We start from the raw sequence: 50,802 nt of genomic DNA, 5'->3' as shown, positions 1-50,802 counted from the left end.
ATCTCAGCCTCGATCTCGATCAATTCGCGTGGCGCGGCGAGGATTTTTCGGCTGTCGCCCTGCGTGGGYGGCTGAACGAGGTCGGGTTGGCCAATGCATCGGCCTCGCTGCGTGTCGCAGGCGCCCTAGTCGGTGCAACGGGCGCAGTCGACGGCACAGGATTTCGTGGCAAGCTCAACCTCAAGGCGGATGATGCGCGCCGCGTCGGGCTGGCGCTGGCGCGGGCCGGGCTCGATCCAGCCCTTTCCGACCTGATTGCAGATCTGAGGCAGATCGATGCGGAAGCGGTTGGCGATTGGAGCTCGGAACAGCTTCGCTTCGAGCGCCTGACCATCGCTGGGGCTTCCGGCGTCAGGCTGGACGGATCCGGAGAGATTGCCGCGGATCGGCTGGCCGCAAAGCTCGCGGTGCAGGGGCTCGATCTCAATACCCTGCCAGCGGGCGGGAGTTTCGCCGGGTTGATCGGGACGCGCGACCTGGCGCTCGATTTATCCCTGAGCGGAGCCCGTTTTCGCAATGCGCCGCCCGGTTCCGCCCAACTTGCTCTCGCACGCGAAGGCCGCAACTGGCGGCTCAGCCGGCTTGCCGTCGACGGGTTCGGCGGAGTTTCAGTCAATGGCGCCGGTGCGCTGCTGCCGGAAGGGGGCGAAATCTCCGGTCGCATCCGTGCACCACGCTTCGAGGCGCTTGCAGCCCTTGCCGGGCCACTTCTGCCGGAGGCGCTCCGTCAAGCGCTCGGGCGCGCCGGGGACGGGCTCTCACGGCTGGATTCAAGCTACCGCCTGACACGCACGGTAGCCGGCGACACGGCCCTGCTGCTGGAAGGCGGCGCGCAAGCCGGAACGCTGACCCTGAATGCTCGGTTGGACAGGAGCGGGACATGGACCGGAGCCAATCTGCGCTTTGATCTTGCCGATCGTCGACAGCTCTTCGCCGCTCTCGGCCTGCCGGCACCGATGCAGGGTGGACCTGGCAGGCTCGTTCTCGACCGTCAGCAAGGGCGCCTCAGTGGCTCGCTGGCGGGGCCTGGATTGTCGATCGTGGTCGACGGCGAGGCGGGCGCCGATGTGCCGCGACTGACCGTGCAAGCGGATCGTCCCGGCCAGATCCTGCCGGAGGGGCTCGCGCGCGCCCTGCCCGATGCGGTGCTGGACGCGCATGGCATGGTTCGCTTCGCCGGCGACCAGATCGCGCTTGATGGTCTTGTCGCCAATCTTGGCGGAAGCAGTGCACGGGGGACGCTGGCCTTGCCGAGAGAGGGGCCAATCTCCGGCAAGCTCGCGCTGCCATATGTTGATCTGAGGAGCGTGATCGGCTCGTCCCTGGGAACCGCGGCGGCATCTCCGGGCAGCAACTGGTCGGCGGTCCGTTTCGGCATGGCCTCGGGCCTTGGCGAGATCAGCCTGTCGGTCGAAGCCAAATCCCTGCTCTTCAGTGATGATATCGCCCTGAACGATGCGGCTTTCTCCCTGCATGCCAACCCCGGCGAAATCCAGATCGAGGCGCTCTCGGGAAGCTATGCCGGTGGTAAGGTCTCCGGGCGGCTTACGGCACGGCGTGAAGGAGGGCTTGCGCAGCTTTCCGGTCGGATCGCGCTGGCGCAGCTCGATCTCGCGATGCTCACCGGCAACTCACTTGCCGGGAAGCTGTCGGGTCAAGTGGAGGGCGGTGGTTCCGGAGAGAGCCCCGCGCGGCTGGTTGCGGGATTGGGGGGAGCCGGTAGTTTCACCATCGCAGGCGCGAGTCTCACCCGGTTCGATCCCGGTGGCTATGCCCGCGTCATTGCCGGGACCGGAGAGGATGCATCCGAGAGCGAGACCAGCCGTTTGCAGACCCGGCTGGCGGATGCGCTCGACCGCGGCTCATGGCTTTTGGGTGATGTTACGCTGCCCTTCACGCTCGCCGGTGGCCTCGTGCGGCTCGCTCCGTTGACGATCGAGCGCGGGGATCTCCAGGCCGAGGCAAGTGGAGTGATCGACCTCAGGGCGCTGACCGCCGATCTGAGGCTGGGGCTTCGCCCACTCGGCCCGTTGCCCAAGGGCTGGCCGATGGCGGCGCCGGCACTTGGCGTGGCGTGGCGCGGGCCGCTATCGGGACTGCGGCGCGAGACCGATGTCGGAGCTTTCGCGAATGCCGTGGCGGCGCGAGCGCTGGCCCGCGAGATGGAGCGGGTCGAAGCCTTCGAGGCGGATGCACGCGAGCGCGCAATGCATGCGCGCCGCCTGCGCGCCGAGCGTGAGATGCGTGAGAACGAACGCAAGCTTGCAGACTTCCTGAAGGCGGAGGAAGAACGCCGCCTTGCCGAGGAGAAGCGCGCCGAAGACGAGCGCCGTGCCGCGGAAGCGCGCGCCCTGGAAGAAGCCAGGCGCGCCCAGGAGGCGCAACGTCTCGAGGAGCAGCGCCGGGTGGAAGAGGCCAGGCGAGCAGACGAGGCGCGGCGCAGAGCGGAGATCGAGGCGCGCGCTGCGGCGACGCGTGCAGCTCAACCTCAGCCTCATGGCGGCCCACTGATCCTGCCCGGTGCACCGCGCGAGAATTTTCCCGAGCAGATATTGCGGCCGGTGACACCGGCTCCATCCCTGGGGCCGCCGCTGCAGATAGAGCCTGTGCCGCGTCCGCTCTCGCGGAGTCCGTAGCCAGACTGATTCAAGGCTTCATGCCGAGATTCCGGGATTTTCCGGTTTGAAGCGGCGTGCCCATCTGAGCCTCGAAACTGAGCGGATCTGGCTCCTCAGGCGAGGCGATGCCCGTCAGCCGCGTTCCGCCAGGCGCTGGTAATGTGCCAGGACGTGCAGGCGCAGCGCGGAGGAAAGATTGGCCTCGCCGCGGCGGGAATCCACATCGGCGACGAGTGCAGCAAGCGTGCGGCGCTCCTGTCCGGCAATCTCCTTGAGTGCCGCCCAGAACGGCGCCTCGAGCGATACGCTGGTGCGGTGCCCGGCAATGGCGAGAGAGTGTTTGCGCTCGCGGCTCACCGCGGAATCTCGCCCTTGTCATCGGGCGGAAGCGCAAGCTTGTGGCCGTCGAGTTCGCGGATGGCCTTCTCGCGCCGCGCTTCAGTCAGGCTGCGCTCGGCCTTGCTCCGTCCGAAGTCGATACGGTTCTGGTTGGCCTTGGCTTCGGCCGCTACGCGTTGGCGCTGTTTACGGGCCCGCCGGAGATTGATGATCTCTGCCATTCCGCCCGGCCTTGTTCAGGACGGGCCAAGCATGCGCTCGGGCCGCACCGTGCTGTCGAACAACTCGGCGTCGACACCGGCCCTCAAGGCTTCCTGGCGCAGGGTCGTGCCATTGTGATGGGCGGCCTTGGCGATGTTGGCAGCCTTGTCGTAGCCGATGGCCGGCGCCAGTGCCGTGACCAGCATCAACGAGCGGGACAGCAACTCGGCGAGGCGGTCCTCGTTGGCGACGATCCCCTCGATGCAGTGCACGCGGAAGCTGTCTGCGGCATCGGCGAGCAGCCTGACCGATTGCAGGAAGGCGGCGGCGATCACCGGCTTGAAGACGTTCAGTTCGAAATGGCCCTGGCTCGCGGCGAAGCCGATCGTCGCCTGGTTGCCGTGAACCTGCGTGGCCACCATGGTGATCCATGGCGAGCGCGGCGAGCGCGCCATGGGCGGCGGTCAGCGCGCCATGGCTCGCCAACGCCTCGAACGCATTGGCGGCGGGGCGGAAGGGCAGGCCGGTGAGACCCGCCATTTCCTTGGCGAAGAAGGCGGCGAAGTCGCGATGGGTGTTCAGGCCGGTGCCGACCGCCGTGCCGCCCTGGGCCAGCGCATGCAGCCCGCCGAGCGAGGCCTCGATCCGCCCGATGCCGAGATGGATCTGCGTGGCGTAGCCCGAGAATTCCTGGCCGAGCGTGACGGGCGTCGCGTCCTGGAGGTGCGTCCGGCCGATCTTGATCAACGAAACGAAGCGCTGCGCCTTGTCCTGCAGCGCCTGTTCGAGCTTGCGCAGGGACGGAAGCAGCAGGCGCGAAATCTCGAGAGCCGCGGCAATATGCATCGCGGTCGGGAAGCAGTCGTTCGACGACTGGCCGCGGTTGACCTGATCGTTGGGATGAACCGGGCTCTTCGCGCCGAGGCCGGCGCCGAGGATCTCGTTGGCGCGGTTGGAGAGGACCTCGTTGACGTTCATGTTGGTCTGGGTGCCGGAGCCGGTCTGCCAGACGACAAGCGGGAAGTGGTCGTCGAAGCGACCGCCCAATGCTTCATCAGCCGCCTGGCCAATGGCGCCGGCGACACGCTGGTCGATCAACCCCAGCCGGGCATTGACGTGCGCGGCAGCCTTCTTGACCAGCACGAGAGCATGGATCAGCGGGAGCGGCATGCGTTCGCTCGGTCCGCCAATGCGGAAATTCTCGAGCGAGCGCTGGGTCTGAGCACCCCAGTAGCGATCTGCAGGAACGGCGATGGGGCCGAAGGAGTCAGTCTCTGTGCGGGTGTCCGGCATAGGCTCTGATCAGGTCTTCTTGCGGAAGGAATCGAGACTGACGACCTGCGCGCCGCCGCCCTCGTCACCATCCGCGCCCGCGTCGGCCTTCGCCGGGTCCGCTTCGTCGTCGGTGGCTGCCTTGTTCTTCGCAGTGGCACTTGCAGATTGTGGCTTTACCGGGAGCGCAAGCGGTGTCGGGGCGGCCACGCTGGGCTCGGACCCGGCTCCGCGTGGTGCCTTTGCGGCTCCCGCGGTCTGATCACTCGCCGAGGCTTCTTCAGGAGCCTCCTGGGTTTCGAACTTCAGGCCGAACTGGACCGAGGGATCGAAGAAGGTGGTGATCGAATCGAAGGGCACCAGCAGCCTTTCGGGCACGCCGGAGAACGAGAGACCGACCTCGAAGGCGTGGTCGCTGACGTTGAGGTCCCAGAACTGATGCTGGAGCACGACCGTCATCTCGTCCGGGTGCTTTTCGCGCAGTCGCTGCGAGAGGCGCACGCCAGGGGCCGTCGTGCGGAACGTGATGTAGAAATGGTGCTCGCCCGGTAGGCCATCGCGGCTCGCCTCGGCCAGGATCTTCCGTACGACACCCTTCAGCGCGTCCTGCACCATGAGATCGTAGCGAAGAATATCCTGTACCATCGTATCGACTATCCGTGTCCGCTTCCGAGCAAGGCAGAAAGTCGCCGGCCCTCGCATAAAAAAGTGGAGGCTTCTGTTGCCAGGCGCCTCCGAGCCCCGCCTTACGCGGCTAAGCGCAAGGGCTTTGGTTTGGGAACCAGCACCGCTTACGCGGCGACAGCAACCCGAGCATTGTTGTCGTTGGCAACTATGCAATGGCCCGATAACGGCGGAACCATGCCGAGCAAAAGAACGACCTTTACACCCTCGTCGATCCTATTTCGCCCCCGCCGGAGCCCGTCTCGCGAATCGCGGACGGGCTCTGGTGGAGGCGCCGGGTACCGCCCCCGGGTCCGAAAGGCTTATTTCGACGTTCGTTTATCGCCATAGCCGCTCTTGCGAGTGGCAAACCGAATATAGGGACTCGGAGCGCGCGGGGAAAGAGAGCATCGTCACTCCATCCGAAGCAATTTCGCCGGCTCTCACCGGGACGGAATATCGAGATTTGGCTCATCCCGGATGATCCTGAGGACCTTGCCGTCAGTGACGCTGACATCGATCGCGATCTCGGCGCCGTTACTGTCGATCCCGCCGAGCTCCCAGCGACCGCCATGGCGCTCGATATCCTCGATCCAGACCATGCCGTGATCGATAGCGATCTCGCGGGCTTCCGTAATCGAGATTTCACGGGTGCTCGGAGCGGGGGACGGCATGGTGTTGGCGGCCACGGCAGGGAAGGAGAGCAGGACGGCGACCGGCAGGAACCACATTGCGCTGCGAATCGACATTTTGGTTCTCCCTAGCCTGAACAGCGGCAGGGAGCGGCTCAATCATGGCTTTGTTTCGGCTGGTCTGAGGCGCTTCCTTGCGGCTTATCGCATTGCCGTGAGCGCATGTGTGCACTGCAATGCGATGGCTCCAGACGATACGATACCGTCTCCAGGACGTGCCGGAGAAGGCCCAGTGGGGAGGTTCGCACCACCGTTTGGACGCGGCGATGCATTCGAACGGGGCCGGCGAGTGAGGCCGCTGCCTATGCATGCTGCACGGGCGGCAAATCTGCCGATGCCTGGTGACCTCGAAGCCTGTCGGTTTATATGTTGCACACAGGGATCGTGCCGCTAACACACATGTTCAGGGCCAACGAGCCTGGGGGTGGCAAGAGCTCCCGGACTCTTCGCGGAGGCGGCTAGTGATCAGAAGGCATCCAGAATTCCAGTATCTCGACCTGCTTTCCGACGTCCTGGAGCGCGGAGACGAGCGGTTGGACCGTACTGGAGTAGGCACTCGCTCGCTGTTTGGCGCCATGGTGCGATTCGATTTGTCGGATGGCACTGCGCCTATCCTCACGACGAAACGCGTCTATTGGAAAACCGCGGTCAAGGAGATGCTCTGGTTCTTGACCGGGGGCACCAATATCCAACCCCTGCTTCGTGAGAACGTCCGAATCTGGACCGACTGGCCGCTTGCGCATTATCGCCGTGAGACCGGCGAGACCATCTCGCAGGACGAGTTCGAGCAGCGTGTTGTCGAGGACGACGCCTTTGCTGCTCGCTGGGGCGAACTTGGCCCTGTCTATGGCAAGCAATGGCGCCGCTGGCTGGGCGCCGACGGCCGCGAGCATGATCAGATCGCGGCACTGGTCGAGGCGCTCCGGACGAATCCAACGAGCCGCCGAATGCTCTTCCATGGATGGAACGTGCCGGAACTCGGTGCGATGGCGCTTCCGCCTTGCCACATGGTGTATCAGTACCACGTGACCTCGGATGGGCGGCTGAACTGCCTCTTGTTCCAGAGGTCGGTTGATCTGCTCCTCGGAGCTCCGTTCAACTTTGTCGGCGCCGCTGCACTGCAACTCATGCTGGCCCAGCAGGCGGACCTCCGTCCTGGCGAACTGATCTGGGTGGGCGGGGACGTCCATCTCTACCTTAATCACCTGGGGCAGGCCCGGGAGCAGGTTTCGCGCGAGCCTCGGCCATTTCCCACGATGCGGCTCGCCCGACGGGCGGCGACGATAGACGAGTACCGCATCGACGATTTTGATGTCGAAGGCTACGCGCCTCACGCGGCCATCAAGGCCGACGTGGCGGTCTGAGCGCAGCCGTTGCGACTGTGGTCGCCCCTCACGAAATGGGGCTCCACGGCAAGGAAGGAGAGGCGCATTTGCGCCCCTTGCTCGCCGCTGACCGCGATCGGCCTCGCGCAGGGGCAATGACCAGCCGCGCCCGCGCTGATCGCTTCCCCATCGACTGGCTCGACCGGGGGACTGCGCCGCTGACCGCAGCAAGTGGCATGTTGGAATGAGGCATCAGAGAGCGCCATCCTGCTTATGCAGAATGAGCTGCGGGCGCAGATCTTGGGATGGCTGCTATCGGAGTTCGAGATCGGCGATCCGGTCCTATCGCAGTCCTCCGGCTCTGAGCGCGATGTGCTTCGTCTCCTGGAAATCGTCAAGAGAGGCGAGGCCATTCAGTCGGCCGATGCCGGCTTGCTTGAAGCCGCCTTCCTCGAACTCGTCGTGGATGGCGGCCCAATCATTGATCCAAACCGTGCCGACCTGCAGTTCGCGCGCGACACGGAGAGGCCGATCGACATCGCGGCTCCAGACGCTGGCGGCCAAGCCGAAATCACTGTTGTTGGCGAGGGCGATGGCCTCCGCTTCGCCTTCGAAAACCTGGAAGGTCGCGACCGGTCCGAACACCTCTTCCTGGACGATCGCCAGATTCGCATCGGAGACCTCGAGCAGTGTCGGTCGATAGAATGCCCCCGCCGCGAGCGCAGGCTCGCGCGGGATACCGCCGCGGACGATGGCCTGAGCGCCCTCCGCCAGAGCTTTCTCCACCATCGCATCGACGCGGGCCACGCTTTGCCTGTCGATCAACGGGCCCATTTCGCTCCTCGGATCGGATGCCGGGCCGACTCTGACCTGATCCAGCCGCGCGCCAAGGGCCTGCCGCAGACGGCCGGCGATGCCGCGTTCCGCCAGGATCCGGCTTCCGGCCATGCAGAATTGGCCAGCGAAGACTGTGATGGCTTTCTCGAGTTGCGGGAGCGCAGCCGCGAGATCGGCATCTTTGAACAGGATCATCGGCGTCTTGCCGCCGAGCTCGAGGCCGAAGCGCTTCAAGCGCGATGCGCCGGCTGCCGCGATCGCCCGGCCCGTGCGGGTGCTGCCCGTGAAACTGATCACCGGCACGTCGGGCGACTCGACCAGGAATGCCGAGCCGGAAATGCCGCTCTCGCAAAAGTTGTTCACGACGCCAGGTGGCAACTCCGCAATCTCCGAAAGGATCTGGGCGACGAGAGCATTCACCTGCGCGGTCTGACCAGGCATTTTGGCGACGACCGTCGTGCCGGCGGCGAGGGCCGGGCCGAGGGAGCGCATCAGCAGGACGACCGGGCTGTTCCACGGCACGATGAGACCGGCGACGCCGATCGGTTCGCGCAGGGCCATGGAATAGGCGCCCGGTCGAACCTCCAGAGCCCGGCCATGCTGGGAGAGCGCCAAGGCTGCGCAGTAGCGCAGCTTGGGCGCGACCGTGGAGACTTCGAACCGGGCCTCAGGCAGGATCTTGCCATTCTCTGTTGCGAGCATCTGCGCCAGTTCCTCGGCGCGTGCTTCAAAGCGATCGGCGATCACATTGAGGGCGCGGGCGCGCAAGCTCCGATCATCGCGCCAGGGGCTGTGCAGGAAGGCGTTTCGAGCGGCAGCAACGGCGCGCTTCGCATCGGCTTGCGTCGCGTCCGCGAAAGACCCGATGAGCTCGCCGGTGGCAGGATTGATGCTGGGGACGCGGTTCGCGCTGTCGCACCAGGTCCCGTTGACCCAGTTCATCGCATTCGGCAGATGTTTCACGACGATATCCTCCTGGCTCAACGGCGCGGGGCCGTGGCCGCAGACGCCTCAATCCAGTCCGTAGAGGCCAGGCACGGCCCGATCGACCAACACTTCGACGAGCTGCGGCTTCGCGCTGGCGAAAGCTTCCGAAAGAGCCGGCGCGAGGTCATCGGCGCGCTCGACGCGCATGCCCGCGCAGCCATGCCCGGCGGCGAGTGCCGGGAAGCCCAGGCCGGGCAGGTCGATGCCCGGTGGTGCGGCCTTTTTCATGAGTTGGCTGAAGGCGCGCATCGCGCCGTAGCCACCGTTGTTCAGAACCACCACTGTGATCGGGAGGCCGTGCTGTGCGGCGGTCCACAAGGCCTGGATGGAATACATCGCCGATCCATCACCGATCACGCAGATGACGGCTTGGGTTGGTCTGGCGAGGGCGATCCCAATCGATGCCGGCAGCGCGAAGCCCAAGCCGCCGCTCGCCATGCAGTAGAAGCCGTTATCCCGAACCGGCAGATGCCGCTGGAGCGCTTCCTTGTGCGAGGGCGCCTCCTCCACGATCACGCTGCCGAGGGGGCGCAAATCTGCGATCGTCTGCATGACGAAGCTCGCCAGGACCGGTTCGCTCGGGGCGATCCGCGGTGCCGGGGCGCGAATGGTGGCGGGTGGGCGATCGCGGTGCGGCACAGTCGCGAGCAGACCGGAGATCGCGGGACGCATCGTCGAGAGCAAGCTCACTCCACCAATGGCGGCTGCGGCGGCATCTGCATCGTCGGTGATGTGGAAGATGGGCGGCCCTGACCTGAGGCCTGCGAGATCGCCGGGAACGTGAAAGGTGAAGGCCGGGGCGCCAAGGACCAGCACCAGGTCGTGCCGTCCCAGTATCTTGGCAAGCGGTTCGGGGGCGGCGGGCAGAAAGCCGTTGAAGAGCCGGTGATCCTCCGGAAACGAGGCTCTGCTTGCCACCGGCGCGGCCCAGACTGCGGCGCCCAGACGTTCTGCGAGTGCAACGGCAAGTGCCGACGCTTCGTCCCGTGCGACCGCAGCACCGACGACGATGGCCGGGCGTTCGCTGGCATCGATCGCGTTGGCGAATGCCCGAAGACCTTCAGGATCGGGCCCGAAATCCCCGCTGGTTGGCCGGGCCTCGACGGGCTCGCAGGGAACTTGCCAGTCATCGGCAGGAATCGAAACGAAGGTAGGTCCGCAGGGCTTCTGCATGGCGATGGCGTAAGCTTGGGCGATCGCCAGCGGCACATCCTGCGGGCGCGCCGGTTCGCAGCTCCATTTCACATAGGGTTTGGGAAACTCCGCAGCCGAGGCGGCGCCGAGAAATGGGCGCAGCGGCAGCAGCGCGCGCGCTTGTTGCCCGGCTGTGATGACCAGCGGCGTTTGATTTCGGTAGGCTGTGTAGATGCTCCCAAGCGCATGGCCGACGCCGGCCGCGGAATGGAGATTGACGAAGGCCGCCGAGCCGGTTGCCTGGGCATGGCCGTCGGCCATCCCGACGGCACTGCTTTCCTGCAGGGCGAGCACATAGCGGAAATCGCTTGGCCAGTCGTGCAGGAAGGCAAGCTCGGTCGAGCCGGGATTGCCGAACACCGTCGTCATCCCGAGCGACCGGAGAAGGGCGATCGTCGCATCGCGCACTGTGCCGGCCGGTTTTGTGAGAGCGGAGGGCAGGGCCGCGGGCTGGTCTGCTGTCTGCATGGCAATTCCATTGGTTTGCTGCGGCCGCGTCGCGCGCCGATGCGAGCAAGCGTTGGTGAAGGCGGCGGCTTCGGCTCTTGCTCAGATCGCGCGAAGCCTGGTCTCTTCGGCAGCCAACACGGCGCCGATGGCGATGACCGAGACCAGGCTGAAGTAGATCAGGATGGGAAGAAGGCTGCCGCCGCTCCATGCGAGCAGGCTCGCTGCGATGACGGGCATGGCGCCGCCGCCGAAGATCGTGCCGAACTGCCGCCCAAGTGATACCCCGCTGAAGCGAACGCGCGTGTCCGGGAACAGCTCCGGATAGAAGCTCGAGGTGACGCCGATATGCATCGGCTGGATGAGCGCCCCGGGAATGGCCATGGCCAGTACGACCAGCAGGGTGTCGCGGGTCTGCAGCAGCGGAAAGAAGAGGAAGGCCACATAGAGCCCGGCCAGGACGAAGCCGGTGCCCAGCACCACCCGCCGCCCGATACGGTCCGACAGCGCGCCGAACAGCGGCACCATCGCGATGGCAATGACATTGCCGAGCAGAACGCCGCGCAGCAGCGTGGCCTGATCGATGCCGAGCGTTTTCACCCCGTATGAAAGGCCGAAGATGGATGTGAGATAGAACACACCGGACTCCGCCAGGGCGCAGCAGAATACGATCAGTGCCGGCCGCTTGTAATTGTCGAGCACCTGCAACAGCGGTACCCGCGCAGGAGGCGTCCGTGTCGCTTCGAAAACGGGCGACTCTTCGACCTTGAGCCGAATGTAGAAGCCGAGGCCCACGAGCACGATGCTCAACAGGAAGGGCACGCGCCAGCCCCATGTCAGCAGGACGTCGCTCGGCAGCGCGGCGGCAAAGGATACGACCAGTGTCGCAATCACGACGCCGGCGAAATTGCCGGATTGCGCGATCGAGGCGAAGACGCCGCGTTTGCCTTCGGGCGCGCTCTCCAGCATCAGCACCGGCGCTCCGGTCGACTCCCCGCCAAGGGCGAAGCCCTGCAGGAAACGCAGGGCCAGCAGGCAGCCCGCCGCCCAGATTCCAATGGAATCATAGGTCGGCAACAGGCCGATGGCCGTCGTCGATAGACCCATCAAAATCAGCGTCGCCGCCATGACCGGCTTTCGGCCGAGACGATCGCCGAAGTGACCGAAGAACAGGCCGCCGAGAGGTCGTGCGACAAAGCCGACGGCAAAGATGCCGAGCACGGCAATCATGCCGGCGACCGGGTCCGCATGCGGGAAGAACAGTTTGTCGAAGACGATAGGCGCCAGGAAGCCGTACAGCATAAAATCATACCATTCGATCGCTGACCCAAGGAAATAGGAGAGCGCGACCTTCGTGCGATCCTTGTTGCGAAGCGCAGATTGACCGTTCAGTGCTGCGACCGACATGGCGTTCCTCTCTTGAGCGGAGCGGGCTTCGCCGACAATGGAACGCCCGGAGAGCGGGCGCCGGGGAGGGCGTCTCAGGAGCTCGGGGGGCGGCTGGAGGTCGCGCCGGTCTGTCTCACTCGATCGCGAGCATATCGACGAGAGCAGTCAATGCCGGAGCAAGAACGGCGTTGCGCTGGGTCGCCAGATGCAGGTTGCAAGGCGCCCAGTCTTCGGCAAGCGGGATATCGACAAGGCCTCGGCTTGCAATTTCGCGCGCCGCACTGCGCATCGGCAGCACCGTAATGCCGAGACCGCCCTGGACCACCCGGCAGATCGACGCGATGCCATGGACGCGGACGCGCGTAGACAATTCGGCGCCATGGCTTGCGGCCTCGCGGGCCAGCAAATGCCCGATTGCCGAGTCCGGTGGCAGAACCCAATCCTGGTCGAGCAGATCGGCAAGGCGAACAGCAGCCGCGCCCGCAAGAGGATGCTCCGGGCTGACGACGATCCCGAGTGCGTCGCGACGATAGGGTCTCAGACGCAGGCCTGGGCTGGATTCCGCACCCAGCAGGATACCGAGCTCGGCCCGCCCGTTGAGGACGCTCTCGGCAACTGCATTGCTGGTGAGTTCCTCGACTGAGAGCCGGACATGGGGGAAGGCGCCGAGAAACCTCTGCAACTGCTCCGGGAGGTCATGGAATAACGCGGGCCCCGAGACGCACAGTCTGATCTGCTCCAGGACGCCATCCGTGATGTCACGCAACTCGTCTTCAAGCTCGTCGACATCGGCAAGGATCCTGTGCGCATGCGCCGCGATCGCCCGGCCGGGCGCCGTCAGCCCGATCCCGCGGCCTCTCCGCTCGATCAGGCGGAAGCCGAGCGAGTCCTCGAGGAAGCGAATCCGGCGGCTCGCGGCCGAAACCACGATGTGAAGTTCCTCGGCGGCCAGCGACAGGTTGCCATGGCGCTCCACGCCCATGATCAGTTTCAGGGTCTTGAGACTAAGCCGGTCATTGAGTTTCACCGAAGCGACGTCCCTCGAAGCTGGCAACGCGCCGACGGCCGTTGCCATTAGGTGGAGATATCTTGTTAAAATCTCAAAATATGGGAAATTGACTCATCCATTATCTTGATAATATCGCTATTCCAAGAATGGAGTAGAAAAATGATGCTCACCGCGTTGCAAGCCAGCGCCTACTTGCATCACCTCAATCTGAGAACGCCGGATGTGAAGCGGCTCGCCACCTTCTATGCGGAGGTCATGGACATGGGGCTGATCCGGCTGGACGGGGAAGAGGCGCTGCTCGTGGGTCCGCAGCGTCGCGTGCTGCTTACACAGGGGCCGGCCAAGACACTCCAGCATGCAGGCTTTGCGGTACGCGACGGCGAAGGGCTGGAGGGGCTGCGTGCCCGGGCGGTCGAACAAGGGCTCGAGCCTGCTGACGCTTCCGTGTCGCTGTTCGATAGCGACGCCTTCTCCGTACGTGACCCCGATGGCAACGAGGTGATCTTCGGCCGCGCCATCGCCGATACGGCCGGGCCGCGCGGACGTATCCGCGGACCGATCCAGCATCTGACGCTGGCGACCCGGGACGTCGAAGCGATCGAAGGGTTCTATGCCGGCAAGCTCGGCTTCGGCGTCTCCGACAGGGTGGTCGATGACGCCGGTCGCGTCATGACGTGCTTCATGCGCGGCAATCACGGGCATCACAACCTGGCCTGCTTCCGGCAGGACCGGCAGGGCATTGATCATCATTCCTACGAAGCCGGCGAATGGAACACGATCCGCGACTGGTCGGATCATTTCGCCGCGCGCGGCGTGTCGCTGATGTGGGGCCCCGGGCGGCATGGGCCCGGGAACAACCTGTTCATTTTCATCGAGGATCCGGACGGGAACTGGATCGAGGTCTCGGCGGAGCTCGAGGTCGTCCACGATCGCCCGGTCATGCAGTGGCCCCATGCCGAACGGACGCTCAACCTTTGGGGGCGCGCGATCCTGCGCGCTTGAGGAGCACACAATGAGATTCGTTTCGTTCAGAGCCGAGAACCGCGCCAGCTACGGCGTTGCGGGCGCCAACGGCATTTTCGATCTTGGAGCGCGCTTTGGCGCGGTGCTTCCCGACCTGCGGACCTATCTGGAGGCCGCCGCGCTAGGGCTCGTCGAGCCGGTGCGCGAGCCGATCCAGGCCGATTATGCCGAGGGCCAGTTTCGCTACGACCCGGTTCTGCCCAATCCCGGCAAGATCCTGTGTGTCGGCCTCAACTACGAAGAGCACCGTCGCGAGACGGGGCGGCCGGAGGCCGCGCATCCTGCGATCTTCACGCGGTTTGCCGATACGCTCATCGGGCATGGGGCGCCGATCCTGCTGCCGCAGCTATCCAAGGCGCTCGATTACGAGGGGGAGCTGGCCGTGGTGATCGGCCGACCCGGTTTCCGGGTGCCAAAGGCTTCGGCTCTCGACCTGGTCGCGGGCTACGCGCCATTTAACGACGCCACGTTGCGGGATTGGCAGCGCCATACCCACCAGTTCACGCCGGGCAAGAACTTCCCCGGCACGGGGGCGTTCGGCCCAGAACTGGTGACGCCGGACGAGATCGCGGAGTTCGCCCGGGCCCGGATCGAGACGCGCCTCAACGGATCGATCGTTCAGTCTGCCACGCTAGGTGAGATGATCTTCCCCGTCGCCGACATCATCGCCTATGTCTCGGACTTCACGCGGCTGGCCCCCGGGGACGTCATCATCACCGGCACGCCTGGCGGGGTCGGCTTCAAGCGCGAGCCCCAACTGTTCATGCAAGCGGGCGACATCGTCGAGGTCTCGATCGAAGGGATCGGTCGGCTGACGAATCCGATCGTCTCCGAAACCGGTCCGGACCGGACATGAACGCGCTCGGCCGCTTCGTCAGTCTGCTTCGGCTGTTCCGGGAAACAAAGGGAAGCTGGACGGTTCAGGATATGTCGGAGGCGCTCGGCGTACCGGCGAGCACCGTCTATCGCACCGTGCGGGAGTTGGTCGGCGAGGGGTTTCTCGAACCGGCCTACGAGGCGCATTATCGTCTCGGCCCCGCCTTCGTCGAATTCGATCGGCTGGTGCGCCTGACCGATCCGCTGGTGCGCGCCGGGCAGTCCCGCCTGCATGATCTGATCGCGCAGGCGGGTGTTCCCTGTGTGGCGTTGCTGGCGCGTCTCTATGGCGACACCGTGCTGTGCGTCGCCGACGAAGCCGTCGGAAATCTACCGGCGCGGCCATCCTATGAACGCGGTCGGCCCATGCCGCTGACGCGAGGCGCCACGTCCAAGACGATCCTGTCATTGGTCCCGCCCCGACGGCTGGCCCGGCTTGTGGCAGGGAGTTTCGGCGCGCAGCCCGGCACCGGCCAGGCCGATCTGCCCATGAAGATCGCCGAACTGCGCGATCTGCTGGCCGGTGTCCGCAAGCGGGGCTACTGCATCACGCGCGGCGAGATTGACGAGGGACTCGTCGGCATTGCCGTCCCGGTCGCGGTGCCGGAGCTCGGCATCGCCGCCAGCATCAGCCTCGTTCTCGATGCTGCCAGCCTGGACGAAAAGCTCGAGCATCGACTCGTGCTCCTGCTCGTCTCTTCAGCCAGCTTGCTGGGCGATCGGTTGTCCGGATCTCGGCTCGACACAGCGGACGTGCCGCAATGATCCAGGAATGCGATGTCGCGATCGTTGGAGCCGGTCCCACTGGACTGACCCTGGCCAATCTGCTGGGACAGGCCGGCCTCGACGTCATCCTGGTCGAGCGCAATTCCAGCACGGTGCAGGAGCCACGGGCGGTCTCGATCGACGACGAGTCGCTGCGTACCATGCAGGCAACCGGCCTGCTCGGTWCGGTCCTGCAGGATGTGGCCCTGGACTACGGTTCTCATTATTTCACCCGGGACGGACGTTGCTTTGCCAAGGTCGAGCCGGCCACCCGGGAATATGGCTTTCCGCGGCGCAACGCCTTCACCCAGCCGAAGCTGGAAGCCGCGCTACGCCGGGGGCTCGACCGGTTCCCCAATGTGGTGACGTTGTTCGGCCATTCCTGCGAGACGGTGGCGGAGGATGGTTCCGGCGTGTCGCTGTCCCTTCGTTCTGGAAGCGGCGGCGGCATCGCCATTCGGGCCCGCTATCTGGCGGCCTGCGACGGCGCCAGCAGCGCCTTGCGCAAGATCGTCGGTGCAACGCTCAGCGGCTCGACCTATCGCCAGCGCTGGCTCATCGTCGATCTGGCCTCGACCCGCGAGCAGCTGCGCCAGACGCGGGTCGTGTGCGATCCCGACCGCCCCCTGATCACATTGCCCGGCCCGGACGGAATCCGCCGCTACGAATTCATGCTGCGCGACGGCGAAGACGAGGAGCGCGCGGCTCACCCCGACCATGTGCGTGCGCTGCTCGAAGCCCACGGGCCCGATGCCGATGCACGAATCGTCCGTCGCCAAGTCTACGCCTTCCATGCCCGCATCGCCGATCGCTGGAACACGCAACGCATCTTCCTGGCCGGCGACGCGGCGCATCTGTCGCCGCCATTTGCCGGCCAGGGCATGAACAGCGGTGTCCGCGATGCGCATAATCTTGCCTGGAAGTTCGCCGAGGTGATTTCGGGACGCCTCGGGCCGGAGCTTCTGGCGACCTATCAGCGCGAGCGGGCACCGCATGCATGGGCCCTGATCCAGCTCGCCATCAAGATGGGGCGGGTGATGATGCCGACCTCCCGGCGGCAGGCGGTCATGATCCAACTCGGCTTTCGGCTTGCCCAACTGGCGCCCGGGATCCACGCGCATTTCACGCAGATGAAATACAAGCCCAAACCCTTCTATGAGAAAGGCTTTGTCGTTCCCGACGATGGTGGAGTGCGTCTTGCCGGACGGATGCTCCCGCAACCGCTGCTCCAGATGACGGACCGCCGCTATCAGCGGCTGGACGATGTCATGGGCGGCCAGTTCGCGCTCGTCGCCTATGGTCCGGATGCACAGCGCATGGCGGCGACGGCCGAAGGCTTCGGGCTTCGCTCGCTCCGTCGCGTCGCGGTGCTGCCGACCACCTTCAATCCCTCTCAAGACCGCCCTGACGTTTCCGCCGGACGCGACACTGACGGGCATATGAGCTCGCTGTCGCCGGCTGGGCGCAACATCCTGATGCTGGTCCGGCCGGATCGTTATGTCGCCGCGGCCAGCGTCGCGGAAAGCGCATCGATCGCCCGGATGGCGCGATCGATGCGCGATCTTGCTGGCCAAACCTGGAATGCGACCACGCCCGCCACTGGTCCGGCTCCTGCAGAACCCGAGGTTTCCACCCGATGAGCACCGCTGACACGCACGCAGGACCACGGATGACCGCCTTCGAGCGGCGCTTTTCGCGCTATGCCAACCGCATCGTACCATCTGCCATTCGTGGCCTTGCGACCATGTCGAAGGCGGCCGATTGCGTGTCGTTCGGACCTGGTGAACCCGATTCCACGCTCTTTCCCGTTGCCGAGATACGCGACAGCCTGGCCAGGATCCTGTCGAAACCGGAAACGGCGCGAGCTGCGCTGCAATATGGCGCTAGCGAGGGCGATCCTGCCTTGCGCGACCGGATCAGCGCCTACATGCGCGCCAAGGGCGTGCAATGCGACGGGCATAACATTCTCCTCACCAATGGCGCGCAACAGGCGCTCGATCTCGTCGCCGAGCTGCTGGTCGAGCCCGGGGCGACCGTGCTCGTCCAGACGCCGACCTATCCCGGGGCGCTGCAGGTCTTTGCCGCGCACGGCGCGCGGATGCGCGAGCTGGAAGCGGCACGGGCCGGGGCTCACGATCGGCCGGCGCTGATCTACGCGATGTCGAATTTCCACAACCCGACCGGAGCGACCTTGTCGCTCGCCCAACGGCGCGAACTGGTCGCCTTGGCCGATGAGCTCGATACGATCCTCGTCGAGGACGACCCCTACGAGATGCTGCGTTATGAGGGCGAGGCGTTGCCGCCGCTGCTGGCGGTCGACACGGAGGCCCGCTCGATCGAGGACGCGCGGACGATCTATCTCGGTACCTTCTCCAAGGCGGTCGTGCCGGGCTTTCGTGTCGGTTGGCTGGTCGCGCCCCGTGCGGTGGTCGCGAAACTTGCTCTCATGAAACAAAGCGAGGATCTGCAGGCGGGTACCCTTGCCCAGGCCTGTCTCCTCGATCTTTTCGACAGCATCCTCGACACACATGCTGGCCGGCTTCGCGACGCCTATCGCATTCGGCGCGACACGATGCTGGCGGCGCTCCAGTCGGAGCTCGGCAACCGCGCCAGCTGGATCGTTCCCCAGGGAGGCCTGTTCATCTGGCTGAACCTKGAAGCGCATCTCGACACGCATGCCTTGCTGAGCCGTGCAGCTGAAGTCGGAGTGACCTATGTCCCCGGCTCTGCGTTCCAGCCCGATGGGCCGGGTGCGGCAGCGTTACGCCTCAGCTTTTCAGCTGCACCTCTCGATCGGATGCAAGACGGCGTGCGGCGCTTGGCGCAGGTGCTGGGGGACAGCGCGCGGGGGGCCGATCGGGGCTGACGCGATGAGGTCCGGCCTGGCGTTTCGGGTGTTCGCGGCGTGCTCGATCCTCGACGGCACTTGAATCACGCAGCTGCTCTCCGCCTGCGCGTGCCGCGCCCTATTACGGGCGGCAAGCTTGACCAACAGGTTCAGGGAAGGGGGCGAGGGCGTGTTTCCCTCTGTCTCAAACGAAGGTTGCATTTTGTGGCCAGCGCCCCTGGCCGCCAGGGTATCCTGGCTGGCTGACGGGGGCGCTAGATGCTCTCCGCCCCAGACTGGTTGGGCACGATGACAGCCTCATGGGTGGGATCAACGAGGTCGCGCATCCTCTGCATGGCCAGGTCGCACATGGTCAGGAGGCGTTGCTCTGGCACGCCATCCCGCGCTTGCACGGAAAGGCCGTGCATCAGCGCAGTGACATAGTCGCCCGTCGCGTCGGTGTCGGTATCCTGTCTCAGTTCGCCGTCGCGTACGGCTTGCACCAGCCTGTCGACGATGGTCGCTGTTTGCTTCAGGCGGCGTTCGGCCAGCCATTCCCGCACGCGGTCATTCTCGACGGCGCAGTTGGTCGCGGCCGATACGACCATGCAACCCCATGGGCGTCCGGGCTTCGTGTAGGTCTCGACGGCGTCGCGTAGCATCCTTTCGACGGCCTTCACTGCGCTCGGCTCCTGGGCCAGCGCTCGTGCGACGAAGCTGCCGTCGCCTTCCTCGTAGAGCCCAACCGCCTCCCGGAACAAATCCTCCTTCGAGCCGAAGGCTGCGTAGATACGTGCCGAGGCAAGACCCAGCGCCGCCACCAGATCAGCAATCGAGGTTCCCTCGTAGCCGCGTGCCCAGAATGCGTCGCGAGCCCTCTCAAGCGCCAGATCTCGATCGAACTCCCGTGGCCGCGCCATCGACGTCTCCATTCTTTGAGGATCGATAAATAATTCGCTTGACTCCGGTTGGCAAGCTTCAATTCTTTGTCGATCAACAAAGAATTGAAGTGGAGACACGCATGAGCGCATCGGAACTGGCATCGCTGCCCGACGGATCATCGGTCAGGGGAGGTCTTGGGGGAAAACGCGGGGCGACATTGGCGCTGCTCGCCTTCGCGCAACTGATCATCGCACTCGACCTCAACATCGTCTTCGTCGCGTTGCCGGAGATCGGCGCGGGCCTGGGCTTTTCGGGCCAGACCCTGCAATGGGTGGTCAGTGTCTACACGGTGTTCACCGGCGGCTTCCTGCTGTTGGGGGGCCGGGCAGCCGACCTGATCGGCCAGCGGCGAATGTTCGTCTTTGCCCTCTGGCTCTATGCGCTGTCGTCATTGATCGGTGGCTTGGCCTGGAGCCCTGAAGTCATCATCCTGGCGCGCGCGGTTCAGGGTATCGGAGGCGCATTCCTGTTTCCGGCGACCTTGTCCCTGGTCAACCGCCTGTTTGCCGAGGGGCCGGAGCGCAACAGGGCACTCGCTGTCTGGGGTGGCGCCGGAGCCAGCGGGCTCACGATCGGTTCGATCGCCGGTGGTCTCCTGACCAGTGCCTTTGGCTGGCCCTCAGTGTTCTATGTCAATGTCGCGCTCGCCGGCATTGCCATCGTTGCGGCATTCCTCGTCATCCCGCGGGATCCGAAGCGGCATGAACGCCGCAGCTTCGACCTGCCGGGCGCGCTGACTGTCACGGCCGGGGCGACGCTGCTCGTCTTCGCGCTTGTGCAGGGGCCGGAATATGGCTGGGGTTCGCGCGGCATCATCTGGAGCTTTGTCCTGGCGGCCGTCCTGCTCACTGCTTTCGTGGTGATCGAAGCACGGAGCGCCGACCCGCTCATGCCCCTGCGCTTGCTCCGCAACCGCAGCCTCCTGACCGGAATGACAATCACATTCCTGTACATGGCGACATTCGGCACACTGCCGTATTTTCTGACGGTTCTGTTCCAGAACGTGCAGGGGTTCACAGCTCTCCAGACCGGGCTCGCATTTCTGGTTCCCTCGGTAGCGATTGCGGTGGGGACACAGGTCGGCGAGCGGTTGGCGACGCGGCTTTCGATCCGCGCCACGCTGATTGGCGGCATGGCCGTGGGGGCTATCGGAACGGCACTGATGGTTCCCGGCGCGACTGCGGAAAGCAGCTACCTCATCATCCTTCCAGGGCTGATCATTTCCGGCATAGGTCAGGGCGTGGTCTGGACCGGCATGTGGATTGCGGCCGCTTCCGGCGTTCATCATGACGAGCAGGGCGTCGCCTCGGGAATGGCGTCGACAACGCTGAATGTCGGCAACGCCATTGGCCTTGCGGTTCTCATCGCCGTTGCCAATTCCCAGATCGGCGGATTGGCAGGCGACGCGTTGCGGATCGCCGTGGCCGAGGGCATCCAACGGGCGTTCTGGCTGGCGGCCGCAGGCATCGTCCTCAGCATTGTCGTCGCCCTCGTTGCGCAACAGAAGCACCCGAAGGCTGACAGCGTGTGAACCCCGGACGTCGCGGTGCGAAGCGGAGATGGCCGTCGCGCGCCATCTCCGGCCTCCGGCACGATGCCGCATGGCGCCATCTTCGGCTCACGCCCCTCCATTGCTTCGGTCATGAGGCGGTGGCTTCCCGGGTTTCGGATGGGGGCCAGCCGTGCCTGGGGCGAACGGCGAAGCCAGCGCTCGCGTCTTCGGGGCAGCGGCATGCTGCTGACCGTGAGGGCGTGCTTGCGGACTGATCCGGGGAGTTGCCGATTCGACTGATGGCGCGTTGTCTCGGTTCATCCTAAGGAGTAACGGATCGATCGTAGCGATTCTGCGGATAATGCGAGTGCTCGGAAAGCCGTTTAACACCGTAAGCCACGCGTTGCCGACCCAGATCGCCGCCCGGGGTGACGGAGCTCGGCCTCGGCGAATTTGCGCACTCCTTGGGTGATCCACATCGCTATCTGGGCCGTCTCGACCAGTCCCGGCTGCAGCTCAATTCGGACGTGGCGCTCGAAGCCTTCGACGCGCACGCGGCGATCAAGRCACCGATCGCGGGATGACGGACCGCGCAGTTGTCCCGGCGTTCGGGCAGGTTCTGTTTGCGGTCGCGCTCGGGTATGCGGGGGGGCTGGTGCCGCGGTTCTGGCCACAGCGCTCGCGCTGGCCTTCGGACTACTGCATATCGAGAACGGGCTGCTGCACGTCGTATCGGTTCTGCCGGCTGGCGCGTTCTTGAGCTGTGCACGCGAGGTTTCCGGCGGAATCGGCCTACCCATTCTGCTGCATGCCTGCATGAATCTGGCGATCGTAGTCGCGGGGACCTTCCTATGAGCCTTTCCATCCGTCCAGCCCGGCCCGACGAGGCCGGTCTCGTCCTGACCTTCATCAGGGAGCTCGCCGAATACGAAGAGCTTCTGCACGAGGTCGCGGCCAGCGAAGAGCAACTCGCGCAGGCCCTGTTCGGGCCTGATCCCAAGGTCGCCTGCGATATCGCCGAATGGGAAGGCGCGCCTGCGGGGTTCGCTGTCTGGTTCTATACCTATTCGACCTTCTCGGGCCGCCATGGCATCTGGCTCGAGGATCTCTATGTCCGGCCTGAATTCCGCGGCAAAGGCATCGGCAAGGCCCTGATCGCAGGGCTGGCGAAGCGCTGCGTCGACGAGGGGCTGCCGCGCCTCGCCTGGTGGGTGCTGAACTGGAACGAGCCCTCGCGTGTGTTCTACCGCTCCCTCGGCGCGAACGCGCAATCGGAATGGACGGTCAAACGCCTCGACGGCGACGCGCTGCGGCGGCTGGGAGAGAGCGTGTGAGCGGACCTCAAGCCCTTCCCATCGTGATCATCGCCGCCGTCGCCGATAATGGCGTGATTGGTGACGATAATCGGCTGATCTGGCGGCTGAAGACCGACCTCAGGCATTTTCGTGGCCTGACGCTCGGCCGGCCGGTGCTGATGGGGCGAAAGACCTTTCTCTCGATCGGAAAGCCGTTGCCGGGGCGCGAGACCATCGTCCTGACACGCGATCCCGGTTTTCATGCCGACGGCGTTCATGTCGCGCATGGCCTCGACGAGGCGATCGAGGCCGGCCAGCGGCTCGGCCTCGCGATGGGCGCGGATTCCGTCACTGTTGCGGGGGGCGCCGAGATCTACGCCCAGGCCTTGCCGTTGGCCGATCGGGTTGAACTGACCCAGGTTCACGCTGAGCCCGAAGGCGATGCCCTTTTTCCGGTCTGGGACAGGGCGGCGTTCGAGCGCGTGAAGCACGAGAACCACCCTCGCAGTGCCGATGAYGAGCATGCTTTCACCTTCGCGACCTTTCGCCGCCGGGCCTGAACGCTGTTTCCATTGACGATGAAGGGCTTGCGTCGTTGACGAATCCGTGTCCGATGACCAAGTCACGGACACGCGTTCCCTAAGGGCGCTGACAAACAGCCGCCGTTCGCCTATGGCACGTGTGGTACAGATGTGAGGAACGGCACGAGTATGCCTTGGAGCAACCAGAGCGGCGGTAGCGGTGGCGGCGGGGGAGGACCCTGGGGCCAGCGCGGAAGTGGTGGCGGCGGTGGCGGCGGCCCGTGGGGGCAGGGCCCCGGAGGCAGTGGCGGTGGTTCGCCACCGGATCTGGAAGAAATTTTGCGCCGCAGTCAGGATCGGTTGAAGGATTTGCTGCCGGGCGGCAATCTCGGCGGACGTGGCCTGGTTCTCGGCATCCTGGCCCTGATCGTGATCTGGCTGATGACGGGCTGGTATATCGTCCGGCCAAACGAGGTTGGTCTCAACCTCCGCTTCGGCAAATATATCGGCAAGACCGGCGAAGGCCTGAACTACAACTGGCCCTACCCGATCGGTAGCGTGATCAAGCCCCAGGTCACCAATGTGATCACGACGGAAGTCGGCTTCCGCACCATTGAATCGGTCCGCACCTCACGCCAGACGGATGTCGGCGAAGAGAGCCTGATGCTGACCGGCGACGAGAACATCGTCGATATCGACGTGATCGTGCAGTGGCAGATCGATCCGGCCGCGCCGGAGAATTATGTCTTTAATATCCAGGATCCGCCGGGCACGGTGAAGGCTGTGGCCGAGAGCGCGATGCGCGAGGTGATCGGCCAGCGCAACATCCAGCCCGTGCTGACGACGGATCGTGCCGCAATCGAGACCGAAGTGCGCCAGCTGATGCAGGAGACGCTCGACAGCTACAAGGCTGGCGTGCAGATCCGCCTCGTCCAGCTGCAGAAGGTCGATCCGCCGCAGCAGGTCATCGACGCGTTCCGTGACGTTCAGGCGGCGCGCTCCGACCAGGAACGCCTGCGCAACGAAGCGCAGACCTATGCCAATCGGGTCGTGCCGGAATCGCGCGGTCGTGCGGCGCAACTGGTCCAGTCGGCGGAAGCCTTCAAGGAGCAGACCGTCGCGGAAGCCCGCGGCCAGGCCAGCCGCTTCAATGCTGTCTATCTGCAGTACAAGGCGGCACCGGCCGTGACCCGCGAGCGTCTCTTCCTCGAGACGATGGAGCGTGTGCTCGGTGGCACCGACAAGATCATCCTCGACCAGAGGGGTAACGGGCAAAGTGTCGTGCCTTACCTGCCGCTGAACGAACTCCAGCAACGGCGCGCTGCGCCGGGTGCGCCGCAGGCGGGAGCGACCCGATGAACGGTTCCATCCTGCGCATTGGTGCGCTTGTCGTCCTCGCCGTCGCCGCGATCGTCTTCTATGCCGCGACCTTCGTGGTCCAGCAGACCCAGTCGGCCATCGTGTTGCGCTTCGGCGCAGTCCGCAGCGTCGTCACCGCTCCGGGCATCTACCTAAAGCTGCCGGCCCCCTTCGAGCAGGTGACGCTGCTCGACAACCGCATCCTCGATCTCGACCTTCCCGCCCAGGAAATCATCGCGTCGGATCAGAAGCGGCTCGTCGTCGACGCCTTCACGCGCTACCGGATCTCCGATCCGCTGCGCTTCTACCAGGCGGTGAACAACATCCCGCGGGCCAACTCGCAGCTTGCCTCGATCGTCAATGGTCAGGTTCGCGCGGTCCTCGCCGATGCCAGCTTCATCTCGGTGGTCCGGACCGACCGGTCGCGGCTGATGAGCCGTATCCGCGACGACGTGAACCGCGAGGCGGCCCGCTTCGGCATGACGGTCGTCGATGTCCGCCTGCGTCGGGTCGATCTGCCGCAAGCGAACTCGCAGGCGGTGTTCCAGCGCATGCAGACCGAGCGTCAGCGCGAAGCTGCCGAGGCGCGTGCGCTTGGCGCCCAGCAGGCGCAGGAGATCCGGGCCCGCGCCGAGCGTGACGCGACCGTGATCGTCGCCGAAGCCCAGCGTCGTTCCGACGAGATCCGAGGCGAGGGCGAAGGCGAGCGGAACAAGGTCTTCGCCGAGGCTTTCGGCAAGGATCCCGAGTTCTTCACCTTCTATCGCTCGATGCAGGCCTATGAGGCGAGCATCAAGCCGGGGGACACGCGGATGTTGCTTTCGCCGGATTCGCCGTTCTTCCGCTACTTCAACGACCCTACGGGACGTCCCCAGAGCTCGGCTGCAACGCCGGCCCCGGCGGCCAATCCCTGATCGATAGCGAGCGTCGCGTATGTTGGATTTCATCGCGGCGCTCGGCCTCGTCTTCGCCATCGAAGGCATCCTGTTCGCCGCGATTCCAAATCTGGCGAAGGATGCGTTGCGCAGCGCAGCGGAGACGCCAGCAGACCGGATGCGGCTGATCGGTATCGGTTCAGCCGTGTTCGGGGTGCTCCTCGTCTGGCTGGTGCGCGTCGGGGTGTAGAAGCGGCGGTCGGAATGCTTGGTGACGTGATTGTGTGTCGCCCTTCCGCCGCAATTTGAGGTTCAATCTCTAGGCCAACATCCTGGCCGCACGATCGGCCTGCTTCTTCACGAGGACCCTGATTGATGGCACTGAAAATCGTTTCCGCTTCCGGGCTTGCGCGGGCCGCGCTCGTGGCCGGCGTCGCGGCGCTGCCGATGCTGGCGACGCCCGTGATCGCCCAGCCGCCGACGGGAGTGTCGCCGCTGGTCCAGGGGCAGATCTCGCTCGCCGACCTGGCCGAGCGGGTGATGCCGGCGGTGGTCAATATCTCGGCTGTCACGACGAGCGACACGCGCAGTCGCAACCTGCCGCAACTGCCGCAGCTCGGCCCCGATACGCCCTTCGGCGATCTGTTCGAGGAGTTCTTCAACCGCCGCGGTCAGGGCCAGCAGGGCCAGGGCCAGCCGCCGCAGCAGCGACGGTCTCAATCGGCCGGCTCGGGCTTCGTGATCGATTCCTCCGGCATCGTCGTCACCAACAACCACGTCATCGGCGACGCCAACGAAATCACGGTGATCTTCAACAGTGGCCTGCGCCTGAAGGCGGAGATCATCGGCAAGGACACCAAGGTCGATCTCGCGGTGCTGCGCGTGAAGCACGACAAGCCGCTCGATGCCGTCAAGTTCGGCGATTCCGACAAGATGCGGATCGGCGACCCTGTCATGGCGATCGGCAATCCGTTCGGTCTCGGCAGCTCCGTGTCGTCGGGCATCGTCTCGGCCCGCAACCGCGATATCCAGCAGGGCCCCTACGACACCTATATCCAGACCGATGCGGCCATCAACAAGGGCAATTCCGGCGGCCCGCTGTTCAACATGGCCGGTGAGGTCATTGGCATCAACACCGCGATCCTGTCGCCGACCGGCGGCTCCGTGGGCATCGGCTTTGCCGTTCCCTCGTCGCTGGCGGTCAATGTCGTCGATCAGCTCCGTGAGTTCGGCGAGACCCGCCGCGGCTGGCTCGGCGTCCGTATCCAGAGCGTCGACGACGCCACCGCCGAGGCGCTCGGTCTCGGCACGGCGCGCGGTGCGCTCGTTGCCGGCATCGATGACAAGGGCCCGGCCAAGCCGGCGGGGCTTGAAGTGGGCGATGTCATCGTCAAGTTCGACGGTAAGGAAGTGAAGGATTCGCGCGATCTGCCGCGGATTGTCGCTGGTACGGCGGTCGGCAAGGATGCGCCGATCACGGTGGTCCGCAAGGGCAAGGAAGTCGTCAAGACGGTCAAGCTCGGCCGGCTCGAGGATGGCGAGAAGGTCCAGCAGGCCTCTGCCAAGCCGAATGCCGAACCGGCCAAGCCCGCCGTGACCACGGCCTTGGGTCTGGAACTCTCGCAGCAGACGGACGAGCTCAGGAAGCGCTACTCCATCAAGGACGGCACCAAGGGCGTTGTGATCACCAAGGTCGATCCCAACTCCAATGCCGCCGACAAGCGCATCTCGATCGGTGAACTGATCGTCGAGGTTGGCCAGGAGGCGGTGAACTCGCCCGAGGACGTGACCAAGCGCCTGGATGCGCTGAAGAAGGAGGGCAAGAAGTCGGCTCTGCTTCTGGTCGCGAACGGCCAGGGTGAGGTTCGTTTCGTCGCGGTCACGATGAACTGACCAAGCTGGTCTTGGACAGGATCAAGGGCGGCCCTCGTGGCCGCCCTTTTCATTTCTCCGGATTGCGATCAGGCCGATGAGCAATTTGCATTGGTTGCGCTCCGTCCGGTATGCGATCAGGGCCGGGAGCAGCGGAGTGGATATGCGATGCGGATGAGCGAGATTCCTTTCGGAACGGTCGACTGGAGTTCAGTGGAGCCGGTGCGTCACCCAGGCGAGAAGGGCGAGGCGATCTGGCGCACGCGTTTCTTCGGACCGGCGGAAAATGCGATCAGGGTTCGCATGGTCGAGTACTCCGCGGGCTACGTCTCGGATCACTGGTGCTCGAAGGGGCATGTCCTGCTCTGCCTCGAGGGCGAACTGGAGACCGTGCTGGAAGACGGTCGCGCTTTCACGCTCCGGCCTGGCATGAGCTATCAGGTCGCCGATCAGGCCGAGGCGCATCGCTCACAGGCGCCCAGGGGCGCAAAGCTGTTCATCGTTGACTAAAGCATCGGCCCGAARAGTGGATTGCGGTTTTCGGGAWAGCCGATGCAAACACAAAGAGCATCGGCCGAAGGCGGATCGCGGGGCGATGCAGACATCGAAGCCTGGATTATCGGGCGGGATTCGCGATCCGGTGCGATAATTCAGGCTTGGATGATCTCGTCGCCGCGATAGCCCTGAGCGTAGAGCAGCGCCGTCAGATCCGCGTGGTCGAGCCGGGCATCTGCCGCAGCCGCTACCGCCGGCTTTGCTCTGAAAGCGACGCCAAGCCCGGCCTCGCCTAGCATCGCGAGATCGTTGGCGCCGTCGCCGACCGCCAATGTCGCTGCCCTTGAAAAGCCGCGCTGCTCGCGCAGTTCGACAAGCGAGTCCAGCTTGGCCTGTTTGCCGAGGATCGGGGCTTCGACTTCGCCGGTCAGGACGCCGTTTGCGACTAGGAGCGTGTTGGAACGATCTTCGTCGAAGCCGATGGTCGCGCCGAGCGGGCCCGTGAACACGGTGAAGCCACCCGAGACCAGCGCCGTATAGGCGCCGTTGGCGCGCATGGTGCGCACCAGTTGCCGGCCTCCGGGCGTCAGCGTGATGCGCTCGCGGATGATCTCGTCCACGACCGATGCCGGGACGCCCTTCAGCAGCGCCACGCGCTCGCGCAGCGCCGGTTCAAATGCAATCTCGCCGCGCATGGCGCGTTCGGTGATGCTTGCGACCTTGTCCTTGAGCCCGACATAGGCCGCGAGTTCGTCGATGCATTCCTGACCGATCATGGTCGAATCCATGTCGGCGAGAAACAGCGCCTTACGGCGTGTCGCCGCCGGCTGGACAATGATATCGACCGCGGTTCCGTCGAGCGCTGCACGAATGTCGGCTTCGAGCTTGCGTGCGTCCGACCCATCCGCGAAGAGGTCTGCTGCGACCTCGCCATCCAGGCGGGCTTGCCGGGTTACGCCGGATACGGCATTGGCGAGACGCGTCAGCAGGGCGTCGCTCAGCAGCGCCTGGCCGTGAGCGGAAACAAGTGTCGCGACGAGCATGAGAAGGACCGATTGAGCGTGGCGTACAGGGCGGTGCTCATCGCAGGTCCTACGGCGAGCGGCAAGTCCGCGCTGGCGATCGAGATCGCGCGCCGCTTTGGCGGAACCGTCGTCAATGCGGATTCGATGCAGGTCTATGCCGATCTGCGGATCATCACCGCGCGGCCGACGATCGACGATGAGGCGATGGTTCCTCACCGTCTCTATGGCCATGTCGATGGCGCCGTGAATCATTCGGCGATGCGCTATGTCGCCGATGTCAGCGCGATCCTCGACGAACTGGCGCGCAATGGGTCGCTTCCCGTGTTGGTCGGCGGGACGGGGCTCTACTTCAAGGCGCTGACCGAGGGCCTTTCGGAAATCCCGCCGGTGCCCGAGGCGGTTCGCTCGGCCTTTCGTGCCCATGCCGAGGCGCGCGAGACGGCTGCGCTCCATATCGAACTTCAACGCTGCGATCCCGTCATGGCCGAGCGGCTGCGGCCGAGCGACCGCATGCGGATCATGAGAGCACTGGAAGTCTTCGCCGCGACCGGGCGGTCGCTGGCGAGCTTTCAGGGCGCACGCAAGCCGGGCCCGCTGGACGGGGGAGCGCTGCTCCGGCTCTTCGTCTCGCCCGAACGCGATCTGGTGCGTGCCCGCATCGATCGACGCTTCGAGCAGATGATGGGGGAGGGCGCCCTGGAAGAGGTTGCTGCGCTACGGGCGCGCGGGCTCGATCCCCTGCTGCCGGTCATGCGCGCGCATGGCGTGCCGGGCCTGATCGCCCATCTCGACGGGGCGCTCAGCCTCGACGAAGCCATTGCGAGGGGGCAGGCCGACACGCGTGCCTATGCCAAGCGCCAGGTCACATGGTTCCGTCACCAGATGGCGGGCTGGCATGCTGTCGCACCCGAGGCCGCTCTCGGCTTTGCGCTTCGCGAGCTGGAGACGGGGGCCTAAGATCAGGCGGCTTCGGCGACGTCCGCCCCCGCGAAGCGGATGCAGTCGCGGCCTTCATGCTTGGCGCGGTACAAGGCGCTGTCGGCGCGCGCAAAGAACTCCGCGAAGCTCTCCGCACTCTCGCGGGTCGCGACCCCGAGGCTCGCAGTGACACGCAGGGACATCGTCTCGGAGGTCGGCAGTTCGCGCATCGTCAGCGCATCCTGGATACGATGGGCAATGCGCATCGCGGCTGCGGAGCCCGTGCGTGGCAGGAAGACGGCGAACTCCTCACCGCCGAAACGCCCAACCAGATCGCGCTCGGGCCTGACCAGGCCAAGCAGGAGATCGGCGAAGGCCCTGATCACGGCATCGCCGGCGACATGGCCATGCGTGTCGTTGACGCTCTTGAAGTGGTCGATGTCGACGATGATCAGGGACGCATCATCACCGTCCGTTTCGCACGCGAGGATCTCGCGATTGGCCTTCTCGATGAAGGAGCGCCGGTTCAGGAGTGCGGTCAGCGGATCTGTCTCGGCAAGGCGGCGCAGTTCCTGCTCGCGTTCCTCGCGCTGGCCGATCTCATGCGACAGCGCCCGTCGGGTCGCACGCTCCCTGCCGATCTCGAGCGCCAGCGTTGCGGCCCGGCTCTGCAGCGTCAGGTTCGCGATCATCAGCTCGGAAATGTCGGTGAGCGTGATCACCAGCCCGTCGCCGAGCGGCGCCAGTGCGAGCTGGAGCCAGATCTCACGGCCATTCACCGTAAAGCTGGATTCGAAGATGTCGTTGCGGCGCAGTTCGATGGCATAGAGGCAGCGGCGCCAGATCATGGCGTCAGAGAGGAAGGGCAGGCTCGTGCGGGCGTCCGTGTCGAGCAGGTTCTCGTCAGGATGGCCCGCCATCAGTGCTGCGCGGCGATTGGCGGTGATGATGATCGTGCGCTCGATATTGCCGTCATCGTCGCGTACGGCCCGCAATGCGACAATGCCGCTGGGCGAGGTCTCCAGAACCGTGGTCAGCAGTTCCTCGCGGAATTGCAGCGGCCGGCTGAAGACGACAAGGAAGCGATCGCCATTTGCGCCGGTGGTCGGCAGGACCAGCCGCTCCCAGAGGCAGACCCGGACGGTCTTGAGGGAGCGATGCACCGAATACATCGGCTTGCCGTGCGTCAGGGCCTGATCATAGCATTGGATCGTGAACCGGGCGACCTGAGGGGTCATCTGCGAGATGCGTTCGCCCTGCCGGCTGCCGCCGACATAGCGTGTGATCTCGCGGCCGTAATGCTCATAGCGATAGTCGCCGTCTCCGGTCGGGACACACACCATGAGGTCGTCGCCGAAGCGGGGCATGAGGTCCTTGAGCAGCGCCTCGTAGGAGACGCCGCCTGCGCCAGGGGCATGCAGGGCAAAGCGCTGCAGAAGTTCGGCCACTTCCGGCGCATGGGCGCGTTCGACGATATTTTCGGTGTGCACTTCCTGATACATGGCGGCCCCGTTTCGCGCGCAAGGACCTTAGCAAGGCCGTTCTTGAAAAAGTGTTCCCTTTCGTCATGGGATTTTCGGAACTGAGGGCCATGAGTTTTTGCAGCTTGACCATGCCAAACCGGTCGTCTAGCGTGCCGCAATTATCGCAAAGGATGTCGGGCGCGATGCGCAAGCTTATTCTCGTACGGGTGCGCTGGTAGGGGGCGGTTGAACAAACCGCTTGGCCCCTGACGCCAGCGCACGCCCAGGCCCCTCCGAGGGCCTTTTTTATTGCCCGATTTTCCCTGAACTGACCCGAAGACCCCCGAGGAGAGCGACATGAGCGAGATGATGACCGGCGCGGAAATGGTCGTCCGTGCGCTTCAGGATCAAGGCGTCGAACATCTGTTCGGCTACCCCGGCGGCGCCGTGCTGCCGATCTATGACGCGCTCTTCCTCCAGGACAAGGTGAAGCACATTCTGGTCCGGCACGAGCAGGGTGCCGTCCATTCAGCGGAAGGCTATGCGCGCTCCTCGGGCAAGGTTGGCTGCGTCCTGGTGACCTCCGGCCCCGGCGCGACCAACGCCGTCACCGGATTGACCGACGCGCTGCTCGACTCGATCCCGGTTGTCGTCATCACCGGGCAGGTCCCGACGCATCTGATCGGCTCCGACGCCTTCCAGGAATGCGATACGGTCGGCATCACGCGTTCCTGCACCAAGCATAATTATCTCGTGAAGAGCATCGCGGATCTGCCGCGCATCCTGCACGAGGCTTTCTATGTCGCCGCCAACGGCCGTCCCGGGCCGGTCGTCGTCGACATTCCGAAGGACATCCAGTTCGCCAAGGGCGAGTACACCCGCCCGCGCGACAACCAGCACAAGACTTACCGTCCGACGGTCAAGGGCGACCTGAACAAGATCAGGGCCGCGGTCGAACTGATGGCCAAGGCGAAGCGCCCGATCTTCTACACAGGCGGCGGCGTCATCAATTCCGGCACGCACGCGTCGGCGCTGCTGCGCGAACTGGCGCGGCTGACCGGCTATCCTGTCACCTCGACACTGATGGGGCTGGGCGCTTTCCCGGCGGCCGACAAGCAGTGGCTCGGGATGCTGGGCATGCACGGCACCTACGAAGCCAATCTTGCGATGCATGACTGCGACGTCATGATCAATATCGGCGCACGCTTCGACGACCGCATCACCGGTCGGCTCGACGCGTTCTCGCCGCACTCGAAGAAGATCCATGTCGATATCGACCCGTCCTCGATCAACAAGAACGTCAAGATCGACATCGGCATCGTCGGTGATTGTGCCCATGTCCTGGAGGACATGGTCCGGATCTGGCGCGAGACGAGCCCACAGGTCGACAAGGAGGCCTTGAAGGGCTGGTGGGAGCAGATCAGCGGCTGGCGCGCGCGCAACAGCCTCGGTTACAAACAGTCCGGTGCGGTCATCAAGCCGCAATACGCGATCGAGCGGCTCTATGAGCTGACCAAGGACCGCGACACCTACATCACCACCGAAGTCGGCCAGCACCAGATGTGGGCGGCGCAGTACTTCCACTTCCAGGAGCCGAACCGCTGGATGACCTCCGGCGGACTCGGCACCATGGGCTACGGCCTGCCGGCGGCAATCGGCGTGCAGATGGCCCATCCGAAGGCGCTTGTCGTCGACATCGCCGGCGAAGCCTCGATCCTGATGAACATGCAGGAGATGTCGACGGCGGTGCAGCACCGGCTGCCGGTCAAGATCTTCATCCTGAACAACGAATATATGGGCATGGTTCGTCAGTGGCAGGAACTGCTGCATGGCGGGCGCTATTCGGAGAGCTWTTCGGCTTCGTTGCCCGATTTCGTGAAGCTCGCCGAAGCCTATGGCGGCCACGGCATCCGCTGCTCGGATCCGGACCAACTCGATGACGCTATCCGCGAGATGATCGATACGCCAAAGCCGGTGATCTTCGACTGCCTTGTTGCGAAGGAAGAGAACTGCTTCCCGATGATCCCGTCGGGCAAGGCCCATAACGAGATGATCCTGCCCGATTTCGAGGGAAATACGGGCGATATCATCGATGCCAGGGGCAAGCAGCTTGTCTGACGATCGGCAAGCGGGCGAGGAGGCGCGGGCATGAGCACGATCGGCCTGATCGGCGGCATGAGCTGGGAATCGACTGCGGTTTATTACCGGCTGCTCAATGAGCGGGTGCGCGCCCTTCGGGGCGGGCTGCACTCGGCGGATGTGCTGCTGCATTCGCTCGATTTCGCGCCGATCGCCGAGATGCAGGCGAGCGGGGACTGGGCTGCGGCCGGCCATCTCCTGGCCGACAGCGCCATCCGGCTCGAGCGGGCGGGCGTGAACTGTATCCTGCTGTGCACCAATACCATGCACAAGCTGGCGGACCGGATCACGGCTGCGACTCGCGTGCCGTTCCTGCATCTGGCCGACGTGACCGCGACGGCGATCCGCAAAAGCCCGTCGCGGCGGCCGCTCTTGCTGGCGACGCGCTTCACGATGGAACAGGCTTTCTATCGCGAGCGCCTCGCTGCGTTCGGCGTCGAGGCCATGGTTCCCGATGCCGAACAGCGCGACGATGTCCATCGCATCATCTACGAGGAACTCTGCCGTGGCCGGATCGAGCCTGCCTCGAAGGCACGCTATCTCGACATCGTCGCAGCGGCCGTAAGGCAGGGCGCGGACGGGGTGATCCTTGGCTGCACCGAGATCACCCTCCTGGTCTCGCAAGCGGATTTCGACATCCCGGTCTTCGACACCACGGCGCTGCATGTCGAAGCGGCGCTCGATTTTGGCCTGGAAACGGCGAGCCAGGCTGCATGAAGCTCCTGATCGGAAACAAGTGCTACTCGTCCTGGTCGCTGCGGGCCTGGCTCCTGCTGCGCGCCAAGGGCATTGCCTTCGATGAGAAGCTCGTCCTGCTCGACGAGCCTGGCTTCAAGGAGGCGATCTTCGCCGAGGCTCCGGGCAGCGGCGGCACCGTGCCAACGCTGGTCGACGGGGACATTGCGGCGTGGGAGACGCTCGCGCTCATGGAATACCTGCATGACAGCTATCCCGATCTCGGGATCTGGCCAAGGGGCCGGGCGGCGCGCGCCCATGCCCGTGCCATGTCGAGCGAGATGCATGCCGGCTTCTTTGCGTTGCGCCGGGCCTGTCCGATGAATCTCGGCAAGCGCTTTGCGGCACGCGATCGCGGGGGCGACGTCGCGAAGGATGTCGCCCGTATCACTGCACTCTGGCGCGAGGCTCGCTCCCGCTTCGGCGAGGCGGAGGGAGGGCCTTTTCTCTTCGGCGGCTTCTCGGCAGCCGATGCCATGTATGCGCCCGTCGTCACAAGGCTCGATACCTATTCGATCCCGGTCGACCCGGTCAGTGCGGCCTATATGGCCGCGGTGCTCGACCATCCCTCCTATCGGGATTGGCTGACGGCCGCCCTGGCCGAGCCCTGGATCGTAACCCAGGACGAGGTCGACGAGCCCGCCATCGCCAATCTCCGTCACGTCTAGTTCCGAATTCCGCTTCAGCTCCTGCAGGTGTCCGATGCCGACGTCAGCCACGCATTATCCGAACGCTCCCAAGATCCAGCCGGTCGCCCGCCACACGCTGGCGGTGATCGTCGACAATGAACCGGGCGTTCTCGCCCGCATCGCCGGGCTGTTCTCGGGCCGCGGCTACAATATCGAGAGCCTCACCGTCTCGGAAACCGAGCACGAGAAGCACATCTCGCGCATCACCGTGGTCACGTCGGGCACCGCCAACGTCATCGAGCAGATCAAGGCACATCTCGACCGGCTGGTGCCCGTGCACCGGGTCGTCGACCTGACGCTGCAGGGCGAGGCGCTGGAGCGCGAGCTTGCATTGGTCAAGGTCGTCGGCAAGGGCGACCATCGGGTCGAGGCAATGCGGCTTGCGGCGGCGTTCGGCGCGCGCACACTCGATGCCTCCCTGACCTCCTTCGTCTTCGAGCTCACGGGCTCGACCGAGGAGATCGAGCGGTTCATCAAGCTGATGACCGTGGTCGGGCTCACCGAGGTCTCGCGCACGGGCATCGCGGCGATGAGCCGTGGCCCTGAGGCGATGTGATCTAGGGCGATGGATGCGGCTTCGCTTAATATGGTGGCGCTTGCGCTCGGGGGGGCCGGGTTCGGCTGCTTCGCCTGGCCGATCATCCAGCGGCTCAATGGCAAGGCGCCGGCCGAAGCTCCCGGCAGCGGCAAGAGCCTGCGTTCGCCGCTGTGGTGGGCGGGCTTCCTGCTGACGATTGCGGCGATCTTCCTGCAGCGCATCGCGAGCCAGCAGGCGGGAGGAGGCTAGCCTCCCGCGGCAGCCTCAGCCGCTGAAGCCGCCCGCGTCGAGAAATGCGCGCTCGTCGGGTGTCGTGTCGCGACCGAGAACGGTGTTGCGATGCGGGAAGCGGCCGAAGTCGCGGATGATGTCGCGATGGATGATCGCGTATTTGGTGCTGTCTTCATCGCCGGAGGCACGGCTCAATTCGATGCAACGCTCCTGGTGTTCCAGCTCTTCGGAATGCATGAAGGGCATGTAGAAGAAGCGCCGCTCCGGATTGGTGAAGTGCTGGTCGAAGCCGCGGGCGATGGCGCGCTCTGCGACCTCGACAGCGAGATCATCGCTGGCAAAGGCCTCGGGCGAGCCGCGATACAGGTTGCGCGGAAACTGGTCCAGCAGGATGAGCAGCGCATAGGCGCCTTCGGGGGTCTCTTCCCAGGCACTGAGCCCGCCTGCGGCTGCGGCGCGCTGGACCTCGAGAAAGCGATTGCGGATGTCGTGGTCGAAGGCGTCGTCCTTGGCGAACCACTTATCCGGTCCGGCTTGTCGCCAGAAGGCGACGGTCTCGGCAGCCGTAGGCAAGTTCATACGGAATCTCCAGATCGGGTAACATGTTGGCGGTGAAGCGCAATTGCGCCAACCGGCGGGACGGATCGCGGCGCAGATTGACGCATTCCGGGCGGAAGGGAAACCCGGCCGGGCCCGTGCCGAGGATCTTCGCAGGCTGGCCCTTGCGCTCAGAAAAACCTTCCTGTAGATACCGAACCGTAACGTACGGTACTGATCCTTGAGCGCCATTTCCGAGACATCGAGCGAAGGACTGACGGCCCGGCAGCAGGCCGTGCTGGATGCTGTCCTTAGCCTGATGGTCGAGAGGGGCGAGCACCTGACCATGACGGCTGTCGCCCGGCGTGCGAGCTGCTCGAAGGAAACCCTCTACAAGTGGTTCGGCGATCGTGACGGCCTGCTGACCGCGACCGTGCAGTGGCAGGCCTCGAAGGTGCGCGCCGGCAATTATGATCGCCAGAAACTCGATGCCCTGACGCTGCGCGAAAGTCTGACGCGTTTTGCGACGAACTGGCTCAATGTGATCACCAGCGACACCTCGATTGCACTGAACCGGATTGCTATCAGCCAGGCCGGATCGAAGGCCGGCAATCTCGGCGGGATCGTGCTGGCAAACGGACGTGTCGCCATCGGCGAACGCCTGAAGCCGGTTCTCGACGCAGGCCGCGAGGCGGGGCTCCTGGCTTTCGATGATACGGAGACCGCCTTTCGCACATTCCTCGGCCTTGTCGGGCGCGATGTGCAGATCAGGCTGCTGCTGGGTGATGCGCTCGTGCTGAGCCCAGCGGAGAACGAGCGCGATGCAGCGCGCGCGACCGATCAATTCCTCACTCTGTACGGCGCGGTTGAAGCCGCTCCGGGCAAAGAAAAACCCTAACGCGAGACCAAGGAGCAACCTATGCGCGTTTATTACGACCGCGATGCGGACATCAATCTGATCAAGGGCAAGAAGGTCTGCATCGTCGGCTACGGCTCGCAGGGCCATGCCCACGCGCTCAACCTGCGCGATTCCGGCGTGAAGGACGTGATCATCGCCCTGAAGGCCGGCTCGGCCACCCGCAAGAAGGCCGAAGAAGCCGGTTTCAAGGTCATGACCCCGGCCGAGGCCGCCAAGACCGCCGACATCATGATGATGCTCACCCCTGACGAGCTGCAGGGCGACATCTATCGCGACGAACTGCATGGCAACATGAAGGAAGGCGCGGCACTGCTCTTCGCGCACGGCCTCAACGTGCATTTCAACCTGATCGAGCCGCGCAAGGACCTCGACGTGCTGATGGTCGCGCCGAAGGGCCCCGGCCACACCGTGCGCTCGGAGTATCAGCGCGGCGGCGGCGTGCCGACCCTGATCGCGATCCACCAGGACGCCACCGGCAACGCCCACGATCTCGGCCTGTCCTACGCTTCGGCCAATGGCGGCGGTCGCGCCGGCATCATCGAGACCACCTTCAAGGAAGAGTGCGAGACCGACCTCTTCGGCGAGCAGGYCGTGCTCTGCGGCGGCCTGGTCGAGCTGATCAAGGCTGGCTACGAGACCCTGACCGAGGCCGGCTATGCACCCGAGATGGCCTATTTCGAGTGCCTGCATGAAGTGAAGCTGATCGTCGACCTCATCTATGAGGGCGGCATTGCCAACATGAACTATTCGATCTCGAACACCGCCGAGTTCGGCGAGTATGTCACCGGCCCGCGCATCATCACCGCCGAGACCAAGGCCGAGATGAAGCGCGTGCTGACCGACATCCAGTCGGGCAAGTTCACCCGCGACTGGATGCTCGAGAACAAGGTCAACCAGACCTCGTTCAAGGCCACCCGCGCCCGCATGGCCGCGCACCCGATCGAGGAAGTCGGCGCCAAGCTGCGCGACATGATGCCCTGGATCAAGGCCAAGGCGCTGGTCGACAAGACCAAGAACTGATCGGGCTCAGGCTCTGACCCACGGACTTGGCGAGCCGGTGCAATACCGCTCGCCAAGCGCCTGAGAGGGTTAACAAATCATTGATTCCGAGAGGGCGGATGCAGTAATGTGTCCGCCCTCTCGCCTTTCCGGGCGTGGAACCGGTTCCAGTCCGATGCGTTCGTCGAGGCAGTCGTACGTGGAGGCGGCCATGAGGACGATGAACCTGAACAGTGTCATTGACAGTCCTATCTGTGCGCGGGCCTTGCTTGCAGTGTCGCTCGTGATCGTATTCGCCGCGGTGTTCGGACTTTTCGGATACTGAAGGGCGTTTGCGTCAGGCGGCAGGATTTGGCGAAGAACCCGGTACCATCGAAAACGGAAAAGGCCTCCGGCGTTTTGCGCCGGAGGCCTTTCTCCTCGCAGGGATAGCGGGGGTCAGAAGGTGATCTTGTCCTTGATGTCGGACTCGACATTCGAGGGCAGGACGCTGCGCTTCACGAGATCATTGAAGTCTTTGAACTTCGCCTTGGAGCGCTCCTCGATGATTTTCTTGGAGCGCGCTTCGCCGATGCCCTTGAGACTGTCGAGTTCGGCGGCGGTCGCGGTGTTGATGTTGATCTTCTTGACCTGAGCGGCGGCTGCGGGCTGTGCAGGCTTGGCGGCTGTGCCAGCGGCGGGCACTGCGGGCGTCGTGACTGGGGCCGGGGCACGTGCGGGGGCGCTCGGCTGCGTGGCGGGCTGTTGTGCGAAGGCGAAGCCGGCGGTCAGCGCGAGGGCGACGATCGGCGAGATGATGCGCGAAAGGCTCATGGTTGGACTCCATAGTCCTGCCCCGGGAGGGTAGCATCGGACAGGCGCCGGGTCGCCCGCCTCGACAACGCCGGCAGCCTGGAGCCGTTCGGCGTGCCGCGTCAGATCCGCACTGGTGAGTGGCGATATCGCGACGCAACGCCGTCAATTCGCGCCTTCTGGCCTGAACCCGCCCTGAATGCGCCGTTCAGTGTTCGGACGGTTTTCGGGATCAGCGCGTGACGAACTCGGCCAGCCGTCCGGCACCATAGAGCAGGCCAAAGCCCCATGCGAAAGACGCGGCCCAGTTGGCGAGCTGGAACGGCAGGAACGGCATCTTCACGATGCCGGCGACGATGGCGATGACCGCCCGCAGCGGCCCGAAGAAGTGGCCAATGAGAATGCTGAAGATGCCCCATTTCTCGAAGAAGGCATGTCCCTTCTCGAGCAGTTCAGGGTTCTTCTTGAGCGGCCAGCTTTCTCCGATGCGCGGGCCGAGCACGAGGCCGGCCCAATAGGAGATCCAGAAGCCGCACCCCGCGCCGAGCGAGGCCGCGAAAGCCAGCGGAACCAGGTCGAGACCGGAGGCTCCCGCCGCCGCGCCGAAGGCGGTGAAGAACACCGTGGCGGGTACGAGCCAGGACAGCACCGCCACACATTCGGCGAAGGCCACCAGAAAGACGATCGGGATCGCCCATTGCTGGTTGGTGCGCATGAACTCGACGAGTCCCTGCATCAGGCTTTCGAGTTGGTGCATGACGGGCGAGATCTTTCAGGCCAAGGCGCTGGCTTATCGCTGTCTCGGGCCGTGGATGCAACAGCTGCGCGCTGCGGCGAATCTGCCGGGCAAGACCAAGGTTGGGTTGCCTTCCGGAGGCGATCACCTAGAGTTTCGCCAAACGAACGCGATATTCGGCCAGGGCGCTTGGCGCAGCAGGCCGTTGGGGAACGCTTTATGGAGCTTCAAGACCGCCTGCACGCTGGTGCGGGCTCTGCTGGCGTGCCCGGGGCGGATACCGCGCCGGCTGTCAATCTCAGCGGCATCGACATCACCTTCCAGCTTGCAGGCGGGCATCGCTACAAGGCGGTGACCGGCATCGATCTCACCGTCTCGGCCGGGGAGTTTGTTTCGGTCGTGGGGCCGACCGGCTGTGGAAAGTCGACCTTGCTCAATGCTGCGGCCGGGCTGCTGACCCCGTCTGCCGGCAAGGTCGGGATATTCGGTAAGCCGCTCTCGGGGCTGAATGTGCGCGCGGGCTATCTCTTCCAGCAGGACGCGCTGATGCCGTGGAAGACGGCGCTGCAGAATGTCGCCGTGGCGCTGGAGCCGATGGGTGTACCGGCTGCGGAGGCTGATGCGCGTGCGCGAGACTGGCTTGGCCGTGTCGGTCTGCGCGCTTTCGTCGATCGATATCCGCATATGCTCTCGGGTGGTCAGCGCAAGCGCGTCAGCCTCGCGCAGATGCTGATCCGCAATCCCGAGATTTTGCTGATGGACGAGCCGTTCGGACCGCTCGATGCGCAGACCCGGCAGATCATGGGCAACCTGCTGCTGGATCTCTGGTCGAAGGATCGAAAGGCGTTGATCTTCGTCACCCATGATCTCGAGGAGGCGATCGCGCTCTCCGACCGCGTCGTGGTGATGTCGGCGGGGCCGGCCGCCGGAATCGTCGCCGATTACAGGGTCACCCTGCCGCGCCCGCGCGACATCGCAGAGATCCGGCTGGAAAAGGCCTTCCACGAGATCCATCGCGACATCTGGTCGTCGCTGCGCATCGAGGTGCAGAAGGCTTACGCCATGGGCGAAGGCAAGGAACTGGTGCAGGGAGACGCCTCGTGAACCGCCTGACGCTCCTTGCACTGCAGATTCTCGTCGCGATCGTGTTCCTGCTGATCTGGCACGTCTTCACCGTCTATCCGCTGCTCGGCGACACCAAGACGATCCAGTTCTTCTTCTCGACGCCGCTGCAGGTCCTCGGCCGAACCTGGACCCAGCTGACGGGCGGCGACATCTATTTCCATCTCGGCATCACGCTGACCGAGACCGTGCTCGCCTTCGTCATCGGCTCGGCTGCAGGCATCTTCTTCGGCTTCACCTTCGCGCGCCGGCAACTGATGGCGGCGGTGTTCGACCCCTATATCAAGGCGGCCAATGCGCTGCCGCGCGTGGTGCTGGCGCCGATCTTCGCGCTCTGGTTCGGCCTCGGCATCTGGTCGAAGGTGGCGCTCGGCTTCACGCTGGTCTTCTTCATCGTCTTCTTCAACGTCTACCAGGGTGTCCGCGAGGTCTCACCGACCGTGCTCGCCAATGCCCGCATGCTCGGCATGAACGAGCGCCAGCTCTTCCGCCATGTCTACTGGCCGTCGGCCCTGACCTGGATGTTCTCCTCTCTGCACACCTCTGTCGGCTTTGCGCTGGTCGGTGCGGTCGTCGGCGAATATCTCGGTTCGTCGGCCGGCCTCGGCTACAAGATCCATGAGGCTGAGAGCGTCTTCGACGTCACCGGCGTGTTCTCCGGCATGCTGATCCTGGCGCTCTTCGTCATCGTGATCGATTCGCTTGTCACTTTCGTCGAGAAGCGCCTGTTGGTCTGGCGACCCGGACAGAGCGCGACCACGACGACTTAGATCATCAGACCGGATATCGTATCCAGTCTAATGATCTCTTCATCTGTATTTGCGTCGGCCTTCCCGAAAACCGCAATCCACTTTTCGGGCCGATGCTTTAGGGCGGCGCGGGCGGTTCACCCCGCACTTGCTGTCTCGGGGCGCTGCTGACGAGCCTTGAGCCCGACAGCGGCGCTGTTTTCGATCAGGGTCAGGAAGGCTGTTGCGACCGGGCGAAGCGTCTCGGCCGGCAGCGATACGGCCTGCAAGGTGCGTCGGAGGTTCGGGCGAAGGGGGATCGCGACGACGCCGCGGCTGTCGTCGAGGGCAAGCTCGGGCATGATCGTCAGGCCGAGCCCTTCACGCACCATGCTGAGCAGGGTCGCGTTGTCGCGCACGAGGCAGGCGATTTCGGGATGGCTGGCCGCTGCTGCCAGGAGTTCCTGGATGAGCGTTTCGCAGCCCCCTCCCGAGAGCAGCATGCGTTGCCCGTCCAGGGCAGTGAGTGGGAGCGAGGCCCGGGATGCAAGCTCGTGGTCGGCGGGAACAACGACGAGGTAGTCGTCGGAATAGACCGGGCGGGCTGCCAGTTCGGGATGGGTGCGGCTGGTGATGCCGATCTCGACCACCCCGGCCTGGATCCAGGCGGTGACCTCCGGATCCGTCCCTTCGTACAAGCTCACGGTAATGCCGGGATGCTCGGTGCGCAGGCGCCGCAGCCATGCGGGCAGCAGCCGGATGGCTGCGCTCTGGACGACGCCGATCCGCAAGGTGCCGCTCAATTTGCCGGCAAGTCCGCTGCACGTGCCGAGCCTTTCGACGGCCGCGAGTACCGCACGCGTCTCGGCAAGGGCCGCTTCGCCGGCTGCCGTCAGCGCCAATCCATCGCGGCCGCGCAGCAGCAACGCGGCGTCCAACGCCCGTTCCAGTCCCGCGACTGCCTGGCTCACGGCTGACTGCGACAGGCAGAGGCGGTCGGCTGCGACCGTGAAGCCGCCATGTTCGACGACGCCGGCGAAACAACGCAGCTGCACCAGAGTGACATTAGGTGGCATGATCGAGGGGTATTCCGAGGATTAATTGGACTGATCTTATCCACGTCCTTAACCCGGCCACCGCAACGCACTCAAGGCCAGGGATGGGGCTCGATGACCGCCGTATCAGACAGATTGACCGTGGGCCTGGCCCAGATCGCTCCGGTCTGGCTCGATCGCGATGCCACCCTGGGGAAGGTGGCCAACTGGATCGCGCGCGCCGCCGCGGCAGGGTGCGGCTTCGTCGCGTTCGGGGAGGCGCTGGTGCCGGGTTATCCCTTCTGGATCGAACATACCGACGGGGCGCGCTTTGAATCGTCGCTGCAGAAGGAGATTCACGCGCATTATCTGGATCAGGCCGTTCAGATCGAGGCCGGCCATCTGGCTGCGGTCTGCGCTGCGGCGCAGCGCGGCGGCATCGCGGTCATGCTCGGCATCATCGAGCGGCCGGCAGATCGCGGCGGGCACAGCGTCTATTGCTCGCGCGTGCATATCGGTGCGGATGGCATGATCGCGTCGGTGCATCGCAAGCTGATGCCGACCTATGAAGAGAGGCTGAGCTGGGCGCCGGGCGACGGACATGGTCTTCAGGTGCACCGTGTCGGGGCCTTCACGGTTGGCGGGCTGAACTGCTTCGAGAACTGGATGCCGCTGTCGCGAGCAGCGCTGTACGCGCAGGGTGAGAATCTGCATGTGGCGCTTTGGCCGGGGAACCTCCGCAACACGGTGGATACGACCTGCTTCCTGGCGCGCGAGGGACGCAGCTACGTACTGGCGGTCTCGGGACTGATGCGCAAGCAGGATGTGCCGGCCGGCAGTCCTGCTGCTGCCATGCTGGAAACCTGCCCCGAGATCCTCGCTGATGGCGGCTCCGGCATCGCCGGCCCGGACGGCAAATGGGTGATCGAGCCCGTGACGGGGCGCGAGGAGCTTCTCGTTGCGACGCTTGATCATCGCGAGGTCAGGCGCGAGCGCCAGAATTTCGATCAGGCCGGACACTATGCCCGCCCGGATGTGACACGCCTCGTCGTCAACCGGACCCGGCAGGGCGTTGCGTCCTTCCGGGACGAGGGGACGCTGTAGCGACGCGGGCTCACTGGCGTTCGCCTGGGGGGACTCAGACGAAAGTTGCGCTCCGGGCCTCGGGCTGATCGGGGAGGCGAGGTTGCCCGTGCCGGGCAATCTCGCCTATCGTCGGGGCCGACTGCGCCAGTTCAGAAGCGCAAACCGATCCCATCAGGAGGAAATTCGATGAGCTTCACCCGTCGCGGCGCGCTGGCCGCGCTCGCCTTGTCCACCTCTCTCGGCTTCGTGCCGTTTGGCGCACAGGCCCAGACGGCCGAGAAGCCGAATGTCACGCTCGGCGTCGGCGGCAAGCAGCTGCTCTATTATCTTCCGCTGACGGTCGCGGAGAAGAAGGGCTTCTTCAAGGAGCAGGGGCTCGACGTCACGATCAACGATTTCGGCGGTGGCGCGAAGTCGTTGCAGGCCCTCGTCGGCGGCTCGGTCGATGTCGTGACCGGCGCCTATGAGCATACCATCCGGATGCAGGCCAAGGGCCAGGACATCCGCGCCGTGGTTGAGCTCGGGCGTTTCCCGGCGATCACCATCGCCGTGCGCAAGGAGCTTGCCGACAAGGTCAAGTCCGCGGCCGATTTCAAGGGCTTGAAGATCGGCGTCACCGCGCCCGGCTCCTCGACCTCGCTGACCGCGCAATATGCCATGGTCAAGGCCGGCTTGAAGGCGACCGACGCGCCGATCATCGGTGTCGGTGCCGGCGCCAGCGCCGTTGCCGCGATCAAGCAAGGCCAGGTCGACATCATCTCGCATCTCGATCCCGTGACCTCGAAGCTCGAAGCGGATGGCGATGTCGTGGCGCTGATCGACACCCGCACCGAGGCCGGTACCAAGGCGCTGTTCGGCGGCTCAAACCCTGCTGCCGTGCTCTATCTCAAGAATGATTTCGCCGAGAAGAACCCGGTCACGACGCAGAAACTCGTCAACGCGCTGGTCAAGTCCCTGAAATGGCTGGAGACGGCCAAGCCCGAGGATGTCGCCGATCTCGTCCCCGCCGAATACCATCTCGGCGACAAGCCGCTCTATCTGCGCGCCGTCAAGAATTCGCAGGAAAGCTATTCGCGCACCGGCATTTCCACACCAGATGCGATGAAGAGCATGTATGATTCGCTGAAACTGCTCGATCCTGAGCTTGCGACCTCGAATGTCGACCTGAGCAAGACCTTCATCGACAGCTTCGCGAAGAAGGCGGCTGCCGGATCGTAGTCTCTCGACTTCTTTCTGTAGGCCGGTCAAACTCGGCTCTTCCATTGGGAGAGCCGAGATGACCGAGCGCGCTGCGATCGAGACCTTGCTCCTGAGCGCCTATGAGGCGCGTGTGCAGGGGGATCTCGATGGAGTGATGGCCTTCTTCCATCCCGATTGCCGGTTCCATTTCATGGGAGCGGAGGATCTCGGACCCATGTGCAGCCCCCAGACGGGCTGTGCCGCGGTTCGGGAGCAGATGGCCGGGCTGATCGGCACGTTCGCCTTCTCGAAGTTCAGGACGCTGGGGCTGCTCGTCGAAGGCGCTCGCGCCTCGTTTCACTGGAGCGCCGATGTCACCCATGTGCCGACCGGTCGTACCCAGAGCTTCGAGGCGGTCGATCTGATCACCGTCGAGGACGGCAAGGTGCGAAGCCTGACGGAGTTCACCGATACGGCCAGCGTGATGCGTCTCGGCTCGGCCTGATCTGCGTTTGTCATCGCCTGCATCAACGCTTTCGATTTGCTCCCGGCGCGGCAACCGCTAGGTTCGCCGCGTCGTTTCGTTGAAGGCTTGTGCTGCGCGCCATGAACATCCTCTCGATCCAGTCCCATGTCGCTTTTGGCCATGTCGGCAACGCCTCCGCCGTTTTCCCGATGCAGCGACTCGGGGTCGAGGTCTGGCCGATCCACACCGTGCAGTTCTCGAATCATACGGGCTACGGGGACTGGAAGGGCCGGGTCTTCGATGGCGGCATGATCGACGAGGTGATGGAAGGCATTGCCGAACGTGGCGTGCTGCCGGGCTGCGACGGCGTGCTCTCCGGCTATATGGGATCGGCCGATATCGGCCACGCCATCCTGTCTGCCGTCGAACGGGTCCGCGCGGCCAATCCCAATGCGCTCTATTGCTGCGACCCGGTGATCGGCGATGTCGGGCGCGGCATTTTCGTGCGGCCAGGCATTCCCGAGTTCATGCGCGAACAGGCGGTGCCGGCTGCCGATATCGTCACGCCGAACCAATTCGAGCTCGAACTCCTGACCGATATCGAGGTGAAGACCATTGCTGACGCGCACCGCGCCGTCGAAACGCTGCGCGATGCCGGGCCGAAAGTCGTGCTGGTGACATCGCTGGTCACGGAAGAAACGCCAGCGGATGCGATCGACATGATAGCGGCGGACGCGAAAGGCGCCTTCCGGGTACGCACACCAAAGATCGATATCAGCGTCAATGGTGCGGGCGATGCGATCGCCGCACTCTTCTTTGTCCACTATATGCGCGAGGGATCGGCCGCCGCTGCCCTCAGCAAGGCCTCGTCCTCGATCTATGGCCTGCTGAAGCGGACGAAGGAGGCCGGCTCGCGCGAGATTCTGACGGTGGCCGCGCAGGATGAGTTCGTGACGCCTTCGCAGCTCTTCACGCCTCAAGCGATCTGAGCCGCAGGCTGAACGCGATGAAACTGCGCGTCGGCACCTTCAATGTCGAAAACCTGCTGACGCGCCACCGCTTCGAGAATGGCGGGCGCATCGACACCTCTGCGGCGATGTCGCTCTTTCATTTTCCGCGCGCCGATCAGCGCGATGCCGTCGAGCGCTCGCTCGCGGTGGCGCTTGAGGACGACAAGCGGCAGATGACGGCACTCGCCATCGCCGAGGCGCAGGCCGATATCTGGATGCTGCAGGAAGTGGACTCGCTCGCGAGCCTGCAGGCGTTCTTTGCCAATTACGTCCACCGTACCGCCGATCACCGCTACGGCCATTTCGCCCTGATCGACGGCAATGACAGGCGCGACATCGATATCGGCTTTGGCGCCCGGCGCGATCTGCTGGCGCCCCAGGCGGTCCGTGTCGTCTCGCACAAGGACCTCAGCTTCGGCCAGGCCGGCGCCTATGATCCTTTGCTCGCGCGGTTCGGCATCAGGCCGGGCGACAGGGTCTTTGCCCGCGATTGCCTCGCCGTCGAGCTGAGCTTCGGTGACCGTTCGCTGACGCTCTTCGGTTGCCATTTCAAGTCGATGAACAATGGCCGCGACGATGGCCGGCAGGAGACCCTGCCGATCCGGCGGGCGGAGGCCCTGGCCGTCAGGCACATCGTCAAGGCCTGGTTCGGGGCGTCTTGGCGCGAAGCCAACTGGATCGTGCTGGGTGATCTCAACGGTTATCGCCATGGCCTTGGCCCACTTGGCGAGCTGGTCGACGAAGGGGATAGCGGCATCGAGCCGTTGCTCGAGGATTTCGCTGTCGACCCGATCGTGCATCTGCCCCAGCATGAGCGCTGGACGCATTTCCGGCGCTACTGGTYGGAGGCCGAACAGCGGCTCATCGACAGCCATATGCCTCTGGACCATATTCTGCTGTCGCCGGCGCTGGCGGCTGCGAACCCCAATCCGGCCATGCAGATGATCCGGCGAGGTTTGCCCTATCGCGTGCCGCTCGATCCGCGCGAGCCCGATCGTTCGATGGCGCGGCTGGCGACCTGCAGCGACCGCTATCCGCGCGTCGGCTGGGACAGGCCGAAGGCGTCGGATCATTGCCCACTGACCATCGATCTGATCGTGCCTGCCACCAAGGGAGGGTTGCCGTGAAACGCCGCTTCGTCACGCTCGACGTCTTCACCCGGGCACGTCACGCCGGCAACCCTTTGGCGGTGGTGCTGGACTCGGAGGGACTCGACACCGAGGCGATGCAGGCGATCACGCGCGAATTCAACCTGTCCGAGACAGTCTTCGTCGCGCCGCCCGCCGAGCCCGGCAACCGTGCCGCCATTCGGATCTTCACGCCGGGACGGGAGCTGCCATTCGCCGGCCATCCCACGGTCGGCACCGCCGTCTTGCTTGCGTTGCGGGACGCCGAGGAGGGCAGGGCAAAGGACCGTCTGGTGCTGGAGGAGCGGATCGGCGCCGTTTCCTGCAACGTGTCGGTCGGGAATGGTCAGGGCATGGCCGTCTTCACCTTGCCGCGATTGCCCGAGCGGATCGGGGAAGCGGCGGCCGTGGCGGAGATTGCCAGCGTTCTCGGGCTCAATCCTGCCGAGATCGGCTTCGATGCCCATGAGCCAGGCCTATTCTCCGGTGGAGTCGGCTTTACGCTGGTCCCGGTGGCGAGCCTCGAGGCGATGGGCCGCGTCAAGCTCGACATGATGCGGTGGAATACGGTGATGAAGCCGGCCGAGCATCCCAACGCCTTCGTCTATTGCCGGCAGACCCGCGATGCGGGCCATCACTTCCATGCCCGCATGTTCGCGCCAGGGATGGGCATCGGCGAAGACCCCGCGACCGGTGGCGCAGCTGCCGCCTTCGCCGCCGCCGTGATGGCCTTCGATCGCCCGGCGATGGCGAGCACCGCCTCGTCATTGAGCAGGGGTACGAGATGGGGCGGCCGTCGCAGATCGACCTCACTCTGCGGGTCGAGCGCGGTGGACTCGTTTCGGCCAGCATTGGTGGCGAAGCTGTGCTGGTGAGCGAGGGCGTGCTGCTGTGAGCGGGACCGAATGATGAATGGCGTTGTCGACGGGACGATCGTTCCGCTTGCGCGGGTCGAGGCCGTGGTCGAGCCGCATGACTGGGTCTTCGCGCGGGAGAACCACACTGCCATTGCCGCGCATTGGGCCAGGATCAGCGCCGGCAAGCCGGCGATGTTCAATGGCCGGATCATGCTGCAGCATCGCGGCGCGATCGCGGATGGCGTGTTCAGCGCACGCTATTTCGAGACGGATTACGCCGCCTTCATGACCTGGCGCGATCTTGGCCATCCCGGCCCGGTGGTCCGCAACGGTTATGCGATGGCGGCCCTGAGGGCGGCGGATGGCGCCTTTCTCTGCGGCGTGATGGGCGACCACACCGCCAATGCGGGCAAAGTCTATTTCGCTGCCGGTACGCCGGATCGCGAAGATCTCAGGGACGACGGCACGCTCGACCTCGCCGGCAGCGTCACCCGGGAACTCTGCGAGGAGACCGGACTGACCTTGGACGAAATCGACGTCGATGAAAGCTGGACGGCGGTGATCCTGACGGGGCGCGTCGCCTTCATGCGGCCGGTGGCGCTGTCCTGGTCGGCCGAGGAGGCGCGCGAGATCATGCTGTCACGCATCAAGCAGCAGGCGGAGCCGGAACTCTCCGACATTGTGATTTTGCGCAATCTTGCCGAGAGCGACCATCTCGACATGCCGCCCTTCATGCGGCGCTATCTCGCCCATATCTACGCTCAAGACTGACCTTCCCCTGTTTTTTCCGGAACGGAACGAGATGACCGCGCCAGAAGCCTTGCCGCTACCCGCAGACAATCCCTTCGCCGCCGTCTGGGAGACACCCTTCGGCCTGCCACCCTTCGCGGTGATCAAGCCTGAACACATCACGCCGGCCTTCGAGGCGGCTCTGGCCAAGCACAAGTCGGAGATCGCGGCGATCTCCGACGATCCGGCAGTGCCTGAATTCGCCAACGTGATCGAGGCGCTGGAACGGTCGGGCCGCGCGCTCAGCCGCGTCGGCGGTGTCTTCTACAATCTCGCCGGAGCTGACACGAACGAAGCGCTGCAGGCGATCGAACGCGAGATGTCACCGGTCACCTCGCGGCACTGGTCGGCGATCATGATGGACCCGGCCCTGTTCGCCCGCGTCGATGCGGTCTTCGCGAAGCGCGAGAATCTGGGACTGGACGCCGAACAGAAGCGCCTGCTGGAGCGGACCTATCGCGGCTTCGTTCGCTCGGGTGCGCAACTTGGTCCCGAGGAAAAGAAACGCCTTGCCGCGATCAACGAGCGGCTGGCAGGGCTCGGCACGCAGTTCAGCCAGAACGTGCTCAAGGATGAGGCCTCCTATGCGCTTGTCCTCGATGACGAGGCCAAGCTCGCGGGCGTGCCGCCCTTCCTGCGGGCGGCGATGGCCCATGCCGCTGGCGACCGGGGCCATGACGGCAAGCACGCGGTTACACTTTCACGTTCGATCATCGAGCCCTTCCTGACTTTCTCCACCCGCCGCGAGCTCCGCGAGGAGGCCTTCGTGGCCTGGAGCAAGCGCGGCGAGAATGGCGGCGAGACGGATAACCGCGCCATCGTCTCGGAGATGGTGGCGTTGCGTGCCGAGAAGGCGAAGCTGCTCGGCTTCGAGACCTTCGCGCATTTCAAGCTCGACGATTCCATGGCCAAGACGCCGGAGAATGTCCGGGGGCTGCTCGAACTGGTCTGGAAGCCGGCCAAGGCGCGGGCTGCGAAGGAAGCGGCCGACCTTGCCCTGCTCGCGCAGGAGGAGGGCGAGAATGGCCCGATCCGACCGTGGGACTGGCGCCACTACGCCGAGAAGGTGCGCCAGAAGACCTATGCGCTCGATGAGGCGGTGCTGAAGCCTTATCTCCAGCTCGACCGCATCATCGCTGCGGCCTTCGACACCGCGGGCAAGCTCTTCGGCCTGACCTTCGAGGAGAAGCGCGATCTCGCGGGGTATCATCCCGATGTCCGCGTCTTCGAGGTCCGCGAGGCGGGCGGCCGGCATATCGGGCTCTTCCTCGGTGATTATTTCGCCCGCGCATCGAAACGTTCGGGCGCCTGGATGAGCGCCTATCGCGGCCAGCGCAAGCTCGGCGGCGAGGTTCGCCCGATCATCGTCAATGTCTGCAATTTCGCGAAGCCCGCGGCCGGCAAGCCGGCGCTGCTTTCGATCGACGATGCGCGCACCCTGTTCCACGAGTTCGGACACGCCCTGCATGGGCTGTTGTCCGATGTGACCTATGGCTCGCTCGCCGGCACCTCGGTCTCGCGCGATTTCGTCGAGTTGCCGTCCCAGCTCTACGAGCACTGGTTCCTGACGCGCGAGGTGATGCAGGCCTATTGCCTGCATGCCGAGACCGGCGAGCCGATCCCCGAGGGGCTGATCGACAAGATCAAGAAGGCGCAGACCTTCAACCAGGGCTTTGCGACGGTGGAATACACCTCCTCGGCGCTGGTCGACCTCGCCTTCCATTCGCTGAAGGATCCGGCAACGGTCGATCCGCTTGCCTTCGAGGCGGCAGAGCTGGAGCGTATCGGCATGCCGGCCGAGATCATCATGCGTCACCGCACGCCGCATTTCACCCATGTCTTCTCGGGCGACGGCTATTCGGCCGGCTATTACAGCTATCTCTGGTCCGAGGTGATGGATGCCGACGCCTTCAATGCCTTCATCGAGGCTGGAGACGTCTTCGCTGCCGATGTCGCCGCCAAGCTGAAGCGCTTCATCTATTCGGCGGGCGATACGCGTGATCCGGCAGAGGCCTACACGCTCTTCAGGGGCAGGCTGCCTACGCCCGATGCGCTGCTGGAGAAGCGAGGCCTGGCGGCGTAGGCGAGGCGCAGGCTCTCCTGCCACGGGGGCTCACGCGGGCCATCCGCGTCTTGAAACGCCGGGGCGAAGCGTGGAGTTTGGTCGGAAGTACAGGTGGTCGGGACAAGCCCGACCACGACGCGTGCTGCAGACTAGACTAGATGCCGTAATGGGCCGGCGCTTCGAATAGCCATTTTGGGTGGCTGTCCCTCAGAATGATGGTGTTGAAAACGAGGTCCGAGCGATCGGCCTCAAGCATCATGAGAGGAACAGCCGTGGAGCATTATGCTGGAATCGATGTCTCTC

General features: G+C 64.8%; 49 protein-coding genes, 1 other RNA gene and 2 pseudogenes. 35 read left to right on the top strand and 17 right to left on the bottom strand.

The window, feature by feature from the left end:
* Positions 1-2,636, top strand: a 2,636-nt coding sequence (locus AC1D34_RS05675; protein WP_476823715.1) for a hypothetical protein, incomplete at its 5' end; no start/stop codon positions are given.
* Positions 2,637-2,750: 114 nt separating this feature from the next.
* Here AC1D34_RS05675 and AC1D34_RS05670 read toward each other — a convergent pair.
* The 6 genes and pseudogenes from AC1D34_RS05670 to AC1D34_RS05645 form a co-directional block, all read right to left on the bottom strand.
* Positions 2,751-2,975, bottom strand: coding sequence for a ribbon-helix-helix domain-containing protein (locus AC1D34_RS05670; protein ID WP_476823714.1), 225 nt, complete (start codon positions 2,973-2,975; stop codon positions 2,751-2,753).
* Positions 2,972-3,178, bottom strand: coding sequence for a DUF4169 family protein (locus AC1D34_RS05665; protein WP_476823713.1), 207 nt, complete (start codon positions 3,176-3,178; stop codon positions 2,972-2,974). Before AC1D34_RS05665 ends, AC1D34_RS05670 begins: the two co-directional genes overlap by 4 nt.
* 15 nt (positions 3,179-3,193) lie before the next feature.
* Positions 3,194-4,451: pseudogene (locus AC1D34_RS05660) on the bottom strand (class II fumarate hydratase).
* Positions 4,452-4,460: 9 nt separating this feature from the next.
* Positions 4,461-5,075, bottom strand: coding sequence for an SspB family protein (locus AC1D34_RS05655; protein WP_476823712.1), 615 nt, complete (start codon positions 5,073-5,075; stop codon positions 4,461-4,463).
* Between the two features lie 62 nt (positions 5,076-5,137).
* Positions 5,138-5,500, bottom strand: a transfer-messenger RNA (tmRNA) gene (gene ssrA / locus AC1D34_RS05650).
* Positions 5,501-5,536: 36 nt separating this feature from the next.
* Positions 5,537-5,842 (bottom strand): PepSY domain-containing protein, encoded by a 306-nt coding sequence (locus AC1D34_RS05645; protein ID WP_476823711.1) that lies wholly within the window; start codon positions 5,840-5,842, stop codon positions 5,537-5,539.
* Positions 5,843-6,249: 407 nt separating this feature from the next.
* On the opposite strand from AC1D34_RS05645, the gene AC1D34_RS05640 reads away from it, so the two are divergent.
* Positions 6,250-7,149: a thymidylate synthase gene (locus tag AC1D34_RS05640; protein ID WP_476823717.1), complete on the top strand. Its 900-nt coding sequence runs from the start codon at positions 6,250-6,252 to the stop codon at positions 7,147-7,149.
* A gap of 303 nt (positions 7,150-7,452) precedes the next feature.
* On the opposite strand, the gene AC1D34_RS05635 is transcribed toward AC1D34_RS05640, so the two are convergent.
* The 4 genes from AC1D34_RS05635 to AC1D34_RS05620 all read right to left on the bottom strand — a co-directional run bounded on the left by AC1D34_RS05635 (position 7,453) and on the right by AC1D34_RS05620 (position 12,991).
* Positions 7,453-8,910: an aldehyde dehydrogenase family protein gene (locus tag AC1D34_RS05635; RefSeq protein WP_476823710.1), complete on the bottom strand. Its 1,458-nt coding sequence runs from the start codon at positions 8,908-8,910 to the stop codon at positions 7,453-7,455.
* 48 nt (positions 8,911-8,958) lie between these two features.
* Positions 8,959-10,596, bottom strand: coding sequence for a benzoylformate decarboxylase (gene mdlC, locus AC1D34_RS05630; RefSeq protein ID WP_476823709.1), 1,638 nt, complete (start codon positions 10,594-10,596; stop codon positions 8,959-8,961).
* Between the two features lie 81 nt (positions 10,597-10,677).
* Positions 10,678-11,982, bottom strand: a complete 1,305-nt coding sequence (locus tag AC1D34_RS05625) for an MFS transporter (protein ID WP_476823708.1) — start codon at positions 11,980-11,982, stop codon at positions 10,678-10,680.
* A gap of 115 nt (positions 11,983-12,097) precedes the next feature.
* A complete protein-coding gene (locus tag AC1D34_RS05620; protein ID WP_476823707.1) occupies positions 12,098-12,991 on the bottom strand; it encodes a LysR family transcriptional regulator in 894 nt (297 codons plus the stop codon).
* Between the two features lie 141 nt (positions 12,992-13,132).
* Here AC1D34_RS05620 and AC1D34_RS05615 point away from each other — a divergent pair, with 141 nt between their 5' ends.
* From AC1D34_RS05615 to AC1D34_RS05595, 5 genes are read left to right on the top strand one after another with little or no spacing between them, the layout of a single operon-like run.
* Positions 13,133-13,975 (top strand): VOC family protein, encoded by an 843-nt coding sequence (locus tag AC1D34_RS05615; RefSeq protein ID WP_476823706.1) that lies wholly within the window; start codon positions 13,133-13,135, stop codon positions 13,973-13,975.
* A 10-nt stretch (positions 13,976-13,985) separates the two neighbouring features.
* The gene (locus tag AC1D34_RS05610) at positions 13,986-14,852 is read left to right on the top strand and encodes a fumarylacetoacetate hydrolase family protein (RefSeq protein ID WP_476823705.1); all 867 of its coding nucleotides are present in this window, start codon (positions 13,986-13,988) and stop codon (positions 14,850-14,852) included.
* A complete protein-coding gene (locus AC1D34_RS05605) occupies positions 14,849-15,637 on the top strand; it encodes an IclR family transcriptional regulator (protein WP_476823704.1) in 789 nt (262 codons plus the stop codon). The genes AC1D34_RS05610 and AC1D34_RS05605 overlap by 4 nt, the downstream gene beginning before the upstream one ends.
* Positions 15,634-17,277, top strand: a complete 1,644-nt coding sequence (locus AC1D34_RS05600) for a bifunctional 3-(3-hydroxy-phenyl)propionate/3-hydroxycinnamic acid hydroxylase (protein WP_476823703.1) — start codon at positions 15,634-15,636, stop codon at positions 17,275-17,277. Before AC1D34_RS05605 ends, AC1D34_RS05600 begins: the two co-directional genes overlap by 4 nt.
* 29 nt (positions 17,278-17,306) lie before the next feature.
* Entirely contained in the window at positions 17,307-18,503 is a 1,197-nt protein-coding gene (locus tag AC1D34_RS05595; RefSeq protein WP_476823702.1) for an aminotransferase-like domain-containing protein, read from the top strand.
* Between the two features lie 236 nt (positions 18,504-18,739).
* Here AC1D34_RS05595 and AC1D34_RS05590 read toward each other — a convergent pair whose 3' ends face one another.
* Positions 18,740-19,384, bottom strand: a complete 645-nt coding sequence (locus AC1D34_RS05590) for a TetR/AcrR family transcriptional regulator (protein WP_476823701.1) — start codon at positions 19,382-19,384, stop codon at positions 18,740-18,742.
* Positions 19,385-19,485: 101 nt separating this feature from the next.
* On the opposite strand from AC1D34_RS05590, the gene AC1D34_RS05585 reads away from it, so the two are divergent.
* The 10 genes from AC1D34_RS05585 (at position 19,486) to AC1D34_RS05540 (ending at position 27,330) form a co-directional block, all read left to right on the top strand.
* Complete coding sequence (locus AC1D34_RS05585; protein ID WP_476823700.1) at positions 19,486-20,937, top strand: MFS transporter; 1,452 nt, start codon at positions 19,486-19,488, stop codon at positions 20,935-20,937.
* 389 nt (positions 20,938-21,326) lie between these two features.
* Positions 21,327-21,482 (top strand): hypothetical protein, encoded by a 156-nt coding sequence (locus tag AC1D34_RS05580; protein ID WP_476823718.1) that lies wholly within the window; start codon positions 21,327-21,329, stop codon positions 21,480-21,482.
* Positions 21,418-21,753: a CPBP family glutamic-type intramembrane protease gene (locus tag AC1D34_RS05575; protein ID WP_476823716.1), complete on the top strand. Its 336-nt coding sequence runs from the start codon at positions 21,418-21,420 to the stop codon at positions 21,751-21,753. The genes AC1D34_RS05580 and AC1D34_RS05575 overlap by 65 nt, the downstream gene beginning before the upstream one ends.
* Positions 21,750-22,232, top strand: a complete 483-nt coding sequence (locus AC1D34_RS05570; RefSeq protein ID WP_476823699.1) for an N-acetyltransferase family protein — start codon at positions 21,750-21,752, stop codon at positions 22,230-22,232. Before AC1D34_RS05575 ends, AC1D34_RS05570 begins: the two co-directional genes overlap by 4 nt.
* On the top strand, positions 22,229-22,753 hold the full coding sequence (locus tag AC1D34_RS05565) for a dihydrofolate reductase (RefSeq protein WP_476823698.1): 525 nt from the start codon (positions 22,229-22,231) through the stop codon (positions 22,751-22,753). The genes AC1D34_RS05570 and AC1D34_RS05565 overlap by 4 nt, the downstream gene beginning before the upstream one ends.
* Before the next feature lie 150 nt (positions 22,754-22,903).
* Positions 22,904-24,073 (top strand): FtsH protease activity modulator HflK, encoded by a 1,170-nt coding sequence (hflK, locus tag AC1D34_RS05560; RefSeq protein WP_113513695.1) that lies wholly within the window; start codon positions 22,904-22,906, stop codon positions 24,071-24,073.
* On the top strand, positions 24,070-24,987 hold the full coding sequence (gene hflC, locus AC1D34_RS05555; protein ID WP_113513693.1) for a protease modulator HflC: 918 nt from the start codon (positions 24,070-24,072) through the stop codon (positions 24,985-24,987). Before hflK ends, hflC begins: the two co-directional genes overlap by 4 nt.
* 19 nt (positions 24,988-25,006) lie before the next feature.
* A complete protein-coding gene (locus AC1D34_RS05550; protein ID WP_476823697.1) occupies positions 25,007-25,198 on the top strand; it encodes a DUF2065 domain-containing protein in 192 nt (63 codons plus the stop codon).
* Positions 25,199-25,323: 125 nt separating this feature from the next.
* Positions 25,324-26,841, top strand: a complete 1,518-nt coding sequence (locus AC1D34_RS05545; protein WP_476823696.1) for a Do family serine endopeptidase — start codon at positions 25,324-25,326, stop codon at positions 26,839-26,841.
* Between the two features lie 153 nt (positions 26,842-26,994).
* Positions 26,995-27,330, top strand: coding sequence for a DHCW motif cupin fold protein (locus AC1D34_RS05540; protein WP_441489260.1), 336 nt, complete (start codon positions 26,995-26,997; stop codon positions 27,328-27,330).
* Between the two features lie 140 nt (positions 27,331-27,470).
* On the opposite strand, the gene serB is transcribed toward AC1D34_RS05540, so the two are convergent.
* Positions 27,471-28,358, bottom strand: coding sequence for a phosphoserine phosphatase SerB (gene serB, locus AC1D34_RS05535; RefSeq protein WP_476823695.1), 888 nt, complete (start codon positions 28,356-28,358; stop codon positions 27,471-27,473).
* An 18-nt stretch (positions 28,359-28,376) separates the two neighbouring features.
* Here serB and miaA point away from each other — a divergent pair, with 18 nt between their 5' ends.
* A complete protein-coding gene (gene miaA / locus AC1D34_RS05530; RefSeq protein WP_476823694.1) occupies positions 28,377-29,297 on the top strand; it encodes a tRNA (adenosine(37)-N6)-dimethylallyltransferase MiaA in 921 nt (306 codons plus the stop codon).
* A gap of 2 nt (positions 29,298-29,299) precedes the next feature.
* Here miaA and AC1D34_RS05525 read toward each other — a convergent pair whose 3' ends face one another.
* Positions 29,300-30,760 (bottom strand): GGDEF domain-containing protein, encoded by a 1,461-nt coding sequence (locus tag AC1D34_RS05525; RefSeq protein WP_476823693.1) that lies wholly within the window; start codon positions 30,758-30,760, stop codon positions 29,300-29,302.
* Between the two features lie 318 nt (positions 30,761-31,078).
* On the opposite strand from AC1D34_RS05525, the gene AC1D34_RS05520 reads away from it, so the two are divergent.
* The 5 genes from AC1D34_RS05520 to AC1D34_RS05500 are packed head-to-tail and all read left to right on the top strand — an operon-like array spanning position 31,079 to position 35,071.
* Complete coding sequence (locus AC1D34_RS05520; protein WP_476823692.1) at positions 31,079-32,839, top strand: acetolactate synthase 3 large subunit; 1,761 nt, start codon at positions 31,079-31,081, stop codon at positions 32,837-32,839.
* 30 nt (positions 32,840-32,869) lie between these two features.
* Positions 32,870-33,577: an aspartate/glutamate racemase family protein gene (locus AC1D34_RS05515; RefSeq protein ID WP_476823691.1), complete on the top strand. Its 708-nt coding sequence runs from the start codon at positions 32,870-32,872 to the stop codon at positions 33,575-33,577.
* A complete protein-coding gene (locus tag AC1D34_RS05510) occupies positions 33,574-34,263 on the top strand; it encodes a glutathione S-transferase (protein WP_476823690.1) in 690 nt (229 codons plus the stop codon). The genes AC1D34_RS05515 and AC1D34_RS05510 overlap by 4 nt, the downstream gene beginning before the upstream one ends.
* Before the next feature lie 34 nt (positions 34,264-34,297).
* The gene (ilvN, locus tag AC1D34_RS05505) at positions 34,298-34,840 is read left to right on the top strand and encodes an acetolactate synthase small subunit (protein ID WP_069879874.1); all 543 of its coding nucleotides are present in this window, start codon (positions 34,298-34,300) and stop codon (positions 34,838-34,840) included.
* 9 nt (positions 34,841-34,849) lie between these two features.
* Positions 34,850-35,071: a hypothetical protein gene (locus tag AC1D34_RS05500; protein WP_441489253.1), complete on the top strand. Its 222-nt coding sequence runs from the start codon at positions 34,850-34,852 to the stop codon at positions 35,069-35,071.
* 15 nt (positions 35,072-35,086) lie between these two features.
* Here the strand turns inward: AC1D34_RS05500 and AC1D34_RS05495 are convergent, their stop codons facing one another.
* Complete coding sequence (locus AC1D34_RS05495; protein WP_476823689.1) at positions 35,087-35,632, bottom strand: DUF924 family protein; 546 nt, start codon at positions 35,630-35,632, stop codon at positions 35,087-35,089.
* Between the two features lie 199 nt (positions 35,633-35,831).
* On the opposite strand from AC1D34_RS05495, the gene AC1D34_RS05490 reads away from it, so the two are divergent.
* Entirely contained in the window at positions 35,832-36,488 is a 657-nt protein-coding gene (locus AC1D34_RS05490; RefSeq protein ID WP_476823688.1) for a TetR/AcrR family transcriptional regulator C-terminal domain-containing protein, read from the top strand.
* 21 nt (positions 36,489-36,509) lie between these two features.
* Positions 36,510-37,529: a ketol-acid reductoisomerase gene (gene ilvC, locus AC1D34_RS05485; protein ID WP_476823687.1), complete on the top strand. Its 1,020-nt coding sequence runs from the start codon at positions 36,510-36,512 to the stop codon at positions 37,527-37,529.
* Positions 37,530-37,946: 417 nt separating this feature from the next.
* On the opposite strand, the gene AC1D34_RS05480 is transcribed toward ilvC, so the two are convergent.
* Positions 37,947-38,321 (bottom strand): ComEA family DNA-binding protein, encoded by a 375-nt coding sequence (locus AC1D34_RS05480; RefSeq protein WP_441489250.1) that lies wholly within the window; start codon positions 38,319-38,321, stop codon positions 37,947-37,949.
* 211 nt (positions 38,322-38,532) lie between these two features.
* Positions 38,533-39,057, bottom strand: a complete 525-nt coding sequence (locus tag AC1D34_RS05475) for a DedA family protein (RefSeq protein ID WP_476823686.1) — start codon at positions 39,055-39,057, stop codon at positions 38,533-38,535.
* A 198-nt stretch (positions 39,058-39,255) separates the two neighbouring features.
* On the opposite strand from AC1D34_RS05475, the gene AC1D34_RS05470 reads away from it, so the two are divergent.
* Both AC1D34_RS05470 and AC1D34_RS05465 read left to right on the top strand, forming a co-directional pair.
* Complete coding sequence (locus AC1D34_RS05470; RefSeq protein ID WP_476823685.1) at positions 39,256-40,140, top strand: ABC transporter ATP-binding protein; 885 nt, start codon at positions 39,256-39,258, stop codon at positions 40,138-40,140.
* Positions 40,137-40,928 (top strand): ABC transporter permease, encoded by a 792-nt coding sequence (locus AC1D34_RS05465; RefSeq protein WP_476823684.1) that lies wholly within the window; start codon positions 40,137-40,139, stop codon positions 40,926-40,928. The genes AC1D34_RS05470 and AC1D34_RS05465 overlap by 4 nt, the downstream gene beginning before the upstream one ends.
* Before the next feature lie 116 nt (positions 40,929-41,044).
* Here AC1D34_RS05465 and AC1D34_RS05460 read toward each other — a convergent pair whose 3' ends face one another.
* The gene (locus tag AC1D34_RS05460; RefSeq protein ID WP_476823683.1) at positions 41,045-41,962 is read right to left on the bottom strand and encodes a LysR family transcriptional regulator; all 918 of its coding nucleotides are present in this window, start codon (positions 41,960-41,962) and stop codon (positions 41,045-41,047) included.
* 93 nt (positions 41,963-42,055) lie between these two features.
* Between AC1D34_RS05460 and AC1D34_RS05455 the strand changes: the two genes are divergently transcribed.
* The 8 genes and pseudogenes from AC1D34_RS05455 (at position 42,056) to AC1D34_RS05420 (ending at position 50,517) form a co-directional block, all read left to right on the top strand.
* Positions 42,056-43,024 (top strand): carbon-nitrogen hydrolase family protein, encoded by a 969-nt coding sequence (locus AC1D34_RS05455; RefSeq protein ID WP_476769806.1) that lies wholly within the window; start codon positions 42,056-42,058, stop codon positions 43,022-43,024.
* 168 nt (positions 43,025-43,192) lie between these two features.
* Positions 43,193-44,224: an ABC transporter substrate-binding protein gene (locus AC1D34_RS05450; RefSeq protein ID WP_113513663.1), complete on the top strand. Its 1,032-nt coding sequence runs from the start codon at positions 43,193-43,195 to the stop codon at positions 44,222-44,224.
* A 58-nt stretch (positions 44,225-44,282) separates the two neighbouring features.
* A complete protein-coding gene (locus tag AC1D34_RS05445) occupies positions 44,283-44,690 on the top strand; it encodes a nuclear transport factor 2 family protein (protein ID WP_476823682.1) in 408 nt (135 codons plus the stop codon).
* A 101-nt stretch (positions 44,691-44,791) separates the two neighbouring features.
* The gene (gene pdxY, locus AC1D34_RS05440; RefSeq protein WP_476823681.1) at positions 44,792-45,640 is read left to right on the top strand and encodes a pyridoxal kinase PdxY; all 849 of its coding nucleotides are present in this window, start codon (positions 44,792-44,794) and stop codon (positions 45,638-45,640) included.
* 17 nt (positions 45,641-45,657) lie between these two features.
* Positions 45,658-46,788: an endonuclease/exonuclease/phosphatase family protein gene (locus AC1D34_RS05435; protein WP_476823680.1), complete on the top strand. Its 1,131-nt coding sequence runs from the start codon at positions 45,658-45,660 to the stop codon at positions 46,786-46,788.
* Positions 46,785-47,683 (top strand): annotated as a pseudogene (locus AC1D34_RS05430) (PhzF family phenazine biosynthesis protein). Before AC1D34_RS05435 ends, AC1D34_RS05430 begins: the two are co-directional and overlap by 4 nt.
* A gap of 13 nt (positions 47,684-47,696) precedes the next feature.
* On the top strand, positions 47,697-48,416 hold the full coding sequence (locus AC1D34_RS05425; protein ID WP_476823679.1) for an NUDIX hydrolase: 720 nt from the start codon (positions 47,697-47,699) through the stop codon (positions 48,414-48,416).
* A gap of 31 nt (positions 48,417-48,447) precedes the next feature.
* On the top strand, positions 48,448-50,517 hold the full coding sequence (locus AC1D34_RS05420; RefSeq protein ID WP_476823678.1) for a M3 family metallopeptidase: 2,070 nt from the start codon (positions 48,448-48,450) through the stop codon (positions 50,515-50,517).
* The last annotated feature ends 285 nt before the right edge of the window (positions 50,518-50,802 follow it).

It is taken from the genome of Allobosea sp. P1_A7 (assembly GCF_056406775.1).
This window is presented reverse-complemented; position numbering and strand designations above follow the sequence as displayed.

Coding starts and splice junctions, on each gene's coding strand:
- AC1D34_RS05665 (WP_476823713.1), bottom strand. CDS start 3,178: ATGGCAGAGATCATCAATCTCCGGCGGGCCCGTAAACAGCGCCAACGC.
- AC1D34_RS05655 (WP_476823712.1), bottom strand. CDS start 5,075: ATGGTACAGGATATTCTTCGCTACGATCTCATGGTGCAGGACGCGCTG.
- AC1D34_RS05645 (WP_476823711.1), bottom strand. CDS start 5,842: ATGTCGATTCGCAGCGCAATGTGGTTCCTGCCGGTCGCCGTCCTGCTC.
- mdlC (WP_476823709.1), bottom strand. CDS start 10,596: ATGCAGACAGCAGACCAGCCCGCGGCCCTGCCCTCCGCTCTCACAAAA.
- AC1D34_RS05625 (WP_476823708.1), bottom strand. CDS start 11,982: ATGTCGGTCGCAGCACTGAACGGTCAATCTGCGCTTCGCAACAAGGAT.
- AC1D34_RS05615 (WP_476823706.1), top strand. CDS start 13,133: ATGATGCTCACCGCGTTGCAAGCCAGCGCCTACTTGCATCACCTCAAT.
- AC1D34_RS05610 (WP_476823705.1), top strand. CDS start 13,986: ATGAGATTCGTTTCGTTCAGAGCCGAGAACCGCGCCAGCTACGGCGTT.
- AC1D34_RS05605 (WP_476823704.1), top strand. CDS start 14,849: ATGAACGCGCTCGGCCGCTTCGTCAGTCTGCTTCGGCTGTTCCGGGAA.
- AC1D34_RS05590 (WP_476823701.1), bottom strand. CDS start 19,384: ATGGCGCGGCCACGGGAGTTCGATCGAGATCTGGCGCTTGAGAGGGCT.
- AC1D34_RS05585 (WP_476823700.1), top strand. CDS start 19,486: ATGAGCGCATCGGAACTGGCATCGCTGCCCGACGGATCATCGGTCAGG.
- AC1D34_RS05570 (WP_476823699.1), top strand. CDS start 21,750: ATGAGCCTTTCCATCCGTCCAGCCCGGCCCGACGAGGCCGGTCTCGTC.
- hflK (WP_113513695.1), top strand. CDS start 22,904: ATGCCTTGGAGCAACCAGAGCGGCGGTAGCGGTGGCGGCGGGGGAGGA.
- hflC (WP_113513693.1), top strand. CDS start 24,070: ATGAACGGTTCCATCCTGCGCATTGGTGCGCTTGTCGTCCTCGCCGTC.
- AC1D34_RS05550 (WP_476823697.1), top strand. CDS start 25,007: ATGTTGGATTTCATCGCGGCGCTCGGCCTCGTCTTCGCCATCGAAGGC.
- AC1D34_RS05545 (WP_476823696.1), top strand. CDS start 25,324: ATGGCACTGAAAATCGTTTCCGCTTCCGGGCTTGCGCGGGCCGCGCTC.
- AC1D34_RS05540 (WP_441489260.1), top strand. CDS start 26,995: ATGAGCGAGATTCCTTTCGGAACGGTCGACTGGAGTTCAGTGGAGCCG.
- serB (WP_476823695.1), bottom strand. CDS start 28,358: ATGCTCGTCGCGACACTTGTTTCCGCTCACGGCCAGGCGCTGCTGAGC.
- AC1D34_RS05525 (WP_476823693.1), bottom strand. CDS start 30,760: ATGTATCAGGAAGTGCACACCGAAAATATCGTCGAACGCGCCCATGCG.
- AC1D34_RS05515 (WP_476823691.1), top strand. CDS start 32,870: ATGAGCACGATCGGCCTGATCGGCGGCATGAGCTGGGAATCGACTGCG.
- AC1D34_RS05510 (WP_476823690.1), top strand. CDS start 33,574: ATGAAGCTCCTGATCGGAAACAAGTGCTACTCGTCCTGGTCGCTGCGG.
- ilvN (WP_069879874.1), top strand. CDS start 34,298: ATGCCGACGTCAGCCACGCATTATCCGAACGCTCCCAAGATCCAGCCG.
- AC1D34_RS05500 (WP_441489253.1), top strand. CDS start 34,850: ATGGATGCGGCTTCGCTTAATATGGTGGCGCTTGCGCTCGGGGGGGCC.
- AC1D34_RS05495 (WP_476823689.1), bottom strand. CDS start 35,632: ATGAACTTGCCTACGGCTGCCGAGACCGTCGCCTTCTGGCGACAAGCC.
- AC1D34_RS05480 (WP_441489250.1), bottom strand. CDS start 38,321: ATGAGCCTTTCGCGCATCATCTCGCCGATCGTCGCCCTCGCGCTGACC.
- AC1D34_RS05475 (WP_476823686.1), bottom strand. CDS start 39,057: ATGCACCAACTCGAAAGCCTGATGCAGGGACTCGTCGAGTTCATGCGC.
- AC1D34_RS05470 (WP_476823685.1), top strand. CDS start 39,256: ATGGAGCTTCAAGACCGCCTGCACGCTGGTGCGGGCTCTGCTGGCGTG.
- AC1D34_RS05460 (WP_476823683.1), bottom strand. CDS start 41,962: ATGCCACCTAATGTCACTCTGGTGCAGCTGCGTTGTTTCGCCGGCGTC.
- AC1D34_RS05455 (WP_476769806.1), top strand. CDS start 42,056: ATGACCGCCGTATCAGACAGATTGACCGTGGGCCTGGCCCAGATCGCT.
- AC1D34_RS05450 (WP_113513663.1), top strand. CDS start 43,193: ATGAGCTTCACCCGTCGCGGCGCGCTGGCCGCGCTCGCCTTGTCCACC.
- AC1D34_RS05445 (WP_476823682.1), top strand. CDS start 44,283: ATGACCGAGCGCGCTGCGATCGAGACCTTGCTCCTGAGCGCCTATGAG.
- pdxY (WP_476823681.1), top strand. CDS start 44,792: ATGAACATCCTCTCGATCCAGTCCCATGTCGCTTTTGGCCATGTCGGC.
- AC1D34_RS05425 (WP_476823679.1), top strand. CDS start 47,697: ATGAATGGCGTTGTCGACGGGACGATCGTTCCGCTTGCGCGGGTCGAG.
- AC1D34_RS05420 (WP_476823678.1), top strand. CDS start 48,448: ATGACCGCGCCAGAAGCCTTGCCGCTACCCGCAGACAATCCCTTCGCC.